The 57,671-nt window shown below is 39.0% G+C and carries 46 protein-coding genes (2 of these 46 running past the window's edge); 19 read left to right on the forward strand and 27 right to left on the reverse strand.

All coding sequences use genetic code 11. The features are described from left to right. Window positions 1-2,228, reverse strand: partial view of a gliding motility-associated C-terminal domain-containing protein gene (locus IPM48_01925; protein MBK9270327.1) — the 5' portion only. The gene continues 1,036 nt to the left of window position 1, outside the view; 2,228 of the gene's 3,264 nt are visible here — the first part of the coding sequence; it begins with the start codon at window positions 2,226-2,228; the stop codon falls past the left edge of the window. Continuing rightward, window positions 2,225-5,569 (reverse strand): gliding motility-associated C-terminal domain-containing protein, encoded by a 3,345-nt coding sequence (locus IPM48_01930; GenBank protein ID MBK9270328.1) that lies wholly within the window; start codon window positions 5,567-5,569, stop codon window positions 2,225-2,227. The genes IPM48_01925 and IPM48_01930 overlap by 4 nt, the downstream gene beginning before the upstream one ends. 158 nt (window positions 5,570-5,727) lie before the next feature. Here IPM48_01930 and serC point away from each other — a divergent pair, with 158 nt between their 5' ends. The 6 genes from serC (at window position 5,728) to queG (ending at window position 11,052) form a co-directional block, all read left to right on the forward strand. Further along, a complete protein-coding gene (gene serC / locus IPM48_01935; GenBank protein ID MBK9270329.1) occupies window positions 5,728-6,801 on the forward strand; it encodes a 3-phosphoserine/phosphohydroxythreonine transaminase in 1,074 nt (357 codons plus the stop codon). Then, window positions 6,794-7,546, forward strand: a complete 753-nt coding sequence (locus tag IPM48_01940) for a M48 family metallopeptidase (protein ID MBK9270330.1) — start codon at window positions 6,794-6,796, stop codon at window positions 7,544-7,546. Before serC ends, IPM48_01940 begins: the two co-directional genes overlap by 8 nt. Window positions 7,547-7,673: 127 nt before the next feature. Next, complete coding sequence (locus tag IPM48_01945) at window positions 7,674-8,249, forward strand: RNA polymerase sigma factor (GenBank protein ID MBK9270331.1); 576 nt, start codon at window positions 7,674-7,676, stop codon at window positions 8,247-8,249. Continuing rightward, a complete protein-coding gene (locus tag IPM48_01950) occupies window positions 8,212-9,039 on the forward strand; it encodes a hypothetical protein (protein ID MBK9270332.1) in 828 nt (275 codons plus the stop codon). Before IPM48_01945 ends, IPM48_01950 begins: the two co-directional genes overlap by 38 nt. Before the next feature lie 50 nt (window positions 9,040-9,089). After that, window positions 9,090-10,013, forward strand: coding sequence for an outer membrane beta-barrel protein (locus IPM48_01955; GenBank protein MBK9270333.1), 924 nt, complete (start codon window positions 9,090-9,092; stop codon window positions 10,011-10,013). Between the two features lie 121 nt (window positions 10,014-10,134). Beyond that, window positions 10,135-11,052 (forward strand): tRNA epoxyqueuosine(34) reductase QueG, encoded by a 918-nt coding sequence (queG, locus tag IPM48_01960; protein ID MBK9270334.1) that lies wholly within the window; start codon window positions 10,135-10,137, stop codon window positions 11,050-11,052. Between the two features lie 85 nt (window positions 11,053-11,137). Here queG and IPM48_01965 read toward each other — a convergent pair whose 3' ends face one another. Beyond that, window positions 11,138-11,500, reverse strand: a complete 363-nt coding sequence (locus tag IPM48_01965; GenBank protein ID MBK9270335.1) for a hypothetical protein — start codon at window positions 11,498-11,500, stop codon at window positions 11,138-11,140. 2 nt (window positions 11,501-11,502) lie between these two features. Then, window positions 11,503-12,786, reverse strand: a complete 1,284-nt coding sequence (locus IPM48_01970) for a hypothetical protein (GenBank protein ID MBK9270336.1) — start codon at window positions 12,784-12,786, stop codon at window positions 11,503-11,505. A gap of 933 nt (window positions 12,787-13,719) precedes the next feature. Here IPM48_01970 and IPM48_01975 point away from each other — a divergent pair. Next, a complete protein-coding gene (locus IPM48_01975; GenBank protein ID MBK9270337.1) occupies window positions 13,720-14,001 on the forward strand; it encodes a hypothetical protein in 282 nt (93 codons plus the stop codon). A gap of 83 nt (window positions 14,002-14,084) precedes the next feature. Further along, window positions 14,085-17,198: a cytochrome c biogenesis protein CcsA gene (gene ccsA, locus IPM48_01980; GenBank protein ID MBK9270338.1), complete on the forward strand. Its 3,114-nt coding sequence runs from the start codon at window positions 14,085-14,087 to the stop codon at window positions 17,196-17,198. Between the two features lie 4 nt (window positions 17,199-17,202). Here ccsA and IPM48_01985 read toward each other — a convergent pair whose 3' ends face one another. The 6 genes from IPM48_01985 to IPM48_02010 all read right to left on the reverse strand — a co-directional run bounded on the left by IPM48_01985 (window position 17,203) and on the right by IPM48_02010 (window position 27,996). Beyond that, complete coding sequence (locus tag IPM48_01985; protein ID MBK9270339.1) at window positions 17,203-17,961, reverse strand: SH3-like domain-containing protein; 759 nt, start codon at window positions 17,959-17,961, stop codon at window positions 17,203-17,205. Between the two features lie 2 nt (window positions 17,962-17,963). Beyond that, window positions 17,964-19,601 (reverse strand): hypothetical protein, encoded by a 1,638-nt coding sequence (locus IPM48_01990; GenBank protein ID MBK9270340.1) that lies wholly within the window; start codon window positions 19,599-19,601, stop codon window positions 17,964-17,966. A gap of 8 nt (window positions 19,602-19,609) precedes the next feature. After that, on the reverse strand, window positions 19,610-24,022 hold the full coding sequence (locus IPM48_01995) for a hypothetical protein (protein MBK9270341.1): 4,413 nt from the start codon (window positions 24,020-24,022) through the stop codon (window positions 19,610-19,612). After that, the gene (locus tag IPM48_02000) at window positions 23,938-25,704 is read right to left on the reverse strand and encodes a cytochrome c family protein (GenBank protein MBK9270342.1); all 1,767 of its coding nucleotides are present in this window, start codon (window positions 25,702-25,704) and stop codon (window positions 23,938-23,940) included. Before IPM48_02000 ends, IPM48_01995 begins: the two co-directional genes overlap by 85 nt. Before the next feature lie 83 nt (window positions 25,705-25,787). Next, window positions 25,788-27,116: an NAD(P)-binding domain-containing protein gene (locus IPM48_02005; GenBank protein MBK9270343.1), complete on the reverse strand. Its 1,329-nt coding sequence runs from the start codon at window positions 27,114-27,116 to the stop codon at window positions 25,788-25,790. Window positions 27,117-27,126: 10 nt separating this feature from the next. Further along, the gene (locus IPM48_02010) at window positions 27,127-27,996 is read right to left on the reverse strand and encodes a hypothetical protein (GenBank protein MBK9270344.1); all 870 of its coding nucleotides are present in this window, start codon (window positions 27,994-27,996) and stop codon (window positions 27,127-27,129) included. 185 nt (window positions 27,997-28,181) lie between these two features. Between IPM48_02010 and IPM48_02015 the strand changes: the two genes are divergently transcribed. Next, window positions 28,182-28,862: a PorT family protein gene (locus tag IPM48_02015; protein MBK9270345.1), complete on the forward strand. Its 681-nt coding sequence runs from the start codon at window positions 28,182-28,184 to the stop codon at window positions 28,860-28,862. Window positions 28,863-28,998: 136 nt separating this feature from the next. Here IPM48_02015 and IPM48_02020 read toward each other — a convergent pair whose 3' ends face one another. From IPM48_02020 to IPM48_02040, 5 genes are all read right to left on the reverse strand, one after another. After that, window positions 28,999-30,168: a cation:proton antiporter gene (locus IPM48_02020; GenBank protein MBK9270346.1), complete on the reverse strand. Its 1,170-nt coding sequence runs from the start codon at window positions 30,166-30,168 to the stop codon at window positions 28,999-29,001. 14 nt (window positions 30,169-30,182) lie between these two features. Then, window positions 30,183-30,932 (reverse strand): dihydrodipicolinate reductase, encoded by a 750-nt coding sequence (locus IPM48_02025; GenBank protein MBK9270347.1) that lies wholly within the window; start codon window positions 30,930-30,932, stop codon window positions 30,183-30,185. Between the two features lie 101 nt (window positions 30,933-31,033). Next, window positions 31,034-31,393 (reverse strand): cupin domain-containing protein, encoded by a 360-nt coding sequence (locus IPM48_02030; protein MBK9270348.1) that lies wholly within the window; start codon window positions 31,391-31,393, stop codon window positions 31,034-31,036. Between the two features lie 66 nt (window positions 31,394-31,459). Beyond that, window positions 31,460-32,293, reverse strand: a complete 834-nt coding sequence (locus IPM48_02035; protein ID MBK9270349.1) for an acetolactate decarboxylase — start codon at window positions 32,291-32,293, stop codon at window positions 31,460-31,462. Then, window positions 32,254-32,862 (reverse strand): hypothetical protein, encoded by a 609-nt coding sequence (locus IPM48_02040; protein ID MBK9270350.1) that lies wholly within the window; start codon window positions 32,860-32,862, stop codon window positions 32,254-32,256. The genes IPM48_02035 and IPM48_02040 overlap by 40 nt, the downstream gene beginning before the upstream one ends. Window positions 32,863-33,048: 186 nt before the next feature. Here IPM48_02040 and IPM48_02045 point away from each other — a divergent pair, with 186 nt between their 5' ends. From IPM48_02045 to IPM48_02070, 6 genes are all read left to right on the forward strand, one after another. Next, window positions 33,049-34,125, forward strand: a complete 1,077-nt coding sequence (locus tag IPM48_02045; protein MBK9270351.1) for a histidine kinase — start codon at window positions 33,049-33,051, stop codon at window positions 34,123-34,125. Then, a complete protein-coding gene (locus tag IPM48_02050) occupies window positions 34,122-35,153 on the forward strand; it encodes a histidine kinase (protein ID MBK9270352.1) in 1,032 nt (343 codons plus the stop codon). Before IPM48_02045 ends, IPM48_02050 begins: the two co-directional genes overlap by 4 nt. A 149-nt stretch (window positions 35,154-35,302) precedes the next feature. After that, window positions 35,303-36,079, forward strand: coding sequence for a response regulator transcription factor (locus IPM48_02055; protein ID MBK9270353.1), 777 nt, complete (start codon window positions 35,303-35,305; stop codon window positions 36,077-36,079). 360 nt (window positions 36,080-36,439) lie between these two features. After that, complete coding sequence (locus IPM48_02060) at window positions 36,440-38,176, forward strand: hypothetical protein (protein ID MBK9270354.1); 1,737 nt, start codon at window positions 36,440-36,442, stop codon at window positions 38,174-38,176. Continuing rightward, window positions 38,166-38,789, forward strand: a complete 624-nt coding sequence (locus tag IPM48_02065; GenBank protein MBK9270355.1) for a hypothetical protein — start codon at window positions 38,166-38,168, stop codon at window positions 38,787-38,789. The genes IPM48_02060 and IPM48_02065 overlap by 11 nt, the downstream gene beginning before the upstream one ends. A 534-nt stretch (window positions 38,790-39,323) precedes the next feature. Continuing rightward, window positions 39,324-41,939 (forward strand): DUF4062 domain-containing protein, encoded by a 2,616-nt coding sequence (locus IPM48_02070; GenBank protein MBK9270356.1) that lies wholly within the window; start codon window positions 39,324-39,326, stop codon window positions 41,937-41,939. Window positions 41,940-41,958: 19 nt separating this feature from the next. Here IPM48_02070 and IPM48_02075 read toward each other — a convergent pair whose 3' ends face one another. The 9 genes from IPM48_02075 to IPM48_02115 all read right to left on the reverse strand — a co-directional run bounded on the left by IPM48_02075 (window position 41,959) and on the right by IPM48_02115 (window position 48,320). Further along, a complete protein-coding gene (locus IPM48_02075) occupies window positions 41,959-43,008 on the reverse strand; it encodes a serine hydrolase (GenBank protein MBK9270357.1) in 1,050 nt (349 codons plus the stop codon). Window positions 43,009-43,912: 904 nt separating this feature from the next. Then, window positions 43,913-44,611 carry an NAD(P)H-binding protein gene (locus IPM48_02080; protein MBK9270358.1) on the reverse strand — a complete coding sequence of 233 codons (699 nt, stop codon included), beginning with the start codon at window positions 44,609-44,611 and terminating at the stop codon, window positions 43,913-43,915. A gap of 20 nt (window positions 44,612-44,631) precedes the next feature. Beyond that, window positions 44,632-45,288, reverse strand: coding sequence for an L-2-amino-thiazoline-4-carboxylic acid hydrolase (locus tag IPM48_02085; protein MBK9270359.1), 657 nt, complete (start codon window positions 45,286-45,288; stop codon window positions 44,632-44,634). Between the two features lie 26 nt (window positions 45,289-45,314). Beyond that, on the reverse strand, window positions 45,315-45,545 hold the full coding sequence (locus IPM48_02090) for a (4Fe-4S)-binding protein (GenBank protein MBK9270360.1): 231 nt from the start codon (window positions 45,543-45,545) through the stop codon (window positions 45,315-45,317). 8 nt (window positions 45,546-45,553) lie between these two features. Beyond that, window positions 45,554-45,835, reverse strand: a complete 282-nt coding sequence (locus IPM48_02095; GenBank protein ID MBK9270361.1) for an N-acetyltransferase — start codon at window positions 45,833-45,835, stop codon at window positions 45,554-45,556. A gap of 112 nt (window positions 45,836-45,947) precedes the next feature. Further along, window positions 45,948-46,457, reverse strand: a complete 510-nt coding sequence (locus IPM48_02100; GenBank protein MBK9270362.1) for a DinB family protein — start codon at window positions 46,455-46,457, stop codon at window positions 45,948-45,950. Between the two features lie 103 nt (window positions 46,458-46,560). Then, window positions 46,561-46,947 (reverse strand): hypothetical protein, encoded by a 387-nt coding sequence (locus IPM48_02105; protein MBK9270363.1) that lies wholly within the window; start codon window positions 46,945-46,947, stop codon window positions 46,561-46,563. A gap of 51 nt (window positions 46,948-46,998) precedes the next feature. Next, window positions 46,999-47,772 (reverse strand): sulfite exporter TauE/SafE family protein, encoded by a 774-nt coding sequence (locus IPM48_02110; GenBank protein ID MBK9270364.1) that lies wholly within the window; start codon window positions 47,770-47,772, stop codon window positions 46,999-47,001. Window positions 47,773-47,804: 32 nt separating this feature from the next. Then, window positions 47,805-48,320 carry a hypothetical protein gene (locus IPM48_02115; GenBank protein ID MBK9270365.1) on the reverse strand — a complete coding sequence of 172 codons (516 nt, stop codon included), beginning with the start codon at window positions 48,318-48,320 and terminating at the stop codon, window positions 47,805-47,807. Window positions 48,321-49,804: 1,484 nt separating this feature from the next. On the opposite strand from IPM48_02115, the gene IPM48_02120 reads away from it, so the two are divergent. Beyond that, complete coding sequence (locus IPM48_02120) at window positions 49,805-50,551, forward strand: succinate dehydrogenase/fumarate reductase iron-sulfur subunit (GenBank protein ID MBK9270366.1); 747 nt, start codon at window positions 49,805-49,807, stop codon at window positions 50,549-50,551. An 8-nt stretch (window positions 50,552-50,559) separates the two neighbouring features. On the opposite strand, the gene IPM48_02125 is transcribed toward IPM48_02120, so the two are convergent. After that, entirely contained in the window at window positions 50,560-51,084 is a 525-nt protein-coding gene (locus IPM48_02125; protein ID MBK9270367.1) for a putative metal-dependent hydrolase, read from the reverse strand. 104 nt (window positions 51,085-51,188) lie between these two features. Here IPM48_02125 and IPM48_02130 point away from each other — a divergent pair, with 104 nt between their 5' ends. From IPM48_02130 to IPM48_02140, 3 genes are all read left to right on the forward strand, one after another. Further along, window positions 51,189-52,385 carry an OmpA family protein gene (locus IPM48_02130; protein ID MBK9270368.1) on the forward strand — a complete coding sequence of 399 codons (1,197 nt, stop codon included), beginning with the start codon at window positions 51,189-51,191 and terminating at the stop codon, window positions 52,383-52,385. A 354-nt stretch (window positions 52,386-52,739) separates the two neighbouring features. Beyond that, complete coding sequence (locus IPM48_02135) at window positions 52,740-53,342, forward strand: pyridoxamine 5'-phosphate oxidase family protein (protein ID MBK9270369.1); 603 nt, start codon at window positions 52,740-52,742, stop codon at window positions 53,340-53,342. A 1,827-nt stretch (window positions 53,343-55,169) separates the two neighbouring features. Continuing rightward, a complete protein-coding gene (locus IPM48_02140) occupies window positions 55,170-55,379 on the forward strand; it encodes a hypothetical protein (GenBank protein MBK9270370.1) in 210 nt (69 codons plus the stop codon). A gap of 354 nt (window positions 55,380-55,733) precedes the next feature. On the opposite strand, the gene IPM48_02145 is transcribed toward IPM48_02140, so the two are convergent. Both IPM48_02145 and IPM48_02150 read right to left on the reverse strand, forming a co-directional pair. After that, on the reverse strand, window positions 55,734-57,035 hold the full coding sequence (locus IPM48_02145; protein ID MBK9270371.1) for a T9SS type A sorting domain-containing protein: 1,302 nt from the start codon (window positions 57,033-57,035) through the stop codon (window positions 55,734-55,736). 11 nt (window positions 57,036-57,046) lie between these two features. Further along, window positions 57,047-57,671 carry the 3' portion of a T9SS type A sorting domain-containing protein gene (locus IPM48_02150; GenBank protein MBK9270372.1) on the reverse strand. Its footprint extends 896 nt past the window's final position, so the window shows 625 of its 1,521 coding nt (coding positions 897-1,521); its start codon lies off the right edge, out of view; its stop codon occupies window positions 57,047-57,049.

Consider the following 57,671-nt stretch of genomic DNA (forward strand, 5'->3'; position numbering starts at 1 on the left):
GAATCACAGCTTCCACTTCTTCGGATATATATTGTATCTACACCGGTCTCCTGAATGTCACAAACAAACTTGGGTAGTAAAACCGTGTCGCTTTCTAAAAACTGAATGGATTCCAATACCACCGAATCGCAAGAATATTGATTGGTGTAATAATGTACAAAATTACCTGCAGAAGCAGGATCACAACTCGTTTTAAGGATGTGAGTCGTGTCTGTCGGCAAAGCCCGGTAATGGGTAACCACCAGGCTATCACAAGGTGTTTTTTGAATGAGCAAGGTATCTGTATATTCGCTTACCAATCCACAAATTGAGCTGTCTTTATGTGTAATATTAAATTTTGAAAGCAGATACTCTATCAGATGGATGGAGTCGCATCCAAACTGATTGAAACCAAAAATACTGTCTGTGCGCACAGCGCTGCTGTCACAGGTCATCAAACTTTCTTTAGTAAGTGAACTCAAAGCGGGGATGAAATATTCGATCAGAAAACTGTCGCAATACAGACCATTCAAAACAATTACTTCAGCAACAGTATCAGCAATTTGACAATCAAATTTATACCGAAAAGTCGTATCAGGTTTGATATACTGAAATTCTTCTTTGATGATGGAGTCGCATCCATATTGAGAAATCAAGGGCACAAAAACAATTTTCGGATGAAGATGATCACAGGTCGTTTTAAATGACAAAGTGGTATCTGGAGAAACACCAAGACTTGTCAGAATAACGACGCTATCACACCCGGGCAACTTGTATAGAATCGTATCCACTTTTAAGGGGCTGCGATCACAAAGGTATTGTTGTATTCTGTTGGTGTCAGCGCCATCCAATCTTTTAAAAGTAGCCATGGATGATTTTGAATTACCGCAGCGATCGGTGGCAAAAAAATGAACCTCGATGTCCAGAGCGCTGGAATCACCTTTAAAATCATTGGACCAGAATACTTCACCGCAGTCATCTGAAGCTTGTCCGTTTCCATGTTTTGCCAACCAGGATCTCAAAGAATCCCTTGCCGTAGTGGAACAACGGAGCAAAACATCTTCCGGTTTTTTCTGAAAAATTGGAGAAATGGTATCTGAAATAATGTAGAAGGCCTGAAAATAAGTTTCATTGCCACATGGATCCGTTGCAATAAAATCCACCAGCATGCTGTCACAAGGTTTGGATGGAATGCTGTCATAAGAAGCCTGTACAGTTACGTTTCCACAATTATCTCTTAGAACTGCATTTCCATTAAGACCTACCCATCGCAAAAATTCATTGCGGGAATGTAATTTGCAATCGATGATTTTGTGTCTTGCTTCGGCAATGAAATAGGGGGGTTCCTCGTCCTTTACGGTAATGAGCTGACTGTGGTTTTTCTTATTGCCGCAAATATCTGTAACGACCCAGTTTCTTGTGATCAATTGTTCGCAGTCGCTTAGTTTCTGAGTGCTCGTAGAAAATTGAATGGAAGGATTGGGATCGCAATCATCAGTTACTTCCAGAATGCTTGGATTGGGAACATCCTTCAAGCAAGCATATTCTTCGTCCACCGGCTCGTTGACAATCTCCGGTATTTCTGTATCGGCCGGACATTCAAAAATCTTGATATCATCCACCAGGGTGCCCGCAAAATTATTGGTGCCTGTGCTGCTAAATTCCATGTTGGCATTGACTGCCATTGCCATAAATTCATAGGTCAACTTAAACCAAAATACGGAACCAGAAACCGACACATTCCAGGAAACACTCAACCATGCCCCTCCTGCAATATTCAATGAACCTGTTGAAGTATGACCACTTCCGTTTTGTGCTGTCCAGAATTCGATTTTATAATTGCTCCCTGGTTTGAGTCCCGTGAGTAAATAAGAGATGGCTCCGAATCCAGGTGTACCATGTAAATCTACAAAAGTGCTGGGTCCATTGGGGTTGCCATTTCCCAAGCCACCAAAGGCCCCATCTACCAAATCAATTGTCCCTCTTGTAACAGTCCATCCTCCAAAGTTTCCCCCTACCCCGTAAGTATCAAATGAGTTTGGGGGCGGTTGAGGACCATCTTCAAAATCCAAATTGGAAAAACTGAGTTCGTTGTAGTTACCACAACAACATCCTGCCCTGATTCCTGCATTTTGGACATTTCCAAAGTCGATTTTTTTTAGATTTGTCTTTTGGCTTTTGACGGAAGTGGCAAATCCCGCAAGGAAACAAATCAACGACAGAACTGGGTATGTACAAAATAATTTCATCGTATCACAGTTAGTTCGCCTGCCAATTGAATGATCTGTTGGTTATCATCGGTCAACACCGCAAAATAGGTATACACTCCGGGTATGACCTTATGATTTTTAAAAGAGCCATCCCAACCTGTTGTTGGATCATTGATAACCATGTTTGGACTGCTAAATACCAGATTTCCCCATCGATCATAAATTTGAAGGGTATTTATAATGAAACCCTCATCGCCTATTAAGTAGAAACGATCATTCACTTGATCTCCGTTGACACTGATGACATTGGGGGCAAACACATTTTTGGTCAACAAAATTTTAATTCGGACAAAATCAATGGCCTTGCAACCATTTGAGTCGATTACCTCAATCTGAATGAGGGTATCCCGATCAAATTTTGCAAGAGTGGAGAGACAGCCGGGGCAGTTGAAATAGGATTCGGGTGACCACAGGACTGATTGGATATTTCTATTTACAAAACCATTCATGTTGATCGTCTCATTTTTTCCAAGGCTAAGGTCGGGCCCTCCATCCACCATCAAACTATCTGGTTCATGGATGTTAAATATTCTGGTCTCCGATAGACAACCAAACTCGTCTTGCAGGTAAATGGAATACTGACCAGCGGTCAAATTTTTAGTTTTTTGGCCACTCTCAATACCATCGATGAAATATTTTGTCTTATCATCGGCTTGGTGGGGAAAAATAAATTCGATCACACCATCGGCATTACCAGCACAGGAAATATCTGTAATCTTTGCATCAAATAAAACAGCTTGATGGAAAAATCGGGTAACAATCAAACTGTCGCATCCAAATCGATTAGTGACATACTGAGTATCTATCCTGACGGAGTCAAAAAAACATGTTCTTTGAAGAATCAAAGTATCTGATACCGGAGTATGGATATACTGAATGATAGCAATGGAATCGCAAACAACACCATTTAAGAACAGGGTATCTGTTCTGACTGAATCTATTTCGCAGGTAGATCTTGAAATCAACTCCGGGATTGGGGACAGGTATTTTTTGTAGGTGTATAGCACAGAATCACATCCATGCACTGTCATGAATTTTGATATAAGTTGTGCAGTATCCCCTATTCGACAAACCTCGATGGTATCAAACAAATTATAAGATGGACTCCATTCAATTTCTATGATTACGATGGAATCGCAACCTTTACCATTGATTTCTTTTTGATAGAAAATACCGGTATCTGCAGGATTGCAGCTGTATCGAGAAAAGAAGGAAGTATCTGTTGGCAGAATTTTAAAATGTCTGATCAGCAAACTATCGCAGATTCTCCCTTGCAAAAATATAGTATCTGTATATTCCAATTTCAATCCACACACAAAACTATCCAAATGGGTTTGTTCGTTTTCAGAATAAACAGTTTTGATGATCAGCAGGGAATCGCAACCATAACGACTTTTGAAAATCAAGCTGTCGATCCCCGCCTCCAAAGAATCACAGGTAGTTGTTGTAATTTCTGTGGGCAAAGTCTTTACTCCAACATATTGAATGATTGTAAAGGAATCACAGGGAATGGCAGGATGCCTGATCAAATCGATGTAATTGCTATCCGAATTGCAAAGGTACTCCGTCTTTGAATGGGTGATCACAGGGAATAGTTCGGTGGCAACAAACACGGTAGAATCACAACCATACTGATTGAGGAGGTGCAGGGTATCAGAAAACAAATCCATTGAATCACATACCTGGATCAAGACCTGGTGTTTGCTTTCATTAACCGGCAAATATTTTACAATGGTAAGGCTGTCGCACCCGCCAGGGTTTTGATGGAGAATTGTGTCCGAGTATTCCTGATTTAAACCACAAATAAATCGACTCAAATAAATGGTGTCTGAACCATCCATCTGAATGATGTCTGCTGTATCTTTGCTAACATTGCCACACAGATCATAAAATAAAAATTCAAAAGTTTGTCTGTTATTGGTTTTTGAAAGGAATTTATTTCCTAATCGCAAACTGCAGTTATCTCCTGCGTGACTATGACCATTCCACCTCAACCAGTCGGAGATAAGACTGTCAGTATTGGGACTACCGCATGGAATGATCAGATCTTTTGAGGGTGAAAATATTTCTGGTTTGATCGTATCATTGATGATAAACCAAGCAAAACTCATATCAGAATTTCCGCAATCGTCTTCTATGATAAAATCGACCAAAGTACTGTCGCAGGATCTTAATCCAAGTGTGTCGTATGAATAAGTAAATTTTACCGTGGAGCAATTGTCAATAGCTTTGGCGTTTGCGTAATTTCTTAAAAAATTTTGAAAATCAAGGTGTATGTTTGGTTTGCAATGGACTATTTTGTTTTCCGGAAGATTTGTAAATTGAGGAGGAACTTTGTCAGAAATGGTGATTGTTTGGTTGACAGAAGTTGAGTTATTGCATTGATCAGTCACCGTCCATGTCCTGATAATCTCTAGTTCGCACGGAGACTTGAAATTTCTCTTTTCATCAAAAACGATCATTGGATTGACATCGCAATTGTCCTGAACCAACAAAGGCTCAACGGGAGGTAATTCATTGATACAATCCAACTCAAGATCCTGTGGGGCATTTAAAATTTCAGGTTTTTCTACATCCGAAGGACATTCAAAAATGCGAATGTCATCGATGAGCATACCACAACATGGCGTATTACCTGTTCCTGTAAACTCCATGGTCGTCGAAGTTCCGGAAGCCGTAAACATATAACTGGCCTTCAGCCATACCACATTGCCGGGATTGGATGCAGACCAATTCACACTGAGCAGGGATCCACCTCCTACTCTTAAAATAGCGGTGCTGCTTCCAGCTCCTGAGTGGACGGCGTACCAAAATTCAATGGTGTACATATAACCTGCTGTCAACCCACTCAAGGGGTATCTGACTGCACCTTGATTAAATCCATGCAGGTCGAGATGTTGGGAAGAACCATTGGGATTTCCGGCACCCAGATTTAGATGGTCTGGTGCGTGAATACTGACAGATCCCGAAGTGACTACCCATGGACCATAGCTTTGTCCGGAGCTGTAATCAATCCATCCTCCGGGGGGTGCGATTGGAGCATCTTCAAAATCAAGGTTGGGGTAAAATAATTCGGTCGAACTACCACAACAACAGCCTGCTCCCATTGAGTTTGGAAGCTTGATATTTTTTAAATTTTCTGCTGATATGGTTCCAATCTCACTGGAGCGTATTGGATGTGTGAAGAACAAACAACACCAACAAATTATAAGATACAATGGATAGCAAAGGCTTAATTTTTTGGAGGATACCCAGCCAAAGCCAATGGGTTGTCCTGATCCTACACCAAGGTTTAAAAAGAAGTTGAATTTCTTATTCAAAGCATGTTTGAATTTGCATTTTCGGCTTAAAGTTAGCTCAATCTGCTTATCCTTGGAGACAGAATCGCGATCTGTTGGCAAAAATGAGCTCCCTGGATGTCCATATACCACTGAACCAATAAATAATACATAACTTTGCACCCATATATTTGAATATTATGTCCAAGAAGCACAATTTTTATGCAGGACCGGCCATCCTGCCCCCATCGGTTCTGGATCAATCCGCACAAGCCATCAAAGAATTTGCAGGGATGGGTTTGTCATTATTGGAAATTTCCCATCGTAGCAAGCAGTTTGAGGCAGTGATGGACGAAACCAGAGCCCTTGTGCTGGAACTCATGGGTTTGGATCAAGAATACGAGGTCTTGCTATTGTCAGGTGGTGCTAGTTCTCAGTTTTTTATGATTCCCATGAACCTACTACCCGAAGAGGGTAAAGCATATTATGTCAACACGGGAACCTGGGCAAGCAATGCCATTAAAGAAGCGCGCAATTTTGGAAATACCGTCGTTTTAGCGAGTTCAGAGGAAAACAAATTCAGACATATACCCAAGGGGTTCGAGATTCCAAATGACGGTTCCTATTTGCACATCACTTCCAACAATACCATCTATGGAAGCCAGTATCATACTTTTCCGGATTGCCAGATTCCATTGGTGTGTGACATGTCATCTGATATCTTTTCGCGGAGAATGGATTTTTCTAAGTTTGGTTTGATCTACGCTGGCGCTCAAAAAAACATCGGTCCCGCCGGAATGACCCTGGTAGTAATCCGTAAAGATTTAATCGGTAGTTCAAGGAGAATGATCCCTACCATGTTGAATTATAAAACCCACGCAGAAAAGGGAAGCATGTACAATACTCCACCTGTCTTTCCAATTTATGTTTCAATGCTAACCCTTAGGTGGATCAAAGCAATGGGGGGTCTTGACCAAATGGAAAAAAGAAATACAGAGAAAGCCAGGATGCTGTATGCAGAAATCGATCGCAACAGCTGTTTTGAAGGAACCGTTACAGCTGAAGACCGCTCACAGATGAATGTGGTTTTTGTTCCCAAAAAACCTGAATGGGAAAATTTGTTTTTGGAAAAATGCAAAGAAAACGAATGTGTAGGACTTGCTGGACACCGCTCGGTCGGAGGATTCAGGGCATCTCTATACAACGCATTGGAACTTTCCAGTGTGAAGATGCTGGTGGAAACCATGCAAGATTTTGAAAAAAAACATGGCTAAAATCATCCCTTTTAAGGAGTATCGGAAATTAAATGTCAGCGATTTTGAATTGCCGGTTGAAATATACCACGAACACCGAAGATCTGCCAGGGTTTCCCTGGCCCATCAGAAAGCCATCGTTAGAATTCCAATTTTATGTTCCAATTCTGAAAAAGACAAACACCTGGAATGGGCTAAAAACTGGATTTACAAGAAACTGACAGAAGATCCGGAGTCAAAAATCAAATACATTCCAAAGACCTATACGGATCAATCCACCATCACGGTTCGCAAAACTACATTTACCATTCATCTGCGATATTTGCCGGAATTGAAAGCAGCCAACGGAAAGAGGAAAAATACCCAGATCTATCTGGAAATTCCCGAAAGCTGTCCCCAACATCAAAGAGCTGAACTATGTGGTAAGCTCATCTCGAAAATTATGGCCCACACCTATCTTCCCGGATTGAAGGCAAGGGTTCATCAAATCAATGATCAGCATTTTAAGCAAAAAATCAATAAGATAAGTCTTAGAAACAATTCTTCCAATTGGGGTTCATGCTCGACATCGGGCAATATAAGTTTTTCCACCCGACTCCTCTTGTGTCCTGATTTTGTGCTGGACTATCTGATCGTACACGAACTCGCGCATCTGATCCATCACGACCATTCCGATCGCTTTTGGAATTTGGTGGCCAGAGTAAATCCCGATTTTCAAACGGCAGAGAATTGGCTCAAAGAAGAAAGTCACAGCTTTAGATGGTAATTCTATTTTATTGTAAATCATTTAATTAGAAGAATTAATACCTTTGGCTGCCAGTTTTTTTTATTTATTTTGCAACGAAATGGCAAATCATTTCTCTTTAAAATAACAAAACAAGCGGTATAGCCACATGGCCGTAGATATACAGAAAATTGCAAACGGAGATCAAAGAGCTTTCAAAAGTCTGTATGATCAATACCATCTGGCGATGTACAATGTATGCCTCAGAATGCTGAAGCAGGAAGACGATGCCGTGGATGCGCTGCAGGAGACTTTTATTAAAGTGTTTCAGAACATTCACAAACTTGAGAATTATGATTTGCTACCGGCCTGGATTAAGAAAATTTGTGTCAACAACTGCTTGCAAATTATAGAAAAGAAAAAGAAAATCAGGTGGGAAGAAATTGATCAGCAGACGGTCCTTCTCAATACAAAGGATGAAACAGATCTGATTGATGAAGCGGAATTCGAATTGAATATGCAGAGGATTCAACAGGGAATATCCAGCTTACCTGAAAAGTACCGCATCGTATTTAACCTGTACGCCGTTGAAGATTATTCGCATGAAGAAATAAGCCAAATGCTTGGAATTCCAAATGCGACTTCCAGAAGTCAATACATGAGGGCCAAACAAAAGTTAGTTGAGATTGTAAAAAAAAATGAAATACATGGGAGATCCACTGAAAAAATTTATTCAAGAGCATAAGAACCTGCTGGACCATAAAACTCCGCCTGCAGACCTGTTCGATAAAATCCTGGCAAAGACTTCATCCGTAAAGCAAAAGCCAGCACCGGTCAATCGGAATTTTAGCAGATTCTATCTTGCCGTAGCTGTATTTGCTGGCGTTGGTTTGTTTTATTGCTGGAGTTTGTTCTACACAGCTCCAATTATACATTCGCCGGCTCAAGAATTGTCAACTTCACAAGAAATTCCAGCGACTATCACACCGGAAGAGTCCATTTCTGAAAGCAAAGAATTAAGCCTGGAAGAAAAAGAATTGATCCCATCAAAACCTTCTGACAATATCCAAATTAAAAAATCATCATTAAAAAAGTTGAAATACACCAATAAATCCACTCCTGTACCTCAAAAGATAGAAGCCATCCAGATGGCAGAGACCCAAATTGAAGTCCATGAACAGTTGGATCAAAAAGAAGCGGTTTCCGAGATTGCGGAGGTAGATTTGCAAATTCAAGAAAAAACAATAAAAGATGTCCTTTCAGAACAAACAATCCCCACACAGTCTGCTGAAAACGAATGGGCAGTGACAGAAAATATTGTTGAATCTGCTTCACCGCAGATCGCACAAGCCGTCCCATCCAGTTTGTCTGAGACCGTTAAAAAAGGATTGTTGGGTTGGTTGGCCAAAAAGACCGAAGAGTGGACAGACCGTAAAATTCTTATACTTCCGGAGGTGACCGACGAAAAAACAAGCATAGCCTTCAATGTCAATACCGAGCATGTCAAGCTCCGCAAAACCATGTATTTGCCCTAAGTGCATTGATCCATTAAATTAATTATTTCAAACCTATAATCTAATTGCATATGAAAAATCTAGTTATTGTATTGTGTTTATTGTACTCCTTTTTGGCAAATGCCCAGGAAGTACCACCGGTTCCTCCTGTGCCACCAACACCACCTGCGGCTCCTCCTTCACCGGATGAAAACAAGGGAGATACCATTAAAGTAAACTTGGGAGACCGCCAAATTATGATCATCGAAAACAAATCCAAAGCATCAAAAAAGGATGACGATGAGGATGAGGAGGACGATGATGATGAGGAGGATGATAAAATGGCTCCAAAACATCATGATTCCAAATCCCATAAGGAAAACTCCAATCCTATGAAAAAGAAAAAGAGAAAAGGCGCAGATGTCGATTTTCTAAATTTAGACATGGGAATCAATATATTGCTCAACAACAAGGTCAACAATCAGGTCCTAAAAGACGATCTTGAAAACAAACCATTCAGTTCCTGGTCCTGGACGCTCAATTTTCTTCCCACCGAAATTTATTTAGGCTCAAGAAATGTCATGCTGATGACATCTTTCGGCTGGAGGATTGGAGAGCTGACTTTCAGGAACAAGTTGGAGTTTGTACCCGACACCGCTGCGCTGGTGTACTCCAAAAACAGCAATATCAACAAATCTTCCTTCGACTTTCACCACCTACAGGTACCATTGATGCTTTATTTCAGAAGCGATAAAATCAGTGGTCTTGGTAAAGTTGGTTTTGGAATAGGAGGATATGTGGGTGCTTTGGTCCACCATGAGTTTGAATACAAAAGCAATGAACGCCGCAGGAAAGTTGAAATTGAAGAAGACTTTGGATTCGAAACCTGGAGATACGGATTAAGTGCGAGAGCAGATATTGGTCCATTTAAAATATTTACAAATTACGATTTGAATCCTGTTTGGAAAAACAATGATTTCACCAATCTGGAGTGTGGACTCTGGTTTGATTTCTAAGATGCTCCTCCCAATAGCGGAGAGATAGATTTTCTTCTATGTGTGGTAAGGCCTGGTACTCGTTGTCAGGCCTTTTTATTTATGCTACCTTTGCCCGATAGAACATTGCATTGTGTCTGTTATTGCCAACGCCAGCTTAGTTAAAAAAGAACTTGAATCTTTGGGATTCGGACAAGTAGGTATCGTTCGATCGCACCGATTGGACAAGGAAGCAAAACTTTTGGAAGAATGGTTGAATCGCGGAAACCATGGGCAGATGAGTTACATGGAGAGGTATTTTGATTTGAGGGTGGATCCACAACATTTTCTACCCGGTGCAAAATCGGTGCTGATGATGAGTTTGAATTATTTCCAGGATTCAGTCCCCGAAAACCCAAAAATATCACGCTATGCCTGGGGAGATGATTATCACAAGGTCATCCGTCAAAAATCCAAATCCATTATTCAGAATTTGAAAAATAAATATGGTGATATTTCAATTCGTGGATTTGTAGATTCTGCCCCTGTGATGGAGAGGGTTTGGGCAGAAAAAGCTGGTCTCGGCTGGAATGGGAAAAATACCTTAACCATTCATCCCCGCACAGGATCCTGGTTTTTTTTAGCAGGATTTATGACGGATCTGGTGTTTGATCATTACGATGAACCAATCAGGGATCACTGCGGTAACTGCAGACGTTGCATCGATGCTTGTCCAACCGATGCCATCCATACAGATGGTTATTTATTGGATGCATCCAAATGTATTTCTTATCTGACCATCGAGCTGAAGGAAGCCATTCCAAATGAATTTCATCCTAAGATGGAAGGCTGGATGTATGGTTGCGATATTTGTCAGGAGGTCTGTCCATGGAATCGTTTTGCACATCCTTCTGCGATTCCGGAATTTGCCACAAACCAAGATTTGTTGCAAATGGGAACTTCGGAATGGTTGGATTTGAGCGATGATGTTTGGGACAATCTTACTGCCAAATCGCCTCTCAAAAGGGCAGGATTGAAGAAACTGAAAGAAAATGTGAAAGTGATCGCAAATAAAAATTAAACCCGCTCTTCGGTTTTCATGCATCTACCTGCTTCGACAAGCGCTAATCATTTAGAACGGTTTAACGACAGATGCTTCAACTGGTTTAGAATTTTATCCATACAAATATGGTTCCAACCATCAACACAAAAATTTCCAACATCAACCCGGCTAAATAGCCCATGCCGATTCCCGGTCCTTGCTGACTATAGGCCAAGAGCGCTTTTTCAATGACCCAATGTCCTCCCAGTAATCCGCAGATCCAGACCCTGAGTAAAAGATAGGATTTCTCAACATTCGGAATCCACCAAAGTCCAAACACCAAAACAGATGCAGCAGGTATCCAAAACCAAAGTGATTCAATAAACTGGTCCAAAGGTTTTGTAGTGGTTAGATTCAATTTTCCAATCCATATTGCCCCAATGTACAAGATTCCCCAAAATAATTCAGGTCCTAATAAATAGCGCATCATTACTCATTTTTTTCAATGTTATACAATCCACGAATTTTCTTATTCGCACTGAGGATTCTACCAAAATGCTCCTGGTATTTACCGGATTCTAGCTCGGTATCAAATGCATCCCCAATTTTCTTTACAAGCATTTGATATTCCTCGGTGTCGTTGACATAAAGGTTTTTACTAAGAGACAAAGACTGCTCATCTTCATCAAAATGAATGTCCAGTTTGACTTCGTCTTTTACCAATTCGATGCGACGGCCCGTGTATTCTACGGTTTCATCTTTGACAATTTGTTCTTTTGACCAATCCATCTGTCTGAGTACAAAATCAAGAAATATGGGAATCATCCCAGTCTTCACAGGATAAAGTCTGTAATAATGATCGTTGGTTGAATAACGCCCTTTCCAGTGTACCGGACTCACCAATTGTTTCAATTGCAATACGTACTCATCGCTGATTTGTTTCCACTCAAAAAACTGCTCAAACCATTTTCTGTCCGCTGAAAATATATCGACCATTCGGGTGTCTGTATTGTCAAATTTCACAGCGTATCCTGTGTCCTTTTGAAACTTATAAACCACCAGCGCGTGATCAGATTCAGGCAGATCTTCATCCTGTGTATTCCAACTCTGGAATTCGGCCAGAAAAACAATGCTCTTGCGATCCGGAGAGAAAGCGAATGCGCCATGTGGAGATGGAAAAGAATAGTTATCGACCGGCTCATTGTTGATGTTGAATGGCCATATTTCCTTTGTCTGTACATCCAATACAGCGTGTTCATTGATCATTAATAAGCGCCCTCCATAAAGGCTATCCAGTTGATCCAGATTAGAGGTATCAAACTTTGCATAAATTTCAGAATAAGGTCCCGGCTGACCGTGATCGCTGTCAAGAAATTGCAATGATGCAAAATCATTCGACTGTTTTAAGAGTGGCTCAACGATTGGCTGACCCTCTTTCATTTGGATCAAATACAGACTCTGGCTGCCGGCGATCAGGGTTGGTTCCTTTAGATCGGTAAGCGCATAAATTCTCCAAAGAAATGGTAATCCTGTATTGGTTTGCAGAGCTCCGGGAAATTCAAGCTGTTTTCCATTGCACAATAAAGAATAGCTGACATCAGTGCGATTGCTCATGCCATTGTTTATATTAAAATACCTGGAAGAGATTGCCTTTGAGACGATTGTAAAGGGGCCATAGCTTATTCTGTTTTCAATGTCCTTATGGGCTTTTTTAAAGGCTACCATATAAATGGCCCATGCAAGAAAGGCGGCGATGGCAAGAGTGATTTTCATATTCTAAAACGGTTCGTTTTGCAATTTTGAAAAAATGATTGAAAGCTTAATCCCAAGCAAGGTCAATTCACATTTTTAAAAGTGAGAGCCATATGCTTGTGGAATTGAAACTCAAAATAGCATTCATTTTAAGAAGTAAAATTAAGTGATTCACACTAAACGGAACAAAATTTGATAACTTAATAAAGCTTAATGACTTGGAGTAGTTTTTAGAATAGAGAGGACGAACGCTTGATTCCATTTTTAAGCTTAAAACTTGATTTTAAGCTGATTTTAAGAATAATTGAACCATATCTTAATTATTTATAACAGATCTTTGCAATATGAGAATTTTAATAGTGGAAGACGAACAAGTGATATCTGCTTTTTTGAAGCAGGGATTGGAAGAAGAGTCCTACGCTGTAGATGTTGCTGAAGATGGTAATACGGGAATTTATCCAGTTACTCGATCGTCAGTTTAGGTTTATGGATATATCGCCTAATCTAAAATTCGATTATCTGATATTTATTTAGAGGCCTCATTACCGGCTAGTGCCATTGTGAAAGCAGAAGATAAATCTTACATTTTAGTAATTATGAGGTCAACCAATGAAGGGTTTAACTTTGAGAAAAAGAGGTCACTACCGGATCTGTTAACGACGGATTTGTTGAAATAAAAACTTTCAAGATTATAAAGAAAATACTAAAATACTGGTCAATGGTGTTTTTAACCTTATTGTTGAATAATGGTTTGCGCTTATTCAAGATTATGTACACAAGAAACATCAATCGACCGAATTTAAAAGGTTCAGATCTGCCAGAAAAAGTTTGCAATAATAAACAGATATAATTGTGTTAATGGATCTATAATTATGAAAATTGTCGGTGTTTTTAAGAATTTTATTCGAAACAATATCATTAAATTTGCATATTATATTCAAATCTTGGAATCTTATGTTTAATTTAAAATTCATTGTCATTGGAATTTTAGTTTTTTTAGTCAGTCTCACAGCTTGTACCAATGAGTTTGAATCAAATGGTCAGAATATATGCTTTGAAACAGATGTTTTGCCAGTACTTGTTTCTAATTGCACACAAAGTGGATGTCACAATGACATAGACAAAAATGAAAGGGCTTATATTGCGGAAGAGAATGGTGATTGGTTAAAAGCTCAGTTTCAATTTGGATTTAATCTTTCCAGAGTTTTTCAGGTAAGGTCCAGAAAGATTTGGTGATACTATTCAATTGATCCAATCTAAAATTATGGATAATGAATTCAGGACAATTTCAAGGAGAAAGAAGAGTGAAATTTTGGCTTATGAAGAAAATTAAAATACTTGATTGGACAGAAATTTTTTCGAATGTCCTTTTTTCAACAAGAGCTGCTGGAATTTATATTCTACTCTTTGCTGCAGCGATCGGTGTAGCCACATTTGTTGAGAATGATTTTGGAACCAGCGCCGCTCAAAAAGTCATTTTTAAATCAAGATGGTTTGAGTTATTGCTCGTATTATTTGGAATCTGTATACTAGTGAATATTTTTAGATACAAAATGATACCATTAAAGAAATGGGCTTCACTTACTTTTCATTCCTCGATTTTAATTATTTTAATTGGCGCCGGAGTGACCCGATATTTTGGTTATGAAGGCATGATGCATATTCGAGAAGGGGAAAATTCCAATACTTTTCTATCATCAGAAACATTTATCAATTTTCTATGGGAAGACGGCAAGCAAGTTTATGGTTGGGAGAGTCCTATTTTAATCAGCAGTCTTGGATCCAATCGATTTGAAGAAGAGTATCTTTTAGGCCGCGAATTGCTAAAAATAAGATTGAAAGAGGTAATTGCCAATCCTAAGGAATTAATTAAATCGGATCCTTCCGGACAAGCTGTTCTGAAGATTGTGATTGGAGGAGCCGGAGGTAGGGAAGAATATATTTTAAAATATGGCTCTTCCTTAAATTTAGGTCGCCTTAAATTGTCTTTTACGGATGAAAGTTTACCAGGATTTCAGTGGATTACCTTTAAAAATGATACCTTATTATTTACACCCGATAGACCTTTTACAAGGATGGTGATGGCTACTCAGAAACAAGACACACTCTTTGCTCTTGAAACCAAACCAATGAGCTTAAGATCACTGTATTCCGACGGTCAATCCAACTTTGTGGTTTCAGAATTTAACCCCTCAGCCATCGTAGAATTGGTTTCTGAAAATCGGAAAATTAAAAATGAAAGCATGGTATCTCTGCGAATGGAAGTAGAATCTGGAACAGAAACTCAAGAAATTTTATTAACGGGTCGCAAAGGAGAGGCAGGACGTCCCAAGATTTTGGACATCAAGGGCAATAAATTTTCTATTTCTTATGGTTCCAAGTTGTATCATCTTCCGTTTTCAATTGCATTGCGTGATTTTATTTTGGACAGATACCCAGGTACTGATAATCCGTCTTCATACGCCAGTGAAGTTACATTGATTGACGATCGAGAATTTGTAAAAATGGATTATCGAATTTTTATGAATAATATTCTGAGCTACGATGGTTTTCGTTTTTTTCAATCCTCCTATGATCCCGATGAAGCTGGAACTTACCTCAGTGTGAATCATGATGCTTGGGGCACTTGGATTTCATATATAGGATATGCATTGTTGACCATTGGATTGATGATGATTTTCTTTACGAAAAATACCCGATTTAAATTTTTAATGGATCGTTTGAAGCAGTATCAAAGCAATGCATTTCTTGTTTTTATTTTTACGACATTGCATATTCAGTTGAATGCCCAAAATTATCCGAAACCATCCATTAGTCCTGCACATGCTCTACTACTCGGTAAAATGATCGTACAGGATCATCAAGGCAGATTTAAGCCATTTAACACAATGAGCAATGAAGTGCTGAGAAAAATATCCAAGAAGGAAAAAATGGGTAGTCTTAGTTCTGAACAAGTTATGATTTCCATGCTCATGCATCCTGAAGAATGGGAAGCTGTACCATTAATTCATGTAGGAAAACACCCTCAAGTATTGAAGTTGCTTTCCGCGGCTGGAGGATTGATAGAATATAGAAAGTTTTTTGATGAATCTGGCCAATATAAATTGAGGGATCCTGTAAGGATTGCGCAAAATATGAATCCAAAAGATCAGGGAACCTTTGAGAAAGCAATTATTAAATTGGATGAAAAAGTCAATATCACCAATATGGTTTTTTCTGGGCGCTTATTCAGAATACTTCCATTGAGTGAGGATGACAATCATACCTGGATATCACCTGCACAAGCATCAGATATTAACGATCCGAGAGAGTTATTTGCCATGGAATTCTTCCCAAAATATTTAGCTGCATTAAGACAATCTGAAGCATCCAAAGATGATCATTTGCCGAACCAATTGCTCGAAGAATTAGGCAATTATCAAAGAAAAATTTCCTCTTCCGTATTACCAAGTAACAATCAAATAAAAGCCGAACTTTGGTTAAATAAATCAAGCGTATTTGCCAGGCTTGGAGTTGTTTTTGCCTTGGCAGGGGTTTTGATGTTGTTGATTTTTATTGCGGGTGTTTTTAACGAAAAATGGAAAAGTCCAAAGATCAGAAATGCTGCCTTTGGAATTATTGCATTGGCGTTTTTCTTTCAAACTTTGGGTTTGGCGACTAGATGGTATGTTTCAGGTCGTGCTCCATGGAGCAATGGTTATGAATCCATGATTTATATTTCATGGACTACTGTCCTTGCTGGTTTATTGTTTAGCAGAAAATCTTTGGGAGGATTAACCGCCACTTGCATTTTAGCAGCCACCGTTCTATTGGTGGCAGGCATGAGTTGGTTGGATCCGGAGATCACACCCCTGGTTCCTGTTTTGAAATCCTACTGGTTGACGATCCATGTATCATTGGAAGCAGGAAGTTATGGTTTTCTAATGCTTGGAGCGGTCATTGGCATGCTTAATTTATTACTTATCAGCATCAGCAGGAAATCAAATATTGCGCGCGTAGAAAGAAATATTAAAGAGTTAAGTGTGGTGAGTGAAATTACCGTCACCGGAGGATTGATTATGGTGAGCGTGGGCACATATCTTGGGGGAGTTTGGGCCAATGAATCGTGGGGTAGATATTGGGGATGGGATGCAAAGGAAACCTGGGCTTTGGTTACCATCTTAGTCTATGCATTTATACTTCACATGAGATTTATACCCGGACTCAAAAGTTTGTTTGCCTATAATTTTGCAAGTCTTTTTGGATTTGCTACAGTGATCATGACTTATTATGGTGTCAACTATTATCTCTCCGGTTTACATTCTTATGCTGCAGGAGATCCGGTTCCAATTCCACCACAAGTCTATATCACTGCAATGGTTTTGGCAATGTTGAGTATAGTTTCATTTATCCAATATAGAAGGATTTACAAACAAGGAATTTTCTTACGATAATTTTCTATTCTACAAGTGTAGCCTTTTCCATAATGATGGCATATTTATATCCCGCGCCGAAATCCTTGTTCAACTGAATGATTCCTTTAAAACTTACTTCATCTCCGATTCGAATATTTTCCTGGGAGGTAATGGTTAGATCCACATTTTTATTAGAATCTTTACTGCCATCTTGAATATGATACCAATTCATTCCCATAATTTGATAATTGGCTTTAACACACTTACCATAGACGATCACTTCTTTTCCTTCATATTTTGATTTGTTTGCAATAAGCGACTTGAGGGAAATGGCGTCCGGGGATTTCTCCGAAACAGATTTTGCATCGACAGCTTCATTTTTCGAATCGGATTGCATTTTATTTTCTGAATTCAAGCTGCCTCCCGGATGTTCCTTGGCGTTGACAATACTTGATACCAATAAAATCTCATCAAATACTTTATCCAATTCCTGACTTTGAAATTGAGTTTTTCTAAGACCTCCTCTAAAAAAATAAGTATCCCCTACGACCAGATCCTGCCTGGAAACTGCAATCCAGGAATCTTTACCATTTTCAGTGACCAATGCATAGCTATAACGTTCTGTGTGTAAGGTCTCTTTAACAATGACTTGATGAAATTCACTGGGTGAACCTAGATTTTGTGTTACATTTTGTTCTTTGACTTCCGCTGTTTTTTGTTCCAGTGGACTAATCACTTTAGGACCACTGTCACATGAGCATATAAAAACTGTACTTAAAATGAGTATTAATTGCTTGTACATAATTATTTTTTATATTTAGAGGTATTGGATTTTATCCTTTTCTGTAAGGTTACAAAATATCTGTGATAAGGACTAATTTTGCTGATACCTGACTCCAGATTTAACATTAACAGGATGGTTTTGGAAATGTTTATTTGAGTTTGAATCCCTATGATATGTTGTTGAAGCTTTAGTTCATTGGTAAGATATTGATAATCTGCAAATCTATAATTCAACTCAAGGTTTACTTTTGATTTTAAAAAATCCCGATACATTCTGGCACTCAGAATATTTCCATTCAGATATATTGTAGTTAGCTTATTAAAACTTGCATTAAAATTACTATAAATGAATGGAATTCTTTGCAAACTTAGACTAAAAGTATAATTGGTAGAATGGTCCGAAGCACCCTGATATCTATAAAAAATACTCCCTGATAAATTTACTTTTCTGATAGGGGAATAATTGGCTTGTAATCTTATTCCCTGTCTGGTCGCTTCTGAAAGTAATTGATCTACACGATTTGGAAATGATTCATAGAAAACAATGTTTCTGCGATTGTCATAAGAACCCTGGACATTCAATTTTTTAGAAAATTTGTATCGTGCACTAAAATACATTCCAGTCAATCTAAAATCTGTTTTTGTTGATTCTAAGGATCTGTGAAACAAATCAAATTCCGTGGAAAAGAAAATATCAACAGATGAAAGTGGGTTGCTTGAATGCTGGAAGTAAGCAAATCGTCTGTCTGTTTTATCAAAGTACCATTGTTGTGCAATGGCCAAAGAATTTTGCATTACTCCATTTCTTCCATTTCTTGAATGATTGATAAAAATTCCTACCTGTGGAAGATGAATGTCAAATGTGTAGTTTGATAAATCGGGTCTTGTCCCCGCTATGATTCCTCCCGTCCAACTTCGGTGATTGTATTCCAATTGGAAGCCATCCGCTGCGCCCATATTGGATAAGTATGGATTTATTCTACGCCCAAACCAGGCCAAGTAGTTTTTTCCCAAATGATAGGATAAAGACAAGGTATATACTTTTAAATCATTGGATAAAGGACCAGTCCTTTGCTCTATACCATAACGATACCGATAAGTAATGTAACTTTGAATAGAGAGTGGTGAACCGGAAATATTTTGAATGTTGAAATGACTTGACAGGCGCATTCTTCCAAAGCGATTTGATTCCCCCGGATTTAAATCACCATTGTTGGAAATCGAAAATCGGCCATTGACCAATTGTTTTACACGTTTACTTTTTACAATCGGTTCGGGTGCAATAGCAATGCTATCTTCAGGAATTGCAATAACAGGATTAACTGTTTCTAATGGTTCCGCAGGAATCGTTTTCTTTATAAATTCTATCTTCAAATGGTAAACGGAATCTCCTTTCTGAATTCCACTTTTATTTAATCTAACACAAACCGTGGAGCTGCTAGATTTTTGTTGAACCAACAGTATAGGTATATATTCACTTCCCACTTTCAAGTAAAGACTATCACCAATTGTAATGGATCCTGTGGACTTAAATTTTGTATAAACATGAGATTCATTGGTATAGGAAACAATGGATGGGATAAAGCTGGTGTCTGATTGAGCTTTAATTTTGAAATGGATCCAACTCAATGCCAATAAAATAAATACAAATCTATTCATACAAAGCATTAATCCTCACCGTCAGGATGACAAGAATAACAGGCGTTGCTGTTGTATGAATAATTGTTGACTCCATTGTGGTCTGAGTCCGTTTCATTTTTTGGATGACAGGTCAGGCATTGGAAAATGCTATAATTATTAGGATTGGGGTGACATTCGTTGCAAGTGTTCCACTCATTTTCGTGCTTTCCACTGTAAATTGGAAAATGCAGCACGTCGTGGTCAAAAGTTGACGGAACCCATGCATTTTGACTGTGACAATTTGTGCAGCTGGTTGGAAATTGCGCAGATTGATGGTCCGGATTGGTTGTATTGTTATAATCGTTTTGGTGGCATCCATAACAGGTATTCGGCGTATTGTTATAATTACCCATGTGGCAAGTAAAACAATCATTTGCTATTTGAGCGTGTGCTCCCAAAAGTGGATAATAATTGTCATGAATACCAAATCCTGCGGGTGCCCATCCCGGTGCAGTCGTGTGACAGCTTGCACAATCCGTTGGAATATTTAATGCACTGTGATTGGGATTGGCTGATGAATTGTAATCAGCTTGATGGCATCCTACACAAGTATTTGGAGTTGTGCTGTAATTTCCATTATGGCAAACATTACAATTATTTCGGATGGTGTTGTGTGCACCATCCAGCACATAATACTGATCATGTATATCAAATCCTGCAGGTGCCCAGCCCGGTGCAGTCGTGTGACAGCTTGCACAATCTGCAGGAATATTTAAAGAATTGTGATTTGGATTGACAGAAGAATTGTAATCAGATTGATGACATCCTACACAAGTGTTCGGTGTATTGCTGTAATTTCCATTATGGCAGGCCATACAATTGTTTCTGATTGGATCATGTGCCCCATCCAATACATAATATTGATCGTGGTTGTCAAATCTTGCAGGCATCCAATTTGGAGCAGTCGTATGACAACCAATACAATCTGTAGAAAGATTGAGATGATTGTGATTGGGATTTTGGCTATTGTTATAATCGCTTTGATGACAAGCCACACATTCTAACGGAGTATTCTTAAAACCGTTTTGATGACATTCAATGCAATCTACATTGGTATGGGCTCCTGTCAATGGAAACCTACTTGCATTGTGGTCAAAGGACATGTTCTTTTCACCGGTGGGATGACAAGCAAAACATGCATTGGATTGATAAACATATCCTCCAATACCAACATGCTTGTCATCAGTTTCAGGATTTAAATGACAAGCTGTACAGGTAAAAACTTTGAAATCTGTAGGGTTGGTATGGCAATCTACGCATTCGTCCCATTCATTTTTATGTTTGCCGGAATAAATTGGGAAATACATTGCATCATGCATAAAATTGGAAGGCACCCAAGCACTTTCTGTATGACAAGCTGCACAATCGGTTGGAAAGCCAGCGTTGCCATGATTTGGATTCGTGGTCTGATTAAATTCAGATTGATGACATCCTACACAGGTATTGGGAGTATTGCTGTATCCATTCTGATGGCACTTTATGCATTCTGTCGCGATGTCTTTGTGTTTTCCAAGCAATGGATAAAATTGATCATGAATGTCAAAACGAGCTGGCATCCAAGCTGGAGCGGTGCTGTGACATGATACACAATCATTGGAAAGCATCAAATTTTGATGGTTTGGTTCCAACGCAGTATTATAATCTTCTTGATGGCAACCCACACAGGTATTTGGAGTATTTGAATAGCCATTGGCATGACATCTTTTACAATCCTGGGAAATATTTAAATGTGCACCATCTAATACATAATATTGATCATGTACATCAAATCTGGCTGGAGTCCAGCCCGGATTGGTAGAATGGCAGGATACACAATCTGTTGATAGTCCTATATTTTTATGATCCGGGTCTTTGCTTTGATCAAAATCCAATTGATGACAATCCACACAAATTTGGGATGTGCCCTTGAATCCATTTTGATGGCATTCCAGACAATTTGTCTGTAAATGAGCACCGGTTAGCGGAAATTGGGTCGTGTTATGATCAAATCTGACGTCTGCATCACCCGTCGGGTGACATGCCAAACAAGCCTGATCCTGATAAACATAAGCGCCGACACCCAAATGAGCTTCATCGGTTTCAGGGTTGGAATGACAGATGATACAACTGGTCACTGAATAGTTGTTGGGATTAATATGGCATTCCACACACTTTGACCATACATCTTTGTGCTTCCCACTGTACACTGGGAAGTGTTTGCCATCATGGTCAAAGAATGCAGGAACCCATGCATTTTCATTATGACATTCTTTACAATCAGTGGGGAATTGTGCGAGTTGATGATTTGGATTTTGAGAATTCGAATATTCCGTTTGATGACAACCAATGCAGGTATTTGGAGTATTGTTAAATCCTGAAACATGGCAGGTCTTACAATCCTGAGAAATCAATTGATGTGCACCATTCAATACATAAAACTGATCGTGAATTTCAAATCTAGCGGGTGCCCAGCCCGGAGCAGTGGTATGGCATGAGACACAATCAGTCGACAAATTAAGATTGTTGTGATTGGGATCAATGGATTGATTGAACTCATTCTGATGGCAATCAACACAAACCGAAGAAGTGCCTTTAAACCCATTGGAGTGACACTCCAGACAGTCGGCCTGCAGATGCGCACCTGTCAATGGAAACAAAGTATTGTTGTGATCGAATTTAAAATCTGCATCACCAGTAGGGTGACAAGCAAAACAGGCTTGATCCTGATAGCTGTATCCGCCAACGCCCTGATGTTCTTCATCTGTTTCGGGATTTTGGTGGCAAACAGTACAACTAAATTTTTTGAGATCGCCTGGTGTGGTATGACAATCGAGACATTGGGCCCATTCTCCTTTATGCTTACCTGAGTATATGGGAAAATGTCTTCCGTCATGGTCAAAACTGGAAGGAACCCAACTGGATTGTGAATGACAGATAATGCAATCCGTGGAGAATCCATTTGTTTTGTGGTCTGGATCGCCGGTCATATTGTAGTCATCGGTATGACAGGCAAAACAAGTATTGGGAGTATTGTTATAATTTCCCTGATGGCATTGTAGGCATTGATTGGAAATAATTTGATGGGCTCCTTCCAAAACATAGTATTGATTATGAATGTCAAATTTAGCGGGTGACCAGCCAGGATCTGTGGTATGACAAATTTTACAATCCTGGTCTAAGTTTAATCGAGTATGAGATGGATTTATGGAATTCTTAAAATCGGCATCATGACAAGCGATGCATTGGGTGGGTGTCCCAGTAAATCCATTGGCATGACATTCTAAGCAATCTGCATTTCTGTGTGCTCCTGTCAATGGGAAAGCAGTGGCATCATGGTTAAACACTTCTGAGGCATCTCCTGTCGGATGGCAAGCCAGACATGCCTGATCCTGGTATTGATAGGCATTTACAGAGCTATGCTCTTCGTCCGTTTCCGGATTGGTGTGGCAACTTGTGCAGGTAAAACTTTGAAAATTGGAAGGGTTGTTGTGACAATTCACACAAGAAGTCCATACCTTTTGGTGTTTTCCTGAATAGATAGGAAACAAGACATCGTGCTCCGCAAATTGGGCAGGCCTCCATCCTGGATTTAGATTATGGCATTTTGCACAATCATTTGAAATCCCAGCGACCCTGTGATTTGGTTCGAGACTGGATTCAAAATCTTTTTGGTGACAGTCAAAACAGTTTTTTGAAATGTCTGAAAAAATTTCTGATTTATGACAATCCACACAACTGGGTTGAGAATGTGCATCGACCAGTGGAAAAAAGTCGTGGTTGACCCTATCAGTCTCCCATTCATCTCCAAAGATGGAATGACAACTCGAACAATCTTCCGAAAATCCATTTTTCTTATGATTGGGATTTGTGGTGCTTTCAAAGTCAGTTCTGTGGCACTCTATACACTCCAATCCCACAGGACCAAATCTAAGATTGGTCTCAGATTTGTGGCAAAGATCACAATCGATTTTGCTGTGTACTCCAATCAATGGAAAATTGGCTCTTTCATGAAGCCCTGAAACATCATCAACCAACCATGAATTGGAATTGTGACATCGATTACAAGATTGACCCACTGTATTCTGATGAATATCGGTGTGGCAGGAATTGCAATCCGGTTTTGACTTGTCAAAACTAAGATCTGTATGGCAGGAACGACACTCTACAACGCTGTGTTGACCATTTAAAGCAAATCCGGTGCTGTCATGAGAGAAAACAGAAGTTTTCGAATCAAAATCCCATGAATCAGGACGGTGGCATGAGGCGCAATCAATCTTAAGTTCTGGACCGTGGGGAGACTGCGCATAGGCGTAACTAATTGAAAGTAAAATGAATACTACCTGTGACAATCTATACAGGCAAGCTTTCCATTTTTGTACAGCACAAAAGACACGTTGTCCTTTATAATCGTCTCGTGACATTGGCCACAAGATACGGTTAAATGCTTCCCTTCCAATGGAAATTTTGTTTTTTCCTGATGGGAAAATGCTTTTGTATCCCAGGAATTATTGTGATGACAATACTTACAATCGGTTTTTTCTCCAAATTGACCTCCATGGGGTTCTTGATGACAAGCGTAGCACTCTTTGGTGAGATTCTTAAAGACTTGATTTTTAATAGGATCCATGCCCTTTCCAAAATGACAATTCCTGCAATTGATCTCAGTATGCTTTCCCTCCAGCTCAAATTCGGTATTTTGATGGTCAAAATCAACCTGACTCCAGGAATTTTCGGTATGACATTTTTCACAGGTCTGGTTGGGGTAAAAAGATGGATCCAGAAAGCCCTCGTGAATATCCAAATGACAATCCACACATTTTTGACCTATGTTTTTGAATTTCCATTGATTGCTTTCTTTCAGATGACAGGCAAAACAGGGAGTTGCTTCATGAGCTCCTTTTAAAGGAAACTTGCCAAGATTGTGATCAGAAATTAAATAGCTGGATTCAGAAAATCCTTTGGTGGAATGACATTTTTTGCAGTCAGGATCGGTGGGTTTGTTGCCAAATTCTCCTTTGTGGTAATCCAGATGACAATTCTTACACAATTCATGTAAAATGGGATCTGTCATTTTACCGGATTTATGACAAAGACGGCAATCCAAGTTTTGATGTTTGTTTTCCAAAGGAAATCCTGTGGCATCGTGGTTAAAATCTTTGTCTATTTTTTTAACAGTAAAACTTTCCTGATGGTGACATTGCTTGCAATCCAGGCCAAAACGACCCTCGTGCGGGTCTTTATGACATTCCTGACAACTTATTGATTCTATATTTTTGAATTCATAAAATTTTCTGGATGGCTGATGTCGATTGTCGTGACATTGATTGCAATGAATTGATCTGTGCTTTCCTTCTAAAGCATAACCAGTCAATGAGTGGTTAAACCCATCCCCTTTTTTGATTTGCTTAAAATGATCTTCTGAATGACAAACCTTGCAATTTTGACCATAAGAATTGCGGTGTGGATCTTGATGACAACTCCCACAATTTTTAAACTCCAATCCCTTATAAATAGCCAATTGCTTTCCGTCAACTGTTTCTGATTTATGGCAACTTCTACAATCCAATTTTTGATGCGCACCCAATAAAGGAAATCCGGTTTTCTGGTGGTTAAATTTGTTGGCGGACTTCCAACTCCCAAAGTCGTGACAGCTAGCACAATTTTGAGACATGTTCTTTTGGTGGTAAAGCTCATGGCATGTTATACATTTTGGATCCAATCCCAGATAGGTGGTTGGAAGTTTACGGATGCTTGGTTCTGCAATATGATCAGGGTTATGGCATTTTCTGCAATCAATGCCTTTATGACCTCCCGATAATTCATATCCTGAGAGCTTATGGTCGAAAGTATTTTTATCAATTCTGACGGCCTCAAATTTAAGACCGTGATGTTCGCTATGGCAAGAAATGCATTCTTTGTTTTTTACAGCCACTGAACTGTGATAACCTTTATTAGAAGAAATTCTATTCTGGAGTATTTTATGACAATCCAGACATTTTTGTTCAGAAATTTTTTCTCCGAGATTGTGGCATTGGGTACAATTGCCCACACCTTCAAGATGGCTGTGTGCCTTACTCAATTTTCCCGGAGAAATTTGGGCCATGCAAATACTAAAATCTAAAAATAGAAGAAAGAAGATCCATTTTTTTAGAGGAACATTGTATATTTTATTTTGAGTTAGATACATTATTTTTTATGGGATCTGACCGTATAACCAAATCTTTTGGTGATTTGAATACCTGTTTTTTGTAAAAATTCGGTGGGCAATTCCCCACCCGCAAAGATATACACTAAATCATTGGTTAATTCAAAAGGTTCTTCAGAATCTGAATTCTTGATGATAACCTTGTTTTCTAAAATCTCCAGAACATTCGATTGCATTAAAAGCTTTATCCTATTTTCTGTTGCGGCCTTTTGGATATTGGAAGAATTTTCAGGTTTTAGTCGTCCAAATTTTTCTCCCCTATAAGAAAGATGCACCTGATTCTGTTCTGATAAAAGCAATGCACTTTCTATGGCGGAATCTCCACCACCCACCACCAAAACTTGCTGATCTTTGATAAGTTCGGGTTCTAGAAGTCTGTATGCAACTTTTTCCCGCTGTTCACCCGGAACTCCAAGTTTTCTAGGTGATCCCCTTCGACCAATCGCAATCAAAACACTATGACTGGTATATGCATTTCCATTTCTATCTTTAATTTCAAAACCCTCTGGAATAGCAGTAATCTGTTCTACTTTTGTATTTTCTTGGATTGTAATGTGGTGTTTGGAGATGACATCAAACCATATATTGAGGAGTTCGGACTTATTGGTTCGTACCAATTTAACTTTTCCATACAAGGGTAAATCCATTGGCGCCGTCATCACTACTTTTGCTCTGGGAAAATTAAAAACAGTACCGCCAAGACTATCCTGTTCCAAGGTGATGCATTTTAAGCCATCTTTTTTAGCTTGCAATGAAGCAGAAATTCCTGCAGGACCTGCCCCTATGATAATAACATCATATTGATTGGAATGATTGGCTGTAATACTTGCAGTAATATTTTGCATGGCTTGTTTACCTTGCTCTACACTATTTTTAATAAGACCCATTCCACCAAGTTCACCTGCTATATACACTCCTTTAACATTGGTTTCATAGGTTTGACTGACATGGGGTAAATCCACTCCTCTTTTTTCAGTGCCAATTCTAAGACTGATCGCTTCAACCGGACAAGCATGGAAGCATGCTCCGTGGCCCACACAATGTGTGGCATTGACCAATGTTGCTTTACCATCCTTTAAACCCAATACATCTTGTTCCGGGCAAGCTTTGATGCATGCAGTACTGCCAATACAGGTATCAAGATCAATCACAGGATGTAAGGAAATGGGTTCATGAATCCCAAACTCAATGGCTTTTGTTATTTTTTCTTCTACCTTTTTTTGTTTTTTAGAAATATTATAGAGATAAATAAAAAAAACCAGCCCAATGACCAAAAAAGTGAAAATATAAATGAGTAGTTCGATATTCATTGATTGTTGATTAGAATATCCATGTATAACCAAAAGTTACCGCCACAATTACATGCACTACCATGATTAAAAGCATTATGATGGCAAATGGTAAATGAGCCACATGCCAATAGCGAAACAATCTTTGCATTAAGGATAAATATTCTATCCGTCTTTGAATGGTATATTCTCTCCTGGAAAGTTGTATAATATTTTTACGGTCTTTTGACGCAATCCCTAATTCAGATAATCCGGTTCTAATTCGATTTATTCTTTTTTGGTCCGCCCAAAATCTTCTAAAAAAACCTCCAATGGTCTGTTTTTTCTCAGATGGACTGTTATTTCCCTCGATGATGTTTAAAAGTTTGGATTTATTTTCTTCCAATACAATTTGCGATTGTAATTTTTCCTGGATTTGTGATTTAATATTCTGAATTTCTTGTATATTCAATTCTCTTCCTTGGATGGTGCGGGGAATTTGTTTGTATATAAAACGACCGATGACACCACTCAAAACGACTGCCACCATACTCCAAAAACTGATAGAAACAATGCCACCAAATTTAAAAGCCGTGTGAAATAAAATCAAGATTGGTCCTAGAACACACAAGAAGATGTGAAATTCCAACCAATATTTTAACACTCCAACGCGTGCCAATCGTTTAGACCTTTTTCGGATCATGTAACCAAATACACCAATCAAAATTAAAATCGTACCGACAATGCCATAACCATGACCTGCCAATCCGCTCGGTTTAAGATGGTCATGTTTGTCATGATAGAATCGCTCTTCGAGAGGTGTGAAGTAATAACTGTAACCATCATAAATCAAATATAAAGTAACCGCTAATGTTATGGATATCAGTGTGTTAATATATATTTTATGTGTTTTTTCCGTCATTTCCTAAGAAAAGCAAAGTTAAGGACTTTTAAAATCAAGACCTGCTGTTTGTTTCATAAAATTATCCCAAAGGTCTAAGTTTTCATTTTTGAATTCAGGGTGTAGATTCCTATTTTAAGAATCTTTTATGATTTGGGATTAATCCATGTTATCAACCATTTCGTCAAACTCGCAAAACATAAAATATGAAGAAAATTTTTTTTGCTTTTGCAATCATTGTTTCGATGAATTTAGCAGTTTTTGGACAAATGCGAGTTGGCTTATCGTTCGGCCCTTCCATGAGCAATATGACCATTGACGGAGCTGAGAGTCTGATCCAGTCTCCTGAAATGTATGTTGGCGTACGCACCGGAGCAACAACTTCGTACCAGTTTTCCGATCTTTTTTCTTTGCAATCCGGTGTATTCTATCACCGTACTGGTTTTCAGGTAAACGAAAGCATCGGATTGGATGTCTTTAATCAAGACATCCCTGTTGGCTTGAAAGCCATTACACAATTGCATTTTTTGGAAATACCTGTGTTGGCAAGATTAAAAGTTGGAACTGAAAAAGTAAAATGGTTTCTTGAAGGAGGACCGCAATTGTCCTATGCCTTGGATGGAGAAGTCCGAACACGGGCCAGTTTTTTGGTGGACTTTAATCTTGGAAGATATGACATCAATATGGCCAATTCAAATTTCAGAAGAGTAGAATGGACAGGTGTTGTAGGTACCGGTTTAGACATAGGTTTAAATAGCCATTTAAATCTAGAATTAAGCGCTCAATACATGCATGGATTTACCGATTTAACAGAAGAACCCATAGTGGACATTCGCACCAAAAGAAGGGCAGGAGCTATAACTGCTGGATTGAAATATCAGTTTTAAGTTACCTATGGTTTATTTATTACTTGAAGACCGAAGTACTTACTTCGGTCTTTATTACTTTAATTTCCATGGCATTATTCTATCTAATATTGTTTTTATATAGAAATCAAAATTATTCATATTACATATACTGATCTTAAATAGGACTTTTCTTACTATTCATTAAACCAAACATCATCAATAGGGCGGATAAAATGATTACCTGAAGAATCAAAGATTTATTAACGATTCCAATACTTGATTCAATCGGAATGCTGATAAAGAGTAGGATTGTGATTAAACCTCGTGGAGCAATGTAAAGTAGCGGTCGTAACGATATTGAAAATATTTTTAGAAAAATTGCACGAATTAAAAAAATGGATGCTGTGATAGCCAAAGCCCACGGAATCGTTTGACTGTTCAGGATTTCTGCGATATCCATAAGGTAACCAAACAATAGAAAAAATAGGGATCTAATTGAAAATGCTATTTCTCCTAACAATTCTTTGAATTTAATAATTTCTTTATTAAAATTAATCGGATGGAAATGCTCCATAAACTTATATTGCCTAAGTTCATCAATATTCCCAAGAAACAATCCAAAGATCAATATGAACAACAAGGAAGGTAGATGATAGACTTTCGAAATGGCGTATATCAGAATAACTAAAAGCAGAATTGGTGTAAATTTTATATGATGATTGATCCTTTGAAGTAAATAAGCCAATGCCATGGTAGAAAGAAATGAGATCAAAAGGATCAATAATAATTCTATTGTAAAATGCCATATCGAAATCATTCCAAAGTCATGGTGATACAAAAGAAAATTGAAAATAATAACACCAAAAATGTCAGACAAACTACTTTCATAAGTGATAAATTCTTTGTCTTTTAAGATTAAATTTGCAGCACTTGGAATTGCAATGGCACTACTAATAATTGCAAATGGAATGGCATTGATCAATCCTGTTTTCAGATTGACATCTCCAAAATGTGAAAAAGCAAAACCAAAAGCAAAGGAAATGATCAACATTGGAATTAATGCGATGATTGAAGATTGAAGGATTGTTTTTTTCTTAGATGAATTTAGCTCGAGTTCAAGAGCTCCTTCCAAAACAATTAGGATAAGTCCAATGGTTCCTAGTACAGGAAGTACATCATCGAGAGGTGGTAATTCCAAATGAAGAAAAAGACAAATTTGCTTGACTACAAAACCAAGCAACAAAAGCAGGATAACAGTTGGAATTCTTGTTTTATTAGATGATATGTCAAATACGTAGGCCAACAGCAATAAACTGCAAATAGAAATTATAATGGCGGTAGTCACAAGTATTATTTTGGTTATGCTTTAAAATAAGGCAAAAGTAAATCTTCAAACTGGAAAAATCCAGAATCATGAGATTTCAAGTTTTGAGCTGCGAATACAACTCCATTTCCAAATGCTTCTCTAGAAATGCTCTCATGAATCAAGCGAACTGTTTGAAATGGGAATCCAAAAATGATTTCATGTTTTCCAACAATTCCTCCTGCACGAACAGTATTGATACTGTCCATATTTAGTTCCAGCGCTTCAGCTATCTTAATGGCTGTACCCGATATGCCTTCTTTTCCTTTAAAATGCTCTTCAACTACTACTATATCAACCGATGGCGCAATTTTTTTTAAAAATTTTGATGCAAAAAGAAGATAGTTGACACCCAGTGTAATATTCGGAGACCAAAACACGGTCGTAGATAAGGAAAGTGTTTTTAATAAATCGATTTCTTCTTTTTGATAATGTGAAATAGCGGATATAATTTTAATTTTTCGATTGGCTGCTTCTGTTCCGTATAGGTAAATTCCTGAATTAGAAGAGAAATCTATAATGACTTCAACAGGGTGATTGTCCAAAATTTCTTCAATCGTATGCGAACCACTAGAATAAATCAGACCCGGCTCGTCAGATTCAATACCTAAATATTCAGCAACATTGCGATTATCCAATATTTTTTTTCTTCTGACAACCCACTCGAGTGATAATTCTTTGTTTTGAAGTAGAACAGAAGCTACCGCCTTCCCTGTTTTACCAAAACCAATGAGTCCTATTTTCATCTTAATAAATTTAGTTTGTAAATTTTGCACTAAATTAGGGGGACTGCAGGTGTATTTTTGCAAAGATACTAAATTTTATAATAATGAGTAAGATGCTTTCTTTAAATTTTATCAAGTTGACTTATAGTGAATTCATTCTTTTGGTCACCTGTATTCAACGTACTGGCTGGTTCAAACAGCATCAGGTAAACTTCATTTTCAGCAACAGGTTTGTGTTCTGTTCCTCTTGGTACTATGACAATTTCATTTTCGTGAAGTGTTATCGAGTGATCCCTGAATTCGATCTTTAATGTTCCTTTTAGAATATAAAATAACTCGTCTTCATTGTCGTGTTTATGCCAGACAAATTCACCTTTCAATTTAGCGATTTTGACACATTGACCGTTTAGCTCGCCAACAATTTTTGGTGACCAATACTCTTCAAATTGGGAGAATTTATTTCCAATATTTACTTTTTGTATCATTTTGATCTATTTTACGTCAGTTGATTACTTATAGAAACACTATCTTGAATAAAATCCGCTTAATTACTTTGGAAGGTATAACTTTATTTTTTTAGGGTCCATGGAAAGACTGTCGAGATGTCCCATTTTTTTAAAATCTTTGGAAATGACATGAACGTGGATAAAGCTGTCGTGATGTGTAAAGATGGACTGATGGTGCTTCGAAAAGAATCCAATCATTTCTACGGGTTCGCTATTAAAATTAAAGTAGATTTTGCTCTTGTGTACATCATCGGGCGATTGTACTTTCAATCCTTTTTTTAAGCGGACAATATGATACATTGCGTGTTGCACTTCACCAGTCATCTTAAAGGGAAAGGGATTTGAATGGTCATTAGCAATGGATTCCAGAAATTTCTCCAACTGATGTAAATTAACAACACCATCCGGAATTGCTATATCCTGCCATCCTTCTACCCGTGCATACACAAAAAATGGGGCTCCGAAATTAAATCCCTCTCTCACAACGATTAATGAGTCTTCCATTACAATCGAGGTATAACATTTACCATCCAATATGGTAATCTCGCCTTGCAGAAATTCCAAAGGACCAAGACCATAAAGATTATTTTTATCATCCATCGAATCCAAATAAATGGTTGGATGAAGTTTTCCTTGCCACATGACATTTTTCATTGCACCGACTGCATGGACGATTGGTCTTGTCAATTGTGCATGGGTATATTGGGAATAAAAAAGAATGCCAAAAATGAGGATATGCCCCAATGCGACGCCTGATTTATTTAAACTCATTTTTCTGGATCTATTGGGTGGAAAAATCATTTGTAAGATATGATCGATGCCATTGGAATTTGAATTTATTCCTCGCTTGGTATTGAAATGGCATCCATTTTCCATAATTCATTTTCCCTGGACAAAGCAATCAGATAATTCCAGTTTCCTCTGATCCGGACAAGGGATCTATTTTCCTGCAACTCTATTATTGATAATTCTAGGGAATCTATGGCTTGAAAAATCAGCTCAGGTTCCTGCGAAAGTAGCACCAGATCATGGTCAAATCCCTCTGGTGGTCCTTCGTCCTGTGGATTTATCTGATATCTTTGCTGCCATTCTATAAAATATTCCTTCCAACTTTCGAGGAAAGTATCTGAAACCATCTCACTGCTCTTTAGAAAATCGAGGAATGCCATACATTGGTCCATCTTTACCGTATAGTTTCCACTTTGATCCACCAACTGGAAGGAGCTTGCTTTTTTGTAATTTTGTGCATACCATTTCAAAAAATTCCGCACCTGCCATATTGCCTGGATACTGTCCTCCGCGCTGAATTCCATTTGTTCAGCATGATGGGCTTTTGTTCTTCCCTCCGGATGCTTGCAATGAAATAAGACTCCTGCCAACAAAGCAAACATTACCATTTGAATCGTTCCGTTTTTCATTCGCTTGCGAAGATAATTTCGGTTCATGTGCAAATTTATTTGATTTGGAACAAATCTCTGCTGAAAGTTTATTTGCTCCAAATCATTATGAGCCTCAAATATTTGACCCCACCATTAAACTTCATATCCTTCTGTTTATTAGCTACAATTTGTCCTCATTTATCTACAATTGGTTCCAGTTTATGACAATTCATCGGATTAAAAGCCACCGCAATGCCTGGTTCTATCTATCTTTGGGCGATGCCAGTCAAAAGATATAGCAAGAAGGAACCTTTGGTGTTTATTTGGATCATGGTCCCTTATATCTTCTTTATGAATTGGCTCATTTTTGGAAATTGTATTTTTACCAATTGGATTGAACATGTCTCTTCATTTTTTATCAGTGGACTTTATTTTGTCCTGGTATATGGCGTGTTTGGTTCTGTTGCAGTGATCATTCAAAGACGATTTCCGGCTGCGGGGGATCTTTTTCTTCGTGTCAGAATCATGTTGCCGGTCTTTTATATGATGAATGTTGTGGCTGTTTCTGCAGTTTTTGGACTCTATTCCTATTTTAATATATTGAATTGCACGCCCCTATTCAGCCATTTATGGTGGACCATTCTCTACGCATGCATTATGAGTACGGTGATCACCTTCATCAATGAAGGTTTGTCCAACTGGGAGAAGTGGAAGAATAGTCTTTCCGAAGGAGAGAGATTAAAAAATGCTTACCGCCGAACCAAGTTATTGGGTTTGAAAGGTCAGATCAATCCTCATTTTTTGTTCAATTGTTTTAACACTTTGTCGGGTCTCATTGCCGTGGATGAAGAGAAGGCCGAGCAGTTTCTGGACGACATGACCCTTGTGCACCGTTATCTCTTGAGAAACGAGGATGATTATTTGGTCGAATTGAAGGATGAACTCCGATTTGCAAAAGCCTATTTAAGATTGACCTGTGCCCGTTTCGGCGATTCGGTAAAATGCGATTTTTCAATTGAGGATGAAAAATTGAATCACAGGATTCCACCCTTGAGTCTTCATGTTTTGCTTGAGTATATAATTTATACCAATGCGATGAGCAAAGAAAGCCCGATTGAAATAAAAATGGAAACGAGAGATCTCACCTTGGTCGTTCAACACAACATCCAGTTAAAAACCATTGTGCGAAGTTTGGATCTGAACGATGGTTTGGACAATCTGGTGGAGAAATTTAAATTGCTGCATGGTCAGGAAATGCAAATCATGGAGAGTTCTGATCGGAGAGAGATCGTATTGCCCTTGTTTGAGCCTAAAAACATGAAAGCATGACAATTCCAGTACCACCAAGATACCAATACATTGGATTTCTCTCGTCGATGCCGGTCATTTGCTTTTTTCTGAGTTATATATTGTACGACAAACGCGTTTTTACAGATTGGGAAATCTGGGCGGCTGCATTCCCCTTGCTGTACGCCATTGGTTATGTATCCTGGAGAACCCACTACATTTATGACCATTTCATCCACTCCAAATTTCCATCCCTGGATGAGACGCGCAAACGGGTTTTATATATCATTCCAATCAACTTGTTTGTGATGACTCCATCCGTGTTGTTCATTTTTTTTATTTTTGATTATTTTAATATACTGGGATATCAGATTCAAGAAAATGATCTTTTGTATGGTTATTTGGCAGGATTGGGAGTCAATATTGTATTTGAATCCTTGTGGGAAGTAATCTACATAATCGATAAATACAAGGAGTCCGCAGCGGAAGCAGCGCTGATTGAACAGATGCAATTGAGGCAAGAGTTTGATCGATTGAAAGAAAAAGTCAATCCCCATTTTTTATTCAATAGTTTTAATACTTTGTCTTCCTTAATCGTTACGGACAAAGATCTTGCAGAAAAATTTCTGGATGAATTGAGCAAGGTGTATAGATATTTATTGAGGAACAATGAAACCGGTATGAGCACTTTGGGTCAGGAGATGAAATTCATTGATTCGTATGCGACCTTATTGACCACACGCTATGGAGAGGGTTTTCGGTTGATCAGGAAGATTGAGCCAAGCAAGCTCGAAAAAGAAATCCCGACCCTTAGCTTACAGCTATTGGTCGAGAATGCGGTAAAGCACAATGTGGTCAGCAAGGAAAAACCCCTTGAAGTGATCATAGAAACGACTGCCGATGGATATCTTAAGGTGAGCAATGCCTTGCACCCAAAGACCAGGGCAGTGGTCGATTCAACTGGAATAGGACTTTCCAATATTCGAGAGAAATACAAGTTACTGCAAAGAGAAGATGTAGAAGTAGGTGTCGTTGACCATTATTTTGTGGTTAAAATTCCCATACTCTGATGTTTGACTTAGACTCAATTTATTCATTGAATCCATCAATTGATATGAAAATAGAGCCAATTGCTCCGAAACGGATAGGTAGATTTGCCAATTGGTTAGAACTTTAAGCTAGATTTAATCTTAATAAGAACATGGAAAATTCAGAAAAAATCAAAATCTTGATCATTGAAGATGAGGAACTCGCCGTTCGCAAATTAAAGAAAACATTGGAATCCATCGATGCGAATGTTGAGATGGTAGGTTCTGCAGATAGCATTGCCTCTTCTGTGGACTGGTTGACCTCCAATCCTGCACCGGATCTGATTCTGATGGATATAGAGTTGGCGGATGGCCAGAGTTTTGAAATATTCAACCGCACAAAAGTAAGCTCACCCGTCATTTTTACGACCAGTTATGATGAGTACGCCTTAAAAGCATTCAAAGTAAACAGTGTTGATTACCTATTAAAGCCTGTTCAGAAAGATGAATTGCAAGCTGCATTGGATAAGTTTAACGAAGTTCGAAAAGTGTACAACCATCCTCCGGAAGAACACCCCGGCATCAAAGATCTCATCGCTGAAATGAAACAAACGATTTCCAGAAAAGTATATCGCAAGCGCTTTTTAGTGAAACATCAGCACAAGCTCGTTTCTGTAGAAGTTAAGGACATATCCTATTTTTTTAGCGATGACAAACTTAATTTTTTCAAGACTTTTGACGATAAGAAATATCTGATCGACTACACTTTGGATGAGATTGAGCAAATGGTGGATCCATCTGATTTTTTCAGAATCAATCGGGGATTTCTGTTAGCACCTTCCGGAATAGACCAGATTCAGGATTATTTTGGAAGCAGATTAAAACTAGTCTTAAAGCCATCCATCGATAAGGAATCCCTGGTCAGTCGCGAAAAAGTGACTGACTTCAAAACATGGCTGGGAAAATAGGACTGATTAAATTTTAGTTTAGAATATGACCCCTTACATTTTAAGGGTTTAGGAGTCTGCTGGATTTCCAATCTTTTCTTCACTCTATAGGCATCCAAGCTTTCCCAGTTGAGAGAAAAAACCTCGACTAATATTTTATAGGTAGATGAGATAGATTGATATCACAACTTCATTCGTAATTTCAAATTTAACATGTTAACAATTTGTTAACTACTTATATGATTAAAATTAGTTTGTTATTAATGCTAAATTTGACTCAAATTTTAACTTTATGAAATCCTTCTCTCCTTCTCTCCTTCTCTCCTTCTCTCCTTCTCTCCTTCTCTCCTTCTCTCCTTCTTGCTTGCGCCCATAATGACAATGGCTCAGTCGGATCCTTTATTTGAAGAAACAGTCATCGATTCTTCAAAAATGACAGAGGCCATGTATGATTGGCTGGAGCTTAGGACAGAAGATACGACCATATTATCCTGGTGTATTTCTAAAATAGAAAACTTACCCGAGTATCTGGATGACTCCGCCCATTTTTACCTTTATGTGGACGGATTTGTGGATTCTGTATTGATTGAACCCACCGATTACCAGTACACCAATGATTACACTTACAGCTATACAGGACAGATGGTGGGGGAAGAAGGCTGGGTCAGTTTTGTATCGTCTGACTCCATGAAAACAGCCCTGATCTATTACGGAGGGGAATACATGGAATATATCCCGTTTTTGAGAAATACAAATTTGTGCTTGAAATATGACAATATCCGATATGATTCCACCTTGTGTGAGGTTTCTACTGACAGCATATTTGAAGCCAGTTCACCAATAGACACTTCACTATGCAGAGAAGAGACCTGTGCCACTGTGATAAAAATACTTATTTTAATCACTCCGCAGGCTGAAGCCTATCTAGGGACCAGAGGAACCATCGATGCCATGTCCAAGATTTGGCTCACCAACATCAATCGCGCTTTTCAAAATAGCTATATTCCTCATTTAGTAGAGGGAGTTGTTGTTTATCATAATTTTACAAATTATCATTCTTCTGGGCAAATTATTAATGATGTCATTAATTTGCGCAATAATAGTAATGTATTAACACTAAGAAATATCCACAAAGCTGATCTGGTTCTATTAATTACTAACCAAAAATACTCAAGTCAGGCACTAGGGAGTGCTGGTGATGAAGTCGTGGATCCAATTAAGGCACATGCAATAGTTGAAGCCCCTTATATTGACGCTCCAACTTTCACATTAGCTCATGAAATGGGTCATCTTTTTTCAGCCCACCATCAAAGGAAACAAGGAGGAAGTCCTGCTTATTTTCCAACAGATTGTTCATTTGCTTACAAGGTTACTGGAACTGAATATACAATTATGGGATCTGTGCCTGTAGTTTTGCATTATTCAGATCCAATGGCAAAATATCTTAGTTATGCTACAGGTGACCATGTAAACAACAACGCAGGCAAAATTAGGAAACAAGGATGCACAGTGGCCAATCATCGCTCTGAGAATAATTTTCAACTCACTTTTCGTAGTTCCGGCCAATTATTATGCACGCCACCTTATCTGACGATTGAAGCCATCATACGTGAACCGGACAGCGGCTTTCCAGGCCAACCACCTTATTCCTACGAATGGAACCGAAGTTTTAAAGGCGATTTTTCGGATGAAGTTTCCCTTGGAAATACCAGTTCAATTTATATTAATTCCTGCGGTATTAGCTCAACAAGACCTTTCTTTGTGAAAGTGGAGGTCACATCTAACGATAATGTGGTTAGCATGCTTACCCGAAAGGTCAAATGCCAGTGCCAGCAGGGGAACCCAAATAATCCCAATCACAGAACCAGTTCTAACTTAATGTCTGGTGGAATCCATTTAACAAATACCTTCGGTACTCAATTTTATCCAATAGACCAGATTGAAAATATTCCTTTTGATCAATTTTCATTGTTTGATTTGGCAGGTAGGAAAGTATCATCCGGTTATATCATAGACAACACCATAAATTTAAATCTGAACATCAGCGGTTTATATTTCATTCAAGTATTTAATCGTCATGGATTTTTCACCACTTTAAAGTACTACAATGAGAACTAATATTTTGCTCATATCTTTCATACTATATTTCTTTAACTTCTCTTGTATAGAAACAGGTCCGGATGATCCAAATCCACCAATACCCAAAGACAGTTGCATAGTCTATGAACCTATTCTGGATTCCATTTCTAAAGTAAGGGTGTACACTGTTAAGGACACCATTGCAGATTTTGGATATGCCACCAAAGTCAATATATATACTTTCTTTAATCTCGGAATTCTGAGAAACTATAATAGAATATTAGTGACATTATTTTCAAATGATCAATTTGGTGACTTGACTGACCTATTAGTTTTTTATGTTAATGATATAAATACTGGATGTTATAATATTACACTAGATGGAAATGATTTGAATTCATCTAATCTGCAAGTAGGCGCTTTGTTTAACTTTAATGATAGAGACATTTTAGTGGATAATTATTTATTGGATACAAATCAAGTAAACAATAAGATAGAGATTGTTTCCATCGATACAGCACAGAAGATCATCGAAGGCCGTTTCGCTTGTTCGTTTGTATTTGCAAATGATCGACCAAAACGTGATCCGTATAACCTGGATACAATGCGATTTTTTAATGGGTATTTTAAGGGGAAGTATGAGGATAGGTGAGTTGGGAGATGACAATTGGGAATTGACAATTGACAATGGAGAATTGATAATTGACAATGGAGAATGGAGAATTTTTTTAAAACCAATTTAGATGGCTGCTATTTTATGTGGTTTTTTAAGCGCAATGGATTTTTCACTACCTTAAAATACTATCATGAAAACTAATTTTATCTTAATTATAGCTATATTAAATCTTTTCAATTTCTCCTGCGTTGATTCAGGTCCTGATGATCCCAATCCTCCAATACCCAAAGACATTTGCCTGGACGGATACACGGTTTCTACATTTCCACATTTCCAAATTTCCATATTTCCATGGCGCTGAAGCAGAATTTATTACACTGAAAGCGTACCCTTCACGGAGTTTAGGACGCTCTAGCGTCCCTGCGGTTTTTCAATTTTCAAATTTTCAAATTCTTTAATTCTCTAATTCTCCAATTTACCCCAATTGATCCATAATTTTTAACAATTGATCGCATTCTATTTTACCGTTAAATCAACTCGTTAAATCTTTGCGGCATCAAATTACAAAAAATGAAAACCAGTATTATTTCAGAATCAGATTCAATCATTCTTACACCCGACCAGAGATTAAGGGTTTTTGTCAGCTCTACCCTCCAGGAATTGGCAGAAGAGAGAATGGCCGCAAAAGAAGCCATACAAAGCATCCAAATGATACCGGTACTTTTTGAATTAGGTGCAAGATCACACGCTCCGCGCAATCTCTATCGCCAGTATCTCGCACAGAGCCAAATTTTTATTGGGATCTATTGGAACCGATATGGATGGGTTGCGCCTGGAGAAACAATTTCTGGTCTGGAGGATGAGTATGACTTATCCGGCAATCTACCAAAATTGATTTATATCAAAAGCAGTGAGGTCAATCGCGAGGTAAAATTGGATCAACTCATCCATAAAATTCAAGCGGATGATCAGGTCTCCTACAAGTATTTTAATACATCAGAAGAATTAAAGCAATTGATAGCAGGAGACCTTGCCATTTTGCTGACCGAAAGATTCAGACAAAGTTCGCTGGAAGCATTGCCGAGCACAAAAGAAAGCTCTTTCCATTCCATTCCGGTGAAGGCCAATTCGATGGTCGGCAGAGAAGACAATGTGAAGGAACTATTAGATATGTTGAGTCATTCTGAATACAGATTGATCACGCTTTCAGGTCCGGGAGGAATTGGAAAAACAAGATTGGCGATGGAGCTTGCTCAAAATCTTCTCCATGAGTTTGCAAATGGAGTGGCCTACGTTCCACTCGCCCCGGTGAGAGATCATGAATTGGTGGCAGAAACCATCGCCTATCATCTTGGTATGAAATTATCAGGTGCCAATGCCATCGAAAGTTTGAAATTGTTTCTGGAAAATAAAAATATGCTTCTGATTCTGGACAATTTCGAGCAAGTCATACAGGCAGCTCCCATGATAGATGATTTACTGGCTGCTTCGCCTGGATTAAAGATTTTAGTAACTAGCAGAGAAAGATTGTCTCTATCTTCCGAGCAGGTGTATGTGGTTCCTCCTTTGACGAGTCAGCTCAAAAATTCAGAGAACAATACAGAAGAAATTCCATCCGCTGTCAAACTTTTTATACACAGAGCAAAGGCCGTGCAACCCTCTTTTGAATTAAATGAAAACAACAAAGAAGTTCTGTTTAAACTTTGTAAACGATTGGAAGGATTGCCTTTGGCCATTGAATTGGCCGCCGGTCAAATCAATATTTTTTCCCCCAGTTTACTTTTGCAAAAACTTGAGTTAAGCCTGGATGTGCTCAAAGCCCAATACAGAGATATTCCGGAACGCCAAAAAACCATGCGCAATACCATTGCCTGGAGTTATGAATTATTGTCAAAAGCACAACAAGAACTCTTGCTTCAAATCAGTGTATTCCCTTCCGGTATGTTGCTCAATTCCATTGAAAATATTCCTCTCAGTCAAGGAGAAGAAGTCTATAGTCTCTTGTCATCGCTGATGGATAAAAGTCTTTTGCAAAAAGAAGAAGAAGGATTGATGCCGAGATTTCAAATGCTGGAAAGTGTAAGAGAGTTTGCTTTGGCACAAATGAAGGAAGAGGGTCTTTGGGATCATTTTCACCAAGTTCAGGCGGAGTACTACCTTCAGTCTCTCCCCATGATTCGCCTGCATCAAAACGAAGTGGATCAGGTAGAATTGCTTCGTTGTCTTGAAAAGGAACATCCCAATATTCGACAAACTTTGGATTATTTAATGCTACATGAAGAGCTTCAAAAAGTAACTGAAATTGCTTCCAATTTATGGTTGTTTTGGTGGGTCAATGCTCACGCGAAAGAAGGATATAACTGGCTTAAAAAAGCCTGGGATTTGTACAAGCAAAAAAAGATGCCACTGAATGAATATACATTCGCTCTGTTGGCTGCTCATACCGGTATCATGTCATTTATGCAAAGGGATTTGCAGACTTTTCAGGAATCTTTGGGTGTAAATTTTGAATTAATCCTTCGACAAGAAAACAGTGAACTCGTGGCAACCGCCTGTCTGGTCACAGGAGTGGTCAAGACCATTCTCAAAGATTATACGAGTGCCAATCAATTGTTGACTACCAGTTTGAACTTATTCAAAAAAATAAAGCACCATACAGGCACCAGTCTTGTGTTAAGCGCTTTGGGCAGAAATGCAATATATGGCGGTGGACAAACAAGCCTGGCAAGGAAATATTATAAGGAAAGTATGGAGATGGCCAGGTTGGATAAAAATGACATCTCTTATATCATTACCCTTTCCGGATTTGCACTAAGTGAAGCCATGGACAAAGATCCTTCTGCACAAGAGTATTTAAAAGAAAGTTTAAAACTGAGCGCCGATATTCATTTTTTTGAAGCCATCGCCTGGTCTTTGGAAATCTGGTCCATTGTATCCATCAATGAAGGCAAACTAAAACGCGCGATTACTTTGATGAGTGCAGCCGAACATTTAAGAAACATCACCAGCCTTCCTGTCTGGGACGATTTACATGAACTGATCCAGTATTCTAAAATGGAAATTGTACAACAAATGGATCAAAATGTCTATGAAGAATGCTGGACTTTTGGAAGCACCATGAATCTTGACACCATGGTTCATTTTGCCCTAAGTGATTTGGTGCAGCAGGAACAAAAGGCTGCTTAATGATCTTTCTATGGATCGGTCAATTTATTAAATAGTTCTCATAGATTCTTTGAGGTTTGTTGGGTTGTTGCGCATTCCATGCTGTAATCACCACAACCATATTTTCCTCCCTGGACACGATTATATTTTGACCTCCTGCGCCTCTTGCCAGAAAGACATTTGACTTTACATTTTCGGTGGTCACCGGCTGACTCCACCAAAAATATCCATAGTCGTATCCTCGGTAAAATCCATTCGGATGTTCATTCTTCACGTGGGAAGAAATTGCAGACAATACAAAGCTTTCAGGAATCAGCTGAACACCATTCCATTTTCCATTCTGAAGATACAACTGACCCAATTTGGCCATGTCACGTGAACTCAGATACAACAAAGCCATTCCATTGTTCTGTGGTCCTTTATTTCCCTGCCAGAATTGGAATCTCTTTATTCCAAGCGGATCGAACAAGTATTTTTTTGCAAACAAATCAATGTTCAAACCGGATGCCCTCTGGATGATTCCTGCCACCAGGACAGGTGCTGCATTGCTATAATTAAACAACCTTCCCGGAAGCGTATCCATTGGAGTTTCTAAAATGGCATGATACCAGTTTCCCTCCGTCTGCATCACTCTTCTCCAGCTATTTTCCGGATCATCCCATATTTGTTCCTTCCATTTAAAACCATGGCGTTGAGTCAGTAAATCTTCAATCCTTAATTGTTGAAGGCGCTTATCCTCTACCATCAGTTCCGGGAAAAAATCAAGTACCCTTTCGTCAGTGCTTTTAATATAATTCAATTGCAAGGCACATCCCATCAAGGTAGAAACGACACTCTTTGTGGCAGACTGGAGCTGATGCAGTGAATCTTTTGTCCAGGAGGAATAATATTTTTCAAAAACCATTTTGCCATCCTTAATGACCAATAGACTGTGGATTTCTCCAAACTCAGCTTTTTGAATGGCCCTGTCAGCCTTTAGGGCTCTTTGAAGGAGCTCTGGATGCTCAGCCTTTTCTTCAAAATAGATTTGAGCCAATAGGCCAAATGGACTTAATAAAATCAGAAGAAAAATGGGATATTTACTTTTCATATAAAATCACACCTGTCCAAAATAAGTTTAAATTTGAAATGTGGCCATTGATTTAAAGTGAATACTAATTTTGAATCGTTATTATAAAACTGAAAACCCATAACAGTTATTACAATTTAAAAAAATTTTTTTAATAAACTTCATGTATGTTACTTTCTTTTGGCCGTCAAAAGAAAGTAACCAAAGAAAACTCGCGGCTGGACTCCTCGCTCACCCAACTGCAGCTCTTTCGCTATGCTAAAAAAACTCGCCTCTACCTTCTCCTACTGGACTCCACAATCCTCGCTTCGCCAACTCCGTCATTGTGGGTAGCTCCTCGGTTGGGCTCAGACAGTTTTTAGCATGACCGCGAAATTCGCTGGTTGGGTACCCGAGCTGCGGAGCCCAAAGCCGCATTGAAATGCATGAAAACCATCATTATTCCTGATATTTCAATCTAAATAATGAGTACTATTAAGAGCCTTTTCGTCAGCGGCCTAAGAAGGACAGATTTTGGAAATAGCGCCTTATATTGTCGCTCCTTTAACTGAAACTAATATGATGCACTCATCAAATATACCATCCAAATGAAATGACAATATGGAGCGGCAATATACAGCGCCCAAAATCTGTCCCAACAGAGAACCTTTCAAAATGAACCAAATAAAGATCAATAGAACCAAGGAAGATGCCGCCTCAGAAAAGGCTGCGTTTTTGTCCACTTTTTGCGCGACAAAAAGTGGAAAAGTTAGTTTCTAAAAATTATTTTGGACATATGTGATATAAAATTTAATTCAAACTTACTAAATGATTACGATTGGCAGAGTGGAATGTAGATGGCTTTTGCTGTTTTATTTTTCCTTACGCCAATGTCCGGTTCATATTCATGCACCCATGCAAAATTCCATTCAAAGTGGTGATGAACTTATTTCCGGGCTTTTGCCACTTTGGATATTTCATCCAGGATGTATTTGCTCAATCCCGGTGAATTGGTTTTGGAAACCTGAATCATTGCCTTTGCCAAAATTTCTGTCGGCAATGGCTGTTGGCTTTTAAACAAACCCACTTTGTTCAATAATTTGAGCATTTGAATACCCCAAATTTCCATGGGCCGGTCTGTATTTTCTCTGATGAGCATGCCCGGTTGAAAAATACTGCAACAAGGAAAACCCAAGTGTTGAACGGCCTCTTCAAGTTCTCCTTTCATTTTGGAGTAAAATATTCTGGAATGGGAAGAAGCGCCGTAAGCAGACACCAATGCAAAATGTTCTACCCCATTTTCTCTTGAGAGTTTTGCGAAATTCAGCTGGTGATCAAAATCAATCTTCCTTTGTGCTTCCTTACTTCCAGCTTGTTTTAGGGTGCTGCCCATGCAAGAGAAACCAACATCCCCGCGAATGAGATTCTTCCAATCCGCCATCTGATTAAAATCAACCACCCATTCCTTTAGTTTCGGATGTTCAAGATTTGATTTCCTTCTGACAAAAATATGTACTTCTGAAAAATCAGAATCTTCTAACAATTGCCTTACCAGGGGTCTTCCGGTAGCTCCGGTGGCGCCAATTACCAAGGCAATTTTACCGGATCTAAGTTGATTTGACAAATGACTTGTTGTCTCTTCCATACGGGCAGAATTTTTAGGATTCAATGGGCTGTCTTTATATCTTGTCTTGACAAGGGTTGAAATCTGAAATCACATTTGTGGGCGCCCATTGCGATGGTTCCCTTTCTGATCAATTTCAATCCAGCTAACTCTGAGGTGATTTCATCCACTTCACATAAAATTTTTGCAAATTCTGAGCCTTGATGTTTGCTGTAAAGTTTACAGATTCCACACTCTAAAATGTCAATACCGAAACCAAGCTGATGGGTTTCCTTTTTATCAGTAATGATACGCACCGAAAATCCATCCGGATGCATGTATTTAATCTTGGTTTGTATGATCCTTATGAGCAGCTGACCAATCCACGACTGGATGAGCCTCCCGGGTAGTTTGCGGGACCATCTTTGCAAGCTATTTTTTGGCCGAACCAAATCCGCAGCTACTTTTAAACAGAAGATACGGATGTCGGAATAGGAAATATTGACTTCTTCCATGGATTTCATCAGGGCCAAAAAACAAGCTGCCAATTCTATTCTCCTGTCCATGGGATTCTTGGATGTGCTGATAAATTGAGTATCTTTGGAAATTTCAGAAAAGCGAATTTGAATTTCATGATACATACTTTCTGAATTTTCAGGAAAATCTTCTCTGAGGAATTTCAGGATAGTAGCTTTGAGAATATCGGTTTTATAATTCACAGCTTGGATAAGATGAGCATAAGATTTTATTTACCCTGAATAGCTTTGATGCTAAGTGCTCCTGAAGGGCATTTTTGAACCGCCTGGATGATCTCCTCTGATCCGGCATTTTCTATTTTTATCCAAGGTGATTCTTTGGGCTTAAAAACCGAGGATAGATTTCTTACACAATTACCGGAATGGATGCATTTACCGGATTGCCATACCACTGTTATTTCTCCGTTGGAATACTCTTTTGTAATTTGATCTCTATTCATTTTATTTATTATTTGAATAAAACATCCTGATAAGCCTCCGTTTTTTCAAAAACCGATTTGGCAAATGGACAAACAGGTACGATCTTGATATTGTGTTGCCTCGCGAATTCCACTGCTTTTTGAACAAATTGTTTGCCGGCTCCTTTTCCGGCCAGAGATGGCCCTATCTCTGTGTGTTCGATGATCATTTTTTGCTCTTTCAATTCATAAGTCATCTGACCCAAGGTTTGACCATCTTCTTCAATATAAAAACTTCCCAAATGTCCATTGTCACTTTGTAATATATTCATATCAGTTCCAAATTTTTTCAGTATATATAATTTCAAATAGCAAAGAATAAGCCATAGACCATAACAAAAATGACCTGATTCTGTTTTGCAAACCTATCCGGGTAAAATTCAATTACCAATTTCCGGCGTACGACAAATCCTCCTTACTCATTTGAAGCAGGTATTCGTATTTTACCTTGTTGATTTGACGAATGTGCAGGTAATCATGGGCCAACCAATTGCACAACATCATGGATGCGGTCATTTTACCCAATTTGGGATGCACATAGAATTGATCCCATTTTGGCTCATTCAAAGATAGAAGCCATTCGATGGAATATTCTCTTTCCTGCAGAAACGCATTCAGCACCTGGCTGTAATTTTGCAATGAATAATTTCGGTCCTGCACCCAAGCCTGAGGATCGATAGATGGCATGGGATTTTCTGAGTGTTCCAAAATATGTTTTATCCTGGCCCTGAAATCCTCCCTTTCTTCATCATGGAGATGACACAAAATTTCCAGTAAGTTCCATTTATCGGGAAGTATTTTCCAGGTGTACAAATTTTCAGGAAGATCAGTCAATAAGGCCTTGAAAACATCTTTGTGCTGATGCAATTGGGCAATGTATTCTTTTTGTTGCATGATATCTATTTTTTAAAAAGAAAATGGGTCACTCCATTTGTATCGGGTTTTTGTCTTTGTACTTCTTCAAAATTGAATGATCCATCACACGCTGTTAAAATGGCTATTCACTCAGAATTTGGTTTGATCTGTGAAATCGGATGGTTAATATTGTAGTAATCAGAAAAGGCAAGGTTGACAGGACAATTTTATAATTTGATCCCAGGAAACCAACAAAACACATAAAACAAATTAGTATGGCCAGGCAAACCATCCCAATATAGGTCCATGCTCTTGACACTTTTTTCTGAAACAAAGTAGCGATGAGGATAATTTGCCCAAACATTGGTAGAATGGTGAAGGGATGCAGGACGGAAACCGGATCTGTCAATAATTTGGAAATGAATTCAGCTTCTGCTTCAAACAGAAAGGAATGTTGCACCTTACCCCACTCCAAATATCCGAAAAGGGAAGTGACAACCAGAAGAACATTCCATAATTTGGCTTTCATTTTTTCCAATTTAAGATGAACAATGATATTAAATAAACTGACTTTTTGGCATTAGAGAAATCCTGCACCCAGCGCCAGAGAAAAGACGATTAACATAATGGCAATGATGATTTGTAAAAAACGAAGGGTAATTTTTTTAAACAACTGATGTCCGAGATAGGCACCAAGGATGGCTGATATCGTCGCTGTAAGGACGAGGGCCCAGTGATCTGACAAGCCGGATTGTGCAAACCTTGTGGTATAAACACTCAATCTTGTCAAATCTACTAAAGTGGACACGACCACCGTCGTTCCAATAAAGGCCTCCTTTGTCAGTCCTGCTTTCATCAGGAAGGCCGCTCTCAGAGCCCCCTGGTTTCCGGTCAAGCCTCCAAAAAAACCGCTTAGTATTCCCCCAAGCAACAGTTTGTCCTTACCAAATTGCAGTTTGGAAAAATAGGGAACAAGTTCTATGATGGCAAAAATCATCAATAGTATGGACACCATCAACTTCACCGGATAAACTTCAAAATTTCGCCCAAAGCTGGTGTGGCTAAAAATGGGTGGTAAATCATTGATTTGAAACAGGGCCCACGCACCGATGATCGCTGCCAGAATCGCAGGAATACCAAATTGAATAACAACTGCCTTATTCGCCTGTTTTCCCACCAAAAGCAATTTGAAGATATTGTTGAAAAAATGTACCACTCCGGTTAAACCGATGGCCAGATCCACAGGAAAAAAAATCATAAACACCGGCGTTAACAAGGTCCCCAGTCCGAAGCCTGAAAAAAAAGTGAGAATGGCCACTAAAAATGCGGTGATCGAAATTAGAAAGATTTCCATTGCTTTAGGCTGGTTTTATTTCGTCTTTCATCTTACTGTTGGATGTTTTTAATCGGATTTTCAGGCTCATACCATCTGATGGGGGATTGCCTGATAGAAGGAGTTTCAATATACATGTACGGCAACTTTTCCAGGGAGTGGCAGTAGTTGCATTGTATGGTCATTGTATTGAAACTTTCTGCAAAAAGTTCTTGATTTCTACTGACCAAAGCCTCTTTGACTTTCGGAATGACCCACTCTATAAAATCCTTGGCAGATGCAGCTCTCTTTGGCCTTCTCTCCAATCCATTTTTAAAAGCGAGTTCAATTTTTTCAATTTGATATTCCCCGTATTCCCAATTCTTGTCTTTCCCTGCCCAATAAAGTTCCTGATACCGATATCCTATTTCTACCATGGCCTGATCAAATCCTCTCAAGTGCTTTTCAATCAATTTTATTTGGTCTTCTTTATTCCCTTTGATCCAATCTCCGCCTTCGGATGACTGTTTTATTTCCAAAGTACATGCATAAAGAAAAACCAAGCCAAATGATGTAAGAAGAATTTTCATTGATTACCGATGGATTTATCAAAAAATGAAAAACTGATCTTGTTCTACTGAAGCCATTAAATATTTATTTTCTTTTGATTGTATTTTGTGTTTGGTTTTCAGATGAAGCTGAAAAAATAGGATTTTCAGCATAAGTCCAAATTTTAGCCCATTGGGGATGTAAGACCTGTGATTTTGAATCCTTTCTGTATTTATTCCTTTCTTCCTTGAAATTGGTTAATTTCAACTGAAAGATTGGATGCGAAATTATCAATTAAATTCACAATTTGAATCACATCTGTCCAAAATAAGTTTAAATTTAAAATTTGACCATTGATTTACAAGTGAATACTAATTTTAAACCGTTATTATAAAATTGAACCCCCATAACAGTTATTGCAATTTAAAAAATTTCTTTTGTTTATCAAACTTCATGTATGTTACTTTCTTTTGGCCGTCAAAAGACGACTGAACGATCTGCGAAGCAGTTTTGAGCGACAGCTCAAAAAGTGAAGGAGCCCCCACCAATAAATTGGGGGCAAGGCGCAAGGGATAAAACAAAGATAGTTCGTTGTTTCAATTATCCGCTTTCGCGGTTCACTTCGCCATCGCACTGTCGTACGATGGTATCCAGCGTGGCAGGATACTTCGCTACGATCACCTCGCTCACCCAACTGCAGCTCTTTCGCTATGTGACTGACTGGTGTTCCCCATACGGGGAACATTGGAGTGACACAAAGTCACTCCAAAAGGAGGGAACCGTCCCTCAAAGGACGGCTTGGAGTGCGCCGCCTCGATGGCCCATTCTTTTGTTTAGCTTCCCACAAGCGCTAACGCGTTCTTTCACTTCTCGTGCTGTCGCACTCGACCACTCCTAAAGTCGTGGATCGCTCAATCACTACGGAGCCCTAGGCCGCATTGAAATGCTTGAAAACCATCATTCTTTCTGATATTTCAATCTAATTAATGATTAATATTAAGAGCCTTTTCGTCAGCGGCCCAAGAAGGACAGATTTTGGAAATAGCGCCTTATATTGTCGCTCCTTAAACTGAAACTAATATGATACACCCATCAAACAAACTATCATAGTGAAATTAAATTATGGAGCGGCAATATACAGCGATCTAAATCTGTCCAAACAGTGAACAATGTAAAATAAACCAAATAAGGATTATTATAGCCAAGGAAGATGCCGTCTTAGAAAAGGCTGCGTTTTTTGGTACTCCGCTTTCGCGGCTCCTTCACTTAGAGCGCTGTCGCACTCTACCAAGCTTTTAGCTTGGATCGTTCAGTCGTGCGCGACAAAAAGTGGGAATGTTGATTTGTAAAAATTATTTTGGACAGGTGTGAATTTGAATAGAGAAAAAATAATTTTTGGTACTGAAAACAAATGATGGCTCATTTTTTTACCAAAAATGACTTTGCCCGCTGTCAATCTTTCAATCAGCAGGTCTCCAATGTCATTAATTCTCTATCTTTGAGCCTCAAAACCACAAAGCAGGATATGAAACTAAACCTGAAAGTCTGGAGACAAAAGTCTGCAAATTCAAAAGGATCGTTGGAAACGTACCAGGTGGATGCCAATGAACACATGTCTTTTCTCGAAATGATGGATGTGCTCAACCAGGATTTAATCGAACAGAAAAAAGAACCGGTGGCATTTGATCACGATTGCCGGGAAGGAATTTGCGGATCATGCAGCATGGTCATCAATGGAAGACCCCATGGTCCAAATGAAGGCACCACTACCTGTCAGCTTCACATGAGATTTTTTAAAGAAAATGATACCATTGTAGTTGAACCTTTTAGAGCGTCTTCGTTTCCGGTAATAAAAGACCTGGTGGTTGATCGTTCGGCCTTTGATAGGATCATCCAGGCTGGTGGTTACATTTCTGTCAATACCGGTCAGGCCATCGATGGCAACGCCATTCCAGTGGAGAAAGATCTTTCCTCCAAAGCATTCGATGCAGCAGCCTGCATTGGCTGCGGAGCCTGTGTCGCTGCCTGCCCCAATGGATCTGCAATGTTGTTTACAGCCGCCAAAGCATCCCATTTGGGACTTTTGCCCCAGGGCGAGGTAGAGCAAAATCGGAGGGTGAAAAACATGGTACATCAAATGGACATGGAAGGATTTGGCAGGTGCAGCAATGTCGGTGCGTGTGAAGCAGAGTGCCCCAAAGGCATTTCACTCGACAACATTGCACGTCTCAACAGGCATTATACCGCTGCCATGATGGCTTCAGAGGTCTAAGCCAATCTTTATATCAAGCCCAGAGCAATCCGGATATGGGCCAGATGGTGTCTGCAATGCCAGTCATACAATCCAATGGCTTCCTCCATCATGATCATTCTACCCTCACCATGGTGGTAATATCCTTTGTTGCGAATTTGCTGCTCTGTAAGAGACTTCAGAAATATCACCCATCGATGATGGAGAGACTTGAGGATAGCGATGGAATCCTGTACAGTGTCCAAACTCACATCCGGTAATTCAGCCCAAATTTCTTCCCTATATGGTATAATAATGGGAGTAGGCCCTGTAATTGCCAGTTTCTGCCGGACATACGCATTGATGTGGCTGTCCGCCAAATGATGCACCAATTGCAAAACAGTCCACGATTCCGGTCTGTATGTGGCAGACCACTGATCTGCACTTAGATTTTGTACGAGCTTTTGGAGAGTAGCAGGGGTGGATTCAATTTCTGCGATCCATTCAGAAATTAGATCCATCCCGGGTTTCTCAGGGACGATCCAGCGGCCGACTGGGTATTTGAGCTTTTCCATGGTCCAAAAATAAACCAAAGTTTGAAATTGATCATTTCATGCTAACTTTGTACTTTTAGAATATCATTCCTTCTTTCTGTTTCAATAAAATGCATTTAAACAATATGAATCCCATTGAGTATATTCGCCAAAATACATCCGAGCAATTTCATCAAAAATTAGCTGAGTATCTTTCCATCGATCCCTCAGCCGCATGGAAGATACAAAATGAGTTTACCAGTTGTTTGGTGTCAAGATTGATTCAGAACTGTGGTGATAGGGATCAACTCAACCGAATATGGGATTTTATCAGAGATCCTGCTATGTCCGGCTGGTACGGAACCAAATTGGTGGCTGAGAAAGGAGGGACTGTGATTATGCAAAGCATCTTGCAGTTTGTCACAGAAATTTTTGGGAAACAATGGGATCAAATTCAAAGTCAATTGATACGTCACACCGATCTTCCAGCCAATAATAAGTTGGAAATTGGTTTTGTGGAATTATCTGCTGTGGTCTTTTCAGCCTTGCAGAAAAAAAGCGTGGAGGAAGGGTTTGGCTCTGATCAGTTTGCCACCTGGATTGCCAATGAGAAAACCAAAATATTTGCAGTGGTTCCACCTGATTTGGCAGATACGATGAATTTGACAAGTACACAGGTCAAAGTGGAATTATCTGAAGACACCGCTGTGTATTCTTCGTACTGGTGGATCTGGTTGGTGGGTGTATTGCTTTTGCTGACCGGTATTTTCACGGGATTAAAAAAATGCAAGAGAGATACCACCGGCCCTGTGAAATCTGAAATAAAAGAAGTGGATCCCTATAAAACCCTGGATTTGGTAACCCGGACCAAATGGGAAAATCTGGGATTTAAAATTAATTATCGATTGCCGGATGGCAATGAATACGAGTTTCCGGACAAAGGTGTGGAATTCAAAATCATCAGCTACATCGATCAGCCCAATACCACAGGTGAAGAAATAAAATGGTTTGATTTTGACCGCATTCTATTTAACACCGGATCTTCAGAATTGAATCCAGCTTCCTTGGATCAGTTGACAGGAATTTTTAAAATTCTGAGGGCTTATCCGACCGTCCATGTCAAGATAGGCGGCTATACGGACAATGTAGGTGACCCTGCATCCAACCTTAAATTGTCCCAATCCAGAGCAGAAAGAGTGGTTCAGGAGTTGATCCGAATGGGAATATCTTCCAACAGATTGGAGGCCGAAGGTTATGGAGATCAGCATCCGGTCGGAGACAACAACACTCCGGAAGGCAGAGAAACCAATCGCCGTGTTTCCTTAAGGCTGACGAAAAGGTAAAGCCTATGGACGATTGCGGAAATCAGGAAACTGTGATAAAGATAAAGTTTAAGAAGCCTGATTCCTTTTTCCCACAGGAAAGTCGCGAGAGTTAATTTATTCGCTACTGTTTCAAACTTCAATACCTTACATTTCTTTCAAACCATTTGTTTTCCCCATATTGGATGTCTAATTTTTTATTTCAAATAAAACCAAGCCTAAAAATGGACGTTCTCTCTAGCAAGAATCATAGTTGCTGATTTCTTTTAAAGCTATGACACCATTAATTACAATCTGAAATTCCCTGATTTAAAATACAAACATCAATTTTTAATAATGGAATTCAACCGGATAATCAGAGGTTCAAAAAGGGAGATGAATGATCTTGAGAATCTCTATGCAGTATTGGATGCAGGGTTTTTATGCCATGTGGCATTTCAGCATCAGAATAAGAGCATGATCATCCCCACGGCTTTTGGTCGAAAAGATGAAGTGATTTATTTGCACGGTTCCACCAAAAATTTTATGCTCAACCAGATTTTAGATGGACAAACAGTTTGTGTAGCAGTGACCCATTTGGATGGACTCGTTTTGGCAAGATCTCTTTTCGACACCTCCGTCAATTATCGTTCGGCGGTTGTGTTTGGAAAGGCTGAAAAACTGGAATCCGAAGAAGAAAGAATGATGGGTTTGAAAACCATCACGGATCATATCATCAAAGGGAGATGGGAAGAAGTTCCTGTGGGAAGCGAACAGGCACTCAAAGCCACGATGGTCGTCAGAATTCCGATCGAAAGTGCCTCCGTTAAAATCAGGAAAGGCGGACCCATGGGGGACGAAGACCTGAAGAATGAGGTATGGTCAGGCGTAATCCCGCTCAGCCTGCAACCAATGGGTCCGGTAGCCGATGAAAAATTTGGCGGTCAACTTCCTCTTGCAGAGAGCGTGATCTGGTATCTGAGCCACTTCAATAGATGAGTTATAAATTCTTGTTCTGCTTATTGTCGGCTGTTTTTCCTGATTAAATGGAGCATCACAAATGGACCTGTCAGAAAATTGCAAAGAACAATCAAAGAGGAATAAAAGAATTTTCAGGTGGTCTGAATACCTTCTTGTTTTAAGATTGGAAATCACTTGAGATTTTGGATTGGAACAGAGTTTGAAACCAAGCAAATATCTCAATCACTTTTATCCCGACAATTCAGCATTAATTGGTATTCGAATGGCACCAGGCCACCAAAGGAATTCGCGATTTCTGGGATGAAGCATCTCAGCATCTGCCATTCTATCTGCAGTTTGTGTTTGCAATTCCGGATTTTGAGCAAACAGACTTATAAAGAAACAGCAAATCTGTCCAAAATAATTTTAATTTGAAAATATGGCTATTGATTTACATGTGTATACAAATTTTGTAACGATATTTTAAAATTGAACCCCATAACAACTATTGTAATTTAAAAAATATTTTTTGTTTTTCAAACTTCATGCATGTTACTTTCTTTTGACCGTCAAAAGACGACTGAACGATCTGCGAAGCAGTTTTGAGCAACAGCTCAAAAAGTGAAGGAGCCCCCGCCAATAAATTGGGGGCAAGGCGCAAGGGATAAAACAAAGATAGCTCGCTGTTTCAATTATCCGCTTTCGCGGTTCACTTCGCCATCGCACTGTCGTACGATGGTATCCTGCGTGGCAGGATACTTCGCTACGATCACCTCGCTCACCCAACTGCAGCTCTTTCGCTATGTGACTGACTGGTGTTCCCCATACGGGGAACATTGGAGTGACACAAAGTCACTCCAAAAGGAGGGAACCGTCCCTCAAAGGACGGCTTGGAGTGCGCCGCCTCGATGGCCCATTCTTTTGTTTAGCTTCCCACAAGCGCTAACGCGTTCTTTCACTTCTCGTGCTGTCGCACTCGACCACTCCTAAAGTCGTGGATCGCTCAATCACTGCGGAGTCCTAGGCCGCATTGAAATGCTTAAAAACCATCATTCTTCCTGATATTTCAATCTAAATATTGATTAATATTAAGAGCCTTTTCGTCAGCGGCCCAAGAAGGACAGATTTTGGAAATAGCGCCTTATATTGTCGCTCCTTTAACAGAAACTAATATGATGCACCCATCAAACATACTATCATAATAAAATCATAATATGGAGCGGCAATATTCAGTGCCCAAAATCTGTCCCAACAGAGAACTTTGCAAAATGAACCCAATTAAGCCAAATAGAATCAAGATAGATGCCGCCTTAGAAAAGGCTGCGTTTTTGATACTCCGCTTTCGCGGCTCCTTCACTTAGAGCGCTGTCGCACTCTACCAAGCTTATAGCTTGGATCGTTCAGTCGTGCGCGACAAAAAGTGGGAATGTTGATTTGTAAAAATTATTTTGGACAGGTGTGAAGAAAAAGCTAACTTGAAAACCTGAGAAAATACCTCCAATTACTCAAATGCTGGGTCTAACACCTCAGAGAGCTATCGGATGATTGGAATACCCGATAAAAACTTTTTACCCTACTTGTAAGTATTTGAGAATTTCTCGAAAATTGCATTGCAAAATATGGTATCAGATGAATCAGCAGCACTTCAAATTTGTCGAAAAGGCTCAATCGCAAGGTCTGTGAAGTCATTTTTGATCCATGGTTTGATTTTTTTTTGACGAATGAATATTTTATATAACAAAGAAATACAATATTATATACATAAAATAATTTAGTAATATTAATTTTAATTGATTTTTTTCATCACAGGGTTACATATTATGCAAAATATATATATAACTTTGTCCTTATGTAAAACTCATTGTTATGCAAGGTTGGAAGAAAATTATGACCATTCGGGACCAGTACAAGGCTGAGGTGAAGCGCCTTCAGCTCATCAAGAACGGCATTGAAGCCATGCTGATGTCCAAGCCTAAGGAAACCATGAAGGTGGCGATGAACGGGATGGATCTCTACGTCAAAGAGGGCCAATACGAAATAGCCTCCATCCTGCTTTTCGAAAACGAAGAGGATTAAATTACAGACTTACAGAGGGTTAAAAATTCAGGCGGAAATTCTGCCTGTACACCCAAACGATAAGGGTCAACAATAAAAAGAGAAACAACAGGAAGAATATAAAACACCTTCCCTTACTACCTTTATTTAATTCATGTAACTCCATGGGGTGGATTTAAGGCGCAAAGTAAATTCAAAATATCGCATTCTCCAAATTATCACCGAGTTTTTGCAAAAGAGATCGGATTTTATTTTGTAAAAATGATTAGAATCCTGATTGATTTAAAATTTCATATTTGTGAGTCAGTCAGGCTTACCAATTAGGTAAGCATTAAATGGTAGCTTTTTTGTAACGAGAAGCTGTCATTTCATGGTCTATTCTTTGATAAATTTAAGGAAGGCTGAAGTGGAATCATTGTATAAAACTCTGCACAGATATACTCCTGATGGAAGATCGTCCAGACGGATCCAGTCATGATCCATTCCCTGTTGTATTCTAAATTGCTTTACTTCTTGTCCCTGGAGATTAAGAATTTGGAAGAAACCGGAATTTTGAATATTTGCAAGCTGGATTCTAATTTGATCTTCGGCAGGATTGGGATAAACGCTCCATTCCAAATTATCAGCAAATTGAATGGTTCCTACTGAACGGCAGGCTTCCTCAATCAAGGCATAGCTGTCACAGGCATCCAGATTATGATCAATATCGTATATTTGAAATTGTTTGTGTTTAATCCAGTCACATATGCTTTTTACATGGCAGAGATTTAGTTTGATATTGTCGCGTAGAATAAGTTCTGAGATGGTCTCATGATCTAGTTCTTCGATCCCTTCAAGCGAACTGAGTTCCGGATTGAGATTGATTTGCAATTTACCGCCTATGGTTTTTAGCTTGCTAAGTGGCTTTAGATTCTTTATTGAAGATAGTCCCATGATTGTAACCTGATTACCGATTGATTCAAGATTTTTGAGACCGTTCAAGTCCTGCAAAACCCTGAGTCCTATCAAGCGGAGATGCCCACCGATCTTGCGCAGATTCCTGAGACCCTCGATGTTTTTTAAACTGAGATTGCTTTGGATTCTAAGGTCTTCCGGGATTTCCGTTAGACCGCTTAAGCCATCAAGATTGCTCAGATAATCATTGTTGCGGATCGAGATGAAGCGGCCCACCTTGCGCACGTTGCGCAGCCCATCTATTTGAGTTAATGAATCTATATAATTGCGGTGTTGGTAAAAATAAAGTCCTCCACCAATTTCTTGCAAATGGGACAATCCTTCCAGGTCCACCAATCTTAGATTAATGGCAATCCGTAGGTCCCCGGATATGTATTGGAGGGAATCCAATCCATCGAGGCGAAACAAAGAATCGGTTTCATAAATCTCCAAATCGCCCAGGATCTCTTTAATTCGCGGTAATGGTCTCAGATCTTCTACTTCAAGAGAAATAATCAGGTCACCTTCCAATGTCTCACAGTTGGGATAAAGTTGTGCAAACAAGATGAGCTCCTCCTGAGAACAAAGTTCAATTCTTCCCGGAGGTGGGCATTGACTTTTAATAATAATTGGATGCAGCAAGAAAAATCCACACATCAAATAAAGTAATCCGATAGGTGTTACCGGAGTTTTTACTTTAACACAATTGCATTGAAACGAATTCGGAGTCCTTATTTTTTTCATTCAGCCCGGTTTTATTCAACCATTATTTTTTCTACCTGAGTGTGTCCGTTTTCAAGACTCAACATTAAAAAATACAGTCCATTTGAAAGCGTAGAAATATCAATTTTGATGGTATTTTGAGAAGTGTTCAGATATTGACTATGGATATGCTTCCCGGCAGGATCTACTATTCTGAAGTGACGAATACCCAAATTATGATCTGTTAATTCAAGGTAGAGCGTTCCAGAAGCAGGATTGGGCCATAGAATCAGGTTTCCATCGATTCCCGTTTTATGATCAAAAACCGAAACCAGGCTGCTGTCGCAGACGGGTTCATATCCCAGTCTGTAGTTGACAAAATTGGGTATGCTCCCGTGGTTTACTGCTGGCAAATGGAGTCCGTGTTGCTCAAAGCGGCATGCCTTGCCCTTTTCATTGGGTTCGTGGATGATGTGCATCACCTCATTGCTGGTCCCGGTGCTTACATAGATCTTACAATCCGGAGCCAAACGGGCCAGGTTGAATGCGGCAGGCCAGTTGCCGGGTTCTACATAGCCATCCCATGAGTCAATATGGACCAGACTAGCTTGTGGGTCCTGGGACCAGGTATCGACCTGATAGAGTTCATAAAGAAAAAACATGTAAACAAATCTTGAA

The sequence above is a fragment of the Saprospiraceae bacterium genome (assembly GCA_016715965.1).
Taxonomy (GTDB): domain Bacteria; phylum Bacteroidota; class Bacteroidia; order Chitinophagales; family Saprospiraceae; genus Vicinibacter.

Excerpts from the sequence above, each read along its gene's own strand:
- serC (MBK9270329.1), top strand. The coding sequence starts at position 5,728 with ATGTCCAAGAAGCACAATTTTTATGCAGGACCGGCCATCCTGCCCCCA.
- IPM48_01940 (MBK9270330.1), top strand. The coding sequence starts at position 6,794 with ATGGCTAAAATCATCCCTTTTAAGGAGTATCGGAAATTAAATGTCAGC.
- IPM48_01945 (MBK9270331.1), top strand. The coding sequence starts at position 7,674 with ATGGCCGTAGATATACAGAAAATTGCAAACGGAGATCAAAGAGCTTTC.
- IPM48_01950 (MBK9270332.1), top strand. The coding sequence starts at position 8,212 with ATGGGAGATCCACTGAAAAAATTTATTCAAGAGCATAAGAACCTGCTG.
- IPM48_01955 (MBK9270333.1), top strand. The coding sequence starts at position 9,090 with ATGAAAAATCTAGTTATTGTATTGTGTTTATTGTACTCCTTTTTGGCA.
- IPM48_01965 (MBK9270335.1), bottom strand. The coding sequence starts at position 11,500 with ATGCGCTATTTATTAGGACCTGAATTATTTTGGGGAATCTTGTACATT.
- IPM48_01970 (MBK9270336.1), bottom strand. The coding sequence starts at position 12,786 with ATGAAAATCACTCTTGCCATCGCCGCCTTTCTTGCATGGGCCATTTAT.
- IPM48_01975 (MBK9270337.1), top strand. The coding sequence starts at position 13,720 with ATGTTTAATTTAAAATTCATTGTCATTGGAATTTTAGTTTTTTTAGTC.
- ccsA (MBK9270338.1), top strand. The coding sequence starts at position 14,085 with ATGAAGAAAATTAAAATACTTGATTGGACAGAAATTTTTTCGAATGTC.
- IPM48_01985 (MBK9270339.1), bottom strand. The coding sequence starts at position 17,961 with ATGTACAAGCAATTAATACTCATTTTAAGTACAGTTTTTATATGCTCA.
- IPM48_01990 (MBK9270340.1), bottom strand. The coding sequence starts at position 19,601 with ATGAATAGATTTGTATTTATTTTATTGGCATTGAGTTGGATCCATTTC.
- IPM48_01995 (MBK9270341.1), bottom strand. The coding sequence starts at position 24,022 with ATGTCACGAGACGATTATAAAGGACAACGTGTCTTTTGTGCTGTACAA.
- IPM48_02000 (MBK9270342.1), bottom strand. The coding sequence starts at position 25,704 with ATGGCCCAAATTTCTCCGGGAAAATTGAGTAAGGCACACAGCCATCTT.
- IPM48_02005 (MBK9270343.1), bottom strand. The coding sequence starts at position 27,116 with ATGAATATCGAACTACTCATTTATATTTTCACTTTTTTGGTCATTGGG.
- IPM48_02010 (MBK9270344.1), bottom strand. The coding sequence starts at position 27,996 with ATGACGGAAAAAACACATAAAATATATATTAACACACTGATATCCATA.
- IPM48_02015 (MBK9270345.1), top strand. The coding sequence starts at position 28,182 with ATGAAGAAAATTTTTTTTGCTTTTGCAATCATTGTTTCGATGAATTTA.
- IPM48_02025 (MBK9270347.1), bottom strand. The coding sequence starts at position 30,932 with ATGAAAATAGGACTCATTGGTTTTGGTAAAACAGGGAAGGCGGTAGCT.
- IPM48_02035 (MBK9270349.1), bottom strand. The coding sequence starts at position 32,293 with ATGGAAAATGGATGCCATTTCAATACCAAGCGAGGAATAAATTCAAAT.
- IPM48_02040 (MBK9270350.1), bottom strand. The coding sequence starts at position 32,862 with ATGAACCGAAATTATCTTCGCAAGCGAATGAAAAACGGAACGATTCAA.
- IPM48_02045 (MBK9270351.1), top strand. The coding sequence starts at position 33,049 with ATGCCTGGTTCTATCTATCTTTGGGCGATGCCAGTCAAAAGATATAGC.
- IPM48_02050 (MBK9270352.1), top strand. The coding sequence starts at position 34,122 with ATGACAATTCCAGTACCACCAAGATACCAATACATTGGATTTCTCTCG.
- IPM48_02060 (MBK9270354.1), top strand. The coding sequence starts at position 36,440 with ATGGCTCAGTCGGATCCTTTATTTGAAGAAACAGTCATCGATTCTTCA.
- IPM48_02065 (MBK9270355.1), top strand. The coding sequence starts at position 38,166 with ATGAGAACTAATATTTTGCTCATATCTTTCATACTATATTTCTTTAAC.
- IPM48_02070 (MBK9270356.1), top strand. The coding sequence starts at position 39,324 with ATGAAAACCAGTATTATTTCAGAATCAGATTCAATCATTCTTACACCC.
- IPM48_02075 (MBK9270357.1), bottom strand. The coding sequence starts at position 43,008 with ATGAAAAGTAAATATCCCATTTTTCTTCTGATTTTATTAAGTCCATTT.
- IPM48_02080 (MBK9270358.1), bottom strand. The coding sequence starts at position 44,611 with ATGGAAGAGACAACAAGTCATTTGTCAAATCAACTTAGATCCGGTAAA.
- IPM48_02090 (MBK9270360.1), bottom strand. The coding sequence starts at position 45,545 with ATGAATAGAGATCAAATTACAAAAGAGTATTCCAACGGAGAAATAACA.
- IPM48_02095 (MBK9270361.1), bottom strand. The coding sequence starts at position 45,835 with ATGAATATATTACAAAGTGACAATGGACATTTGGGAAGTTTTTATATT.
- IPM48_02100 (MBK9270362.1), bottom strand. The coding sequence starts at position 46,457 with ATGCAACAAAAAGAATACATTGCCCAATTGCATCAGCACAAAGATGTT.
- IPM48_02105 (MBK9270363.1), bottom strand. The coding sequence starts at position 46,947 with ATGAAAGCCAAATTATGGAATGTTCTTCTGGTTGTCACTTCCCTTTTC.
- IPM48_02110 (MBK9270364.1), bottom strand. The coding sequence starts at position 47,772 with ATGGAAATCTTTCTAATTTCGATCACCGCATTTTTAGTGGCCATTCTC.
- IPM48_02115 (MBK9270365.1), bottom strand. The coding sequence starts at position 48,320 with ATGAAAATTCTTCTTACATCATTTGGCTTGGTTTTTCTTTATGCATGT.
- IPM48_02120 (MBK9270366.1), top strand. The coding sequence starts at position 49,805 with ATGAAACTAAACCTGAAAGTCTGGAGACAAAAGTCTGCAAATTCAAAA.
- IPM48_02125 (MBK9270367.1), bottom strand. The coding sequence starts at position 51,084 with ATGGAAAAGCTCAAATACCCAGTCGGCCGCTGGATCGTCCCTGAGAAA.
- IPM48_02130 (MBK9270368.1), top strand. The coding sequence starts at position 51,189 with ATGAATCCCATTGAGTATATTCGCCAAAATACATCCGAGCAATTTCAT.
- IPM48_02135 (MBK9270369.1), top strand. The coding sequence starts at position 52,740 with ATGAATGATCTTGAGAATCTCTATGCAGTATTGGATGCAGGGTTTTTA.
- IPM48_02140 (MBK9270370.1), top strand. The coding sequence starts at position 55,170 with ATGCAAGGTTGGAAGAAAATTATGACCATTCGGGACCAGTACAAGGCT.
- IPM48_02145 (MBK9270371.1), bottom strand. The coding sequence starts at position 57,035 with ATGAAAAAAATAAGGACTCCGAATTCGTTTCAATGCAATTGTGTTAAA.